The following is a 57,671-nucleotide window of genomic DNA, read 5'->3' as shown; positions in this document are numbered from 1 at the left end:
GATGCGCGATGTGAAGCCGAGCGTCGCGAGCGCGGGCGTCATTTCGTCGGAGAGATAGGCGTGAAGAACGTCGCCGCTGTCCGGCTCCTGACTCTCGGTCTTGTAGGCGACGCGACGATTGAGGGTATCGAGGAAGGCGCCCGAATCGTATTGGGCGGTGGCTTGGGAAATCGCTGCGCTACGGGTCACTGCTTGTCTCCAGATGGCTTTATGGGCACGGCTGCCGGTCTCGCTCATTGGTACGACATTGATGCGACGCGTGTCGGTAGCACGCTGCGGCACAACCGTTCAAGCCATTCTAGGAGTCGGTATTTTTGACAACAATGATAATAATTCGAAGGTTTCTTTGCCGTTTCGGCAAAGCAAAAACAACAGCCTCTACCCTGCTCACCCCATGCAAACACACGCACTGCGCTACTTTCTGGAAGTCGCCCGGACAGGCTCTCTGAGCCGGGCGTCGGAACGGTTGCATGTGGCGGTCTCGGCGTTGAGCCGTCAGATCGCCAAGCTGGAAGAGGATCTGGGGACGCCGCTATTCGAACGGCGTCCGCGCGGCATGGTGCTGAGTGAAGCGGGCGCGCTGCTCGCGGATCATGCACGACGCGTGTTGCTCGACGCCGAACGCGTCACCTCCGAGATTCGGGGTCTCACCGAAGTGGGCCGCGCAACGATTCGTGTCGCCAGTTCGGAAGGTGTGGCACGCGACTTCCTGCCGCAAGTCTTCGCGCGCTTTCGCGAGGCGTATCCGGGCGCACACTTTCTGCTGGATGTCGTCTCGCCGTTCGAAGCGACGGAGCGCGTACGCGACGGCGAAGCCGACATCGCGGTGTGTTTCAGCGTCGCGCCCGAAAAAGGCGTGCAGGTCGTTCATACACAACCCGCGCCGATCTACGCGTTGATGGCGAAGAAGCACCCTCTCGCCAAGCGGCGCGACGTTGCCCTTGCAGACCTCCTGCCTTACCCGATGGCGCTATCGGAGGCCGGTGTGACGATTCGTCAGATGTTCGACTTATGCTGCACGCTCGAAGGCCTGCTGTTCGAACCGGTCTTCATCAGCAACTACCACGCGGCACTGCACAGCTTCGTGCGCTCTGGCAACGCCGTCACGCTCACCGGGCTACTGACGGTGCGCAGCCGTCTCGCCCCCGAGGGGCTCGCCGCCATCCCTATCCGCAATCCGGCGCTGCATCAGCGCTCCCTTCAGGTACAGACCATGGCAGGACGCACCCTGCCCGCGCCCGTCGAGGCGTTTCTCGGCCTCCTCATCGACGCCATCCGCGCCCCAGAGATTCTCGACAAGCCGTTTGCCTGACGTCACGAAATCAGGACGCGAGGCCCTTAGTTCGCAGGCGGTGGCGGCGTCGTTGCGACCGCATGTGCCTGCGCATCGCCGTCGTCGTTGGCCATCTGTTCGCGGTCGGTCAACTGCGCGAAGATCCACGCCGAGCAGCACGTAATCAAACCGACGCACGCGAACGTCGCACGAAACGCCGGTAGCGCGCCCACGCCCGCAGCCTCGCCGAACGCGCCCGTGAACGTCACCAGTAGCGCACCGCCGACCGTCAGACCGAAGCTCATCGCCAGCATCTGCACGAGCGAGAACAAGCTGTTGCCGCCACTCGCATCGTCCGGGTTCAGATCCTTGAGCGTCAGCGTGTTCATCGCAGTGAACTGGATGGAATTGATGCCGCCGAGAATCCCCAACTGAACGATGAGCAACGGCACCGGATAGTGGGGCGTGACCAGCGAGAAGCTGGCCATCACTGCACCGGCCAGTATCGTGTTCCACACAAGGACGGAGCGGTAGCCGTATCGCATGACCAGATGCGTCGCAAGGCTCTTCGCGAAGATGCCTGTAATCGTGATCGGCAACATCAGCAGCCCTGCCTCGAACGCCGAATAGCCGAGACTGACCTGCAACAGCAGCGGGACGAGATACGGCACGGCCGCGATCCCGATACGGGCGAAGAGATTGCCGAGCAATCCGACGCTGAACGTGTGCACGCGGAACATCGCGAGCGAGAACAACGGCTGCGGCGTGCGGTTCGCATAGAGCCCGTAGGCGACGAAGCCTGCAAACCCCACCACGAGCAACACCAGCATCAGCGCGTGCGCCCCGGCAATGTCGGCGTGACGGTCGAGCGCCAGCGATGTCGCGACCATCCCCACCGACAGCAGCAGATAGCCTTTGACGTCGAACGACGTCTGGTGCGGTGCGCGCGCATTCGTGAGGAAGAAGTGGGCCGCCACGCATCCGGCGACGCCTACCGGCACATTGATCAGAAACACCCAATGCCACGACGCCACTTTGACCAGCCAGCCGCCGAGCGTCGGTCCGATGAGTGGCCCGATCATGCCGGGCACGGCGACAAACGCCAGCGCCTGCAAATACTGCTCGCGCGGGAATGTGCGCAGCACAGCCAGACGTCCCACTGGCAACAGCATCGCGCCGCCGAAACCCTGCACGACGCGCCATAGCACCAGCTCGTCGAGCGTGCTCGAATAGGCGCACATGGCCGAGCCGACGGAGAAGATCGTGAGCGCGCTGGAGAAGACGACGCGCGTGCCGAACCGGTCGGCAAGCCAGCCCGACAGCGGGATCGTCACGGCCATCGTCAGCGCATAGGCAATGACGACCGCCTGCATGTGCAACGGCGACTGACCGAGATCGCGCGCCATCGCAGGCAGCGCCGTGTTGACGATGGTCGAGTCCAGCGTCTGCATGAAGAAGCCGACGGAGACGACCAAAAGCATCGCTTTCTGCCGCCAGGCGGCCTGATCGGGTGAAGTCATATTTCGATGGACGATGGCAGTGAGGAGGCGCAATGCATCATACCGGCGTTGCGCGACAGTCTGTCGAAACGCAACACCGATTATCGATATCGAAACACATTCGCCCCCCAAATGCACTGCGGCGCAGTCCGAAAAATCGGATGCGCCGCAGCCTTCCCGCATCAATCGTCCATCGCCGCCGACGTTTCAGCCGACGGCCGACATTGCCAGGCGCCGCTTACTTTCCGGCGACCGCCTCCCGCACCTGTTCAAGCGCAGACGGATCTTCGATGGTGATCAGATCCCCCGTCTCACGTCCCTCGCAAATGGCCTGAATAGCGCGACGCAGCAGCTTGCCGGAACGTGTCTTGGGCAGCATCGAGACGAAGAACACGCGCGCCGGACGCGCCACCGCCCCCAGTTGCTTGTCGACGGTCTTCATGACATCGCCTTCCAGCGCAAGACGTGCGTCCGGCGTGTCCACCTGCTCCGGTCGGCGCAGCACCGCGAACGCCATCGCCACTTGTCCCTTGAGCGCATCCTGCACGCCGATCACCGCGACTTCCGCCACCGCCGGATGGCTCGCGATGCTCTCCTCGATCTCACGCGAGCCGAGCCGGTGCCCCGCCACGTTGATCACGTCGTCGGTGCGCCCGAGAATGAAGTAATAGCCATCCTCGTCGCGCACGCCCCAGTCAAAGCTCGAATACAGGGTGCGGCCCGGCACCGTCTGCCAATACGTTTTGACGAAACGTGCGTCGTCGCCCCACAGCGTGCTGAGGCAGCCCGGCGGCATCGGGCCTTCGATGGCAAGCACGCCCTTCTCGTTCGGCCCGCAATCCTCGCCCGTCGCCTCGTTGACCAGTTTGACGTCGTAGCCATACACCGGCTTGCCCGGCGATCCCAGCTTGCTCGGCAGGACTTCAACACCGCGCGCCATGCCGAGAATCGGCCAGCCCGTCTCCGTCTGCCAGTAATTGTCGACGACCGGCTTGCCCACGCCCTCCGTGAGCCAGCGCGCCGTAGGTTCATCCAGCGGCTCACCCGCAAGGAAGATCAGTCGCAGCGACGACAGATCGTACTGCGTGAGATACGCCGGGTCCTGCTTCTTGAGCACGCGAATCGCAGTCGGCGCGGTGAAGAGTTGCGTCACCTTGTATTTCTCGACGATGCGCCACCAGATCCCGCCGTCGGGGCGGATCGGCGTGCCCTCGTACATCACCGTCGCAATGCCCGCGAGCAGCGGCGCGTAGACGATGTAGCTGTGCCCCACCACCCAACCGATGTCCGACGCACAGAACATCGTGTCGCCGGGCTTCGCGCAGAAGATGTGCTCCATCGACGAAGCCAGCGCGACCGCATAACCGCCGGTGTCGCGCTGCACGCCCTTCGGCTTGCCCGTCGTCCCCGACGTGTAGAGGATGTAGGACGGCTCGCTCGACTCCATCCATTCGCACGGGACGAACGCGTCGAGGTGCTGTTCGCGCAGCGGCGCATAATCGACGTCGCGCCCTTCGACCCGCTCCATCGGTGCCAGCCCGCGATCGATCAGCAACACGCTCGACGGCTTGTGCCGTGCGAGCGCGACGCCTTCGTCGAGCAGCGGCTTGTAGGGTACGACCTTGCCGTTACGCGAACCGGCGTCGGCAGAGACGATGACTCTGGGTTGCGCGTCGTCGATGCGCGCGGCGAGATTGACCGATGCGAAGCCACCGAACACCACCGAGTGAATCGCGCCGAGACGCGTGCACGCGAGCATCGCGAACAACGCCTCCGGCACCATCGGCATGTAGATCAGCACGCGCTCGCCACGCGTCACGCCCAGCGATTGCAACGACGCCGCCATGCGGTTCACTTCCGCCGCGAGTTCGTCGTAGGTGTAGACACGCTCCTGTTCGGTTTCCGTCGACACCCACACCAGCGCATTCTGCGTGCCGCGCGACGGCAGATGACGGTCCACCGCGTTGTGGCAGATGTTGGTCCGCCCACCGACAAACCAGCGCGCAAAGGGCGGCTTGTCGTATTCCAGCACCTGATCGAAGGGCGTTTCCCAGTCGATCAGTTTGGCCTGTTCCTCCCAGAAGGCCGCACGCGAGTCCGGAGCAATCGAACGGGCGTGAAACGACGCGTACGAAGTCATGTTGTCTCCTTGCATTATTGGCATTCAGTGTGCGCGTTGACGCTTACGGAAGGCTTACCGGGGCAGCGGGCACATGCCTGAAATGCTAGGGGATTACGCGGAGATCGGGGGGGATTTCTGTCGATTTAGGCGAGATCCGGGACGGTGGCGGATGTCGGTGGCGTGGCTGGCGCTGCTGGCGATACCGGGACTTCGGCTTGCTGGGCGTGCCACATGCGAGCGTACAGGCTGCCGTGGCGCAGCAGTGCCACGTGGTCGCCCGTTTCCACGATGCGCCCGCCCTCCATCACCACGATCCGGTCCGCCTGCCGGATAGCGGCGAGACGGTGCGCTACGACCACGCACGTCGCGCTAGCCCGTTCGTGGGAGAGTCGGGCCAGAATGCGCGCCTCGGTCAGAGCGTCGAGCGCTGCGGTCGGTTCGTCGAGCAGCAACAACGGCGGGCCGCCCCAGAGTGCGCGCGCGATGTTCACGCGCTGACGCTCCCCGCCAGACAGACCTGCGACGCAAGCCGCATCCGGGACTTCGGCAAGCGTCGTCACACGTTGGAATTCGTGCTGTATGCGAGCGTCCTCGGACAATTGGCCTTCGCTCAGTCCCGCGCGATAGGCGACGTTCTCGAACACTGTGCGATCGAACAGACGGCAATCCTGCGTGACGAAGCCCGTTATGCGACGCACGGCTTCGGCACGCACCGGGCACAGCCTGTGTTCATCGATGCGCACTTCGCCGCGCGACGGCAGCGTGAGACCCGCCATTAGCCGCAACAACGTCGATTTCCCTGCGCCTGAGGGACCGACGAGCGCGACATACTCGCCCGCCGCGATCCGCAGACGGATGCCGGACAAGATGGGCGGTGCGTCCCCGACGGCCACGCTGACGTCGTCGAATTCGATGGTGGGTGCTTGCGATGCCGGAGACGGCGGAGGTGCCGAGGCATCAGAACGCTTGACCGATGCAGCGACCGGCCCACCCGACGAATCTCGCAGATGCTCGTCGACGCTGACCAGCGCCCTCGCCACCTGCGACACCAACGCACCGAGCATCGCCGCAGGCAACGCGAACTGAAGCAGATAGGCGTTGACCTGCACCAGTGTGCCCACCGGCTCGGCGCCGCGCGCCACGTCGCTGACCGCAAGCAACGTCATCGCCGAGACGCCCGCCGCCATGATCGCCATCTGCAATGCGCTCGTGACCTGCGCCGTCGTAGCCGTCGCCAACGCTGCGACATAGCGCGTACGCAGACGCTGCGACAAGCGGCCCACTTCGGCGGGCTCCTGCGCGAACGTCTTCACGCACTCCAGTTGACTCAGCGTGTCGGCAAGTGCGCCGGTCGTGGCGCGCGAGACGTCGTTCGCCTGCGACTCTCGACGCGTCACGCGCGCGAGCGTCGGCCGCAGCGTCAGCACGTAGGCCACGACCGTCGCGCCAAGTATCACGCCGTAGAGCACGCCGAAGTTGAGCATCAGGATCACGCCCGTCGCGATCACCTGCACGGCGAGCGGCAGCAACCCGAACACCAGTCCCGTGACGATGACCGGCAGCGCCACTTCCACACGAAACAAGCAGTCGAGCACGTGCCCGGCATTGACGTCCCGCGCGCGATGCGCAGGCAGTTCGATCAGGCGCGTGAGATAGCCGAGTCCGGTGCGGCGTCGAAGGTCCTCCATCACTCGCTGGATGAGCAGATCCTTACCCCGCTCGCCGATGGCCGCCCCCGACCACAGCACGACGTACGCTATCGCGAACGGCATCGCCAGCGTGCCCGGACGCTCGCCCGCCAGCGCATCCACGGCCAGCCCCAACACCCAGGGTGCGACGAGCCGCAACGTGAGCATCAGCGCCGCCGCAAGCGTCGCGGCGGCAAGCCACAGACGGTGACGCGATGTCGCCGTCTCACGCGCCCATAGCGTGCGCAGCACGAAACACAGCGCGTTCCACCCCGCCTGTCGCGTCATGCCGTCGCCTCGTTACCGCGACCAGAGGATGCCTGTTGCCCGCGTCGTCCATCCGCTTCGGGCGCTCCCCCAACGCCGCCTGCCCCCTGCCGCCAGCCGCGCACGAACATCTCGACGGCGTACAGGCGGCGAATCGTCGTCATCGATTCGAGATGATGATGGGCAATCCGGCCGATGGCGCGACGACAGGCGTCTCGATCGATCCAGCCCGACGCCGCGCAATAGCCCTCCAGACAGACTTCCTCGACGTGCTGCAAGTTGGCGGCGACGCCCGCACCGACAACCCCCGTCATCATCCCCTTGTCACGACGCCAGAGGTTCGGCAGACCGCTGGCCAGATACGCTGCGCGACGTAGCGGCAAACGGTTGTGCATGGCGTTGAAGAGCCGGTACGTCGGCATCGCGAACCCGGCTTCGACGACCGGTTGTGTGAGGAACGGAAACGCCGTGCCGCCTGCAGCCAGCGACGGATGCACTTCGATATCGCGCAAATTACCGAGCGTGCCGAGAATCTGTGCGCGCTTGCCCGGACGCATCCTGAGCGGCCACTGCGCCAGCCATGCCTGCGCGAGCGGTTCGCCACGGCATGGCTCACCCGCGCACGCGGCGGCCGTCAACAAACCGTCTTGCAGCGCAGCCAGCGGGTTCGCATGGCGCTGACGCAGTTGTCCAAACGCCCCTCGCGCGACCGACCAAAGCGGCAAGCGCTGCATGATCGCCAGATCGCGCCATGCGCCGAGCGCACGACGCCACTGTCTGTCAGCGAAGGCATCGAGTAAGGCGCCATCGGGCGGCGGCGCGAGGAAGATGGCGTCGCCCCCGTGACCGTTGACGAGACGATGCTCGCGGTACGGCATCAGGCGCTCTCGCACGGCATCCAGTTGCGCGAGCATGCACAAGTGCATGGCCGGACGCGCGAGGCGTGGAATGTCCGTCGGCGGCGAGAACGCCGCACACGCAATATCCAGACGCTCGAACGCCATGCGCACATGCCTCGCTACACTGCCCGCGTGATGCGATTCGTCGCTCGACGGCGACGCCGGATCACAGTGATTCACTGCCGTGCACTGACCGGCGAGTCCCGACTGCGCAAGCGCAAGCGCCAGCGAGGTTGACTCCACGCCGCCCGAGAGTTCAAGCACCGCCGAGCGGTCGCCGAGACAGCGCTCCGTAGAGCGTCGTAACACGCCAAGCAGGCCAGTACCCGACGTCATCTCATACACCTCACTCGCGCCCCCGCCCGGCTGCCATGCGGGCCACCAGACGACGCGCGTCTTCGGCGCGCCACGCTCGGGAATCCACAGAGCGTGGCCGAGCGGCAAACGCTCCACGTCGTACAGCGCACACTGCACGCCGCCCACGTCGCCGTGCACAAGGAAGGATTTGAGCGCGGTGCTATCGAACGACGGGTCGTCCCCGACAAGCGCCGCCGGATCCGACGCAACGTGCACCGCGCCGTCGCGACAGAAGCGGTAGTACGTCGGACAGTGGCCGCATGGGTCGCACAACACGAGCGTCGCGCCGCACCAGCGGTCATGCACGATGATCCGGTAGTGCCCCCAATACTGCTGCACGAAGCGCTCGGGCGATTCCAACGCCAGTCGCGCCAGGTCCAGCCCCGGCAACACTTCGCGGCCATCCTCCTTGTGAAACACACGACCGCTCACGTACCACGCAAGCAATTCGCTCTGATCGCTCACATGACGACGGTCATCGTTTGCTTCGGGACGAATCCGGGCGGCAGGCTGGCCGTCCAGCCCCCGTAATACGACGGCGCCGGGCAACGGCACGTGACGCTCGGCCGGTCCTGGTCTCAGACGGGCAAGTTGCATGACAGGCTCCGTGTTGGATAGCGCGCCGGTAGGGGCGCAGATGAGGTTCAGGCGGCGTGTCGATGGCCTGGATGGCGTCGATGTACCGAAGCGCGAAACACGAAAACGAGACCACGCGAATGGACGATCAGACCGGCGTCTCGTAAATCACGGCGAGCTGCTCGCGACGTCGCGGGTCGTCGCCAATCACACGACCCTGCGCTTCCGCCCACGCGTGGGCGTAGAACGGCTGGCGCTGTACGCCGATCACCAGTTGCAGACGCAGTCCGTCATGCGCGCACCACAGGGCAAGCGCTGCGTACCACGGCAGGCACGGTGTGCACTGCGGATAGCACAATGCCGCGCGGTGCATCGCCGCGACGTACGGCGCGTAATCGCCGGGCAGACCGTACTGCGTGTCGCGTCGTTTCTGGGCGGCATTGATGCGCCCGATCACGCCCGCCATACGCGTCTTGCGCGTCGCTCGCTGGGCTTGCCAGAGCCAATAGCTCGCACGCATCACATCGCGAGTACGCGCGTGGCCAGCAAGATCGCCGGGCATCGCCAGCCAGGCGTCGAAGCCGAGACGAGGTGCCATGTCGCGTGTGGCGTGTCGGGGGTCGGGCATGTCTTGCTCACCGGGCGCGAGTAGCCCCTCGGCGTCGAACATGTCCTGCATCGCTGGCAGCGTCTGCGCGACCTCCTCCGGCGCGTGACGCCATCCGATCAGCCGACGCAGCGCCTGAGAGTGCGCGTACGACAGATTGAAGTAGCGATCGCGAGCGAGCTTGAGCACGACGACGTGTGCGTCCATCCCGACGATGTGAACGTCCGGTGCCAGATGACGGAAAACCGGCGCGTCCGCACACGCGCCGGTTCCGATTCGCGTCGAATCTGCCACGTCAGGCATGACCTCCGGTCACCGGCGGCAGCGTCGGGATGCAAACCGGCTTGAAGCACAGCGGCAGCACGGTGATGCCTTCGGCGTCATTGCCGAGGACACCTCGCGTGGCGTGCGTGGCATCGACCGATGCAAGCACGTCGAGTTCGGTCACTTCTTTCACGGCTCCCAGATCCTTCTTCATTTAGGACTCCTTGTTGAGTGAATACGAACGGAATCGTCCGCGTCTTCATCATAGGAAACGAGAGCCGATGCATTTATGGGAATTTTCCGAAGGCGCACGTAAACCCCGTGCAGGGACTTGCGGGTCATTGCGACGCGCAATGGCAGTGCCATAAACAAAACGCCCGTGAGGCGAACCTCACGGGCGTCTGCGATAACGTTGCTGCGGCTTAGCGCTGCGCGGTCTTGGTGACCTTCGTCGCGGGCTTCGCCGACGACTTCGCGACGGCCTTGGCAGGTGCTTTCGCGGCGGCCTTGACGGGTGCCTTGGAGGCGACCTTAGCCGCCGGTGCGGCCTTGCTGGCGACCGCCGTCTTGGTCTGCTTGGCGGCCGGACGGTGGTCGACCACACGAATCATCTTGCCGTTCTTGCCACGCACCAGACGCGTACGCGGTGCATCGCCATCGTCCTTCGCGGCGACCGGCTCCGGTGCGGAGGCGGCGAGCACGCGCGAGGCGTCCTTCACCGGCACGTGCAGGACCAGCAGTTGGCCCGACGTCAGCGTGTCGCGACGCAGGCGGTTCCAACTCTTGATCTGCGCCACGCTCACACCACTGCGCGATGCCACGCCAGCGAGCGTGTCGTGCTTGCGGGCACGCACCATCACCTTGCGGGTGTCGGGAATATCCGGTTCGAGGGCGAGCACGGCGCTGCTCGCGACCGAGGCGCTGATGTCCTGATCGATGTCGTCCGAGCGCGGCACCAGCAGCGTCGAGCCCGCCTTCAGGCGCATGCGCGGCGCAATGTTGTTGACCGAGCGAATCACGGCTGCGTCCACGCCCAGCTTGCGCGCCACGTCTTCCGGACGCTCACGCGACGACGACGTGTACGTCGTCCAGCTCGACAGCGGCTTGTCGTAGCCCTTCAGACGACGCTGGAACACTTCGGCGCTATCGAACGGCAACAGAATCTGCGGTTGTGCAGCGCCCAGAATCACGGGCTTGCGGAACGACGGGTTGAGTGCGCGGAATTCGTCGAGCGGCAGATCGGCCAGCTTGGCAGCTAGCGCTACGTCGATGTCACGCTTGGTGGTGACGCTCACGAAATACGGGTGATTCGGAATCTCCGGCAGCTTCACGCTATAGATGTCCGGATGCGCAATGATGTTCTTGATGGCCTGGAGCTTAGGCACGTAATAGCGCGTTTCCGTGGGCATGCGCAGGCTCAGATAGTCGGTCGGCAGACCTTGTGCCTGATTGCGGTCGATGGCGCGCTGCACGTTGCCCTCGCCCCAGTTATAGGCGGCCAGTGCAAGATGCCAGTCGCCGAACATCGCGTAGAGCTTCGAAAGGTAATCGAGTGCGGCGGTCGTCGAGGCGAGCACATCGCGGCGCTCGTCCTGGAACATGTTCTGCTTGAGGTTGTACGTCTTGCCCGTGCTGGGAATGAACTGCCACATGCCTGCGGCCTTGGCCGTCGAGAGCGCTTGCGGGTTGTATGCGCTTTCCACGAACGGCAGCAGCGCGAGTTCCGTCGGCATATGACGGCGCTCAAGCTCTTCGACGATGTGGAACAGATACTTCTCGGAACGCTGAATCATGCGCTCGACATACTCGGGGCGCTGCGCGTACCACTGCGTGCGATCCTGCGCGAGGTCGGTGTCGAGGTCGGGAATGGAGAATCCGTGGCGGATGCGCGACCAGAGATCGGCGTCGTCGCTGCCGTAGGCCAGATCGTTGATCGAGTCGTTGTCCAGGTCGATGGTCTGATCGCTGGAGACGCGCTGCTTGCCTTTTGCGGTCGAAGCGACAGGCGACTTGCTCTGCGCATCGGGCGTGGAATTCGATGCACCTGTGGTCGGCGCTGTGCTGGCACACGCTGCGAGAAGCAGCGTCAGGAGCAAGCTAACGATAAGTCGCATTGATCGGGCTCGATTTGGGTTACATCTTCATGAAATTGGCAAGGATGTTAAGGAAACCCTTCAGATGCGTCAACCTTTCTGCCTAAATTTTTTGCAAAATTTACGCAGAAATGTCCCAAAAGCAAGGGTTATCCCCGAGTTTGAATTCACAAATTGTGGCTGCGACGAGACGCATTTTCGACGCGCTTCGTGACAGGGAGAACGTATACGATGCCATCGATATGACTCCGAAACTTCACACTTGGGGCGATTCGTCAGGGCGGAGCAGGCGTCGACAAACCTGTCAACGTCTGCGCCGTGACAGAGCGTATGACGCGCTGCGATGTTGACAGCGCAGCACTTGCACAGCTAGCGCCTTGCACGCCAGCCGTGAAATCAGCGAAAGGTGTCTTTCCAGACGCGCACGGTCGCGAAGACCGCTTCGCGCGAGAGCAACGCGCGTCCCGCGTGGGCTTCGGCGGCCGCGACCACGGCCGGGGCGTCGCTGCGAAGGAAGGGATTGGTCACGCGCTCCTGGGCAATCGTCGTCGGCAGCGTCGGGCGACCGGCCGCACGCAGCGCCGTCGCTTCCCTATGCCACGCCCCGAGCGCCTCGTTATCCGGATCCACGGCGAGCGCGAAGCGGATATTCGATAACGTATATTCGTGCGCGCAATGCACGAGCGTGGCGGGTGGCAGCGCGGCGAGCGCATCGAGCGATGCGAGCATCTGCGCGGGCGTGCCTTCGAACAATCGGCCGCAACCGCACGAGAACAACGTGTCGCCGCAGAACAGGTGCGGCGCACCTGCGGCACCGGCCCCCAGGAAATACGCAATGTGGCCAGCGGTGTGGCCGGGCACGTCGATCACCTGAAGCGTCATCGCAGGCGATGCAATGTGCACCGTCTCGCCGCCGTTGTGCGGATGATCGACGCAGGCGATCGCCTCATGTGCGGGACCGTGCACCGGCACGTCGAAACGTTCGAGCAACGTATCGACGCCGCCGATGTGATCGGCATGTTTGTGCGTGATGAGGATGGCGCGCAGCGTGAGGTTGCGCGATTCGAGATAGGCGAGCACCGGTGCAGCGTCGCCCGGGTCCACCACGACGGCATCTTTGCCGTTGTCGACGACCCAGAGATAATTGTCCTGGAACGCGGGGACTGGAAAGACGGTCAGTGTTCCGGCTGACTGTCCACTTGCCGCATCTGCGTGCGCATCCATATATACTCGCCACCATGTCAGAACGTCCGATTATAGACTGGCCCGTCTGGCTCGTCTCACCGCCAGGCCGCTACGCGCTCGCATGGGAACAGGCCCTCTTCGACCAATGGGTCGGGGATCTGTTCGGCTATCATGCGTTGCAGTTGGGCCGTCCCGAGCTCGATACGCTACGCGAAAACCGCATGCCCTACCGGGGCCTCATCCTGCCCGCCGCGCGTGGCCCGGAGGCCCCGCCGCTCATGACCAAAGCCGCCAGCGACACGACCGGATGCGCGCCATCCGGCACGCCCGGAGGCGCGAGCGCGGAGATGGTTGCACGCGACATCCTCGTGAGCCGCTTCGACGAACTGCCGATCGCCACGGCCAGCACAGATCTTGTGGTGCTGCCGCACGTACTCGAATTTGCCGAGAATCCTCACGACATCCTGCGCGAGGTCGAACGCATTCTCGTGCCGGAAGGTCAGGTCATCATTACCGGCTTCAACAACCTGAGTCTCTGGGGCGCACGGGAGGAACTGGGCCGACTCGCCGGCGCGCCGTTCCTGCCGCCGGGGGCCGATCTGATTGCATTCACCCGCCTGAAGGACTGGCTCAAGCTGCTGTCGTTTGATATCGACCGCGGCCGCTTCGGGTGTTATCGTCCGCCGCTTCGTGGCGACCACTGGTTGCAACGCTTCGAATTCATGGAGCCTGCGGGCGACCGCTGGTGGCCGATCTTCGGCGCGCTGTATGCCGTGCGTGCGGTCAAGCGCGTCAAGGGCATGCGTTTGGTCGGCAAAGTCCGCAAGCGTATACTCGGCCTCCAGCCAGCGGCGGCACCGGTTGCCACACCGAATACCACGCATCGCCAACTGGCGGAAACGACCGAAGCGTCCGATTGATTGTTTGAGAGATGACCTTGCCGCAAGTTGAGATCTATACCGACGGCGCCTGTAAAGGCAATCCCGGCCCCGGCGGCTGGGGCGCCCTGCTCGTCGCGGGCAAGCACCGCAAGGAAATGTTCGGCGGTGAACCCAACACCACGAACAACCGCATGGAGCTTCTCGCCGTCATCCGCGCGCTCGAAGCCCTGAACAAGCCCTGTCAGGTTGTGCTTCATACAGACTCGCAATATGTCCAGAAAGGCATCAGCGAATGGATTCACGGCTGGAAGGCGCGTGGCTGGAAGACGGCCGCGAAGGAACCGGTGAAGAACGCCGACCTCTGGCAGGAGCTGGACGCCGTCTCGCAGAAGCACGACATCGACTGGCGCTGGGTGAAGGGCCATGCGGGGCACGACGGTAACGAAGCCGCCGACCAGTTGGCCAATCGCGGCGTCGAGAGCCTGCGCCGCGGGTAAGCGAGTAAGCCCTTCGCATCATCCGCGCACTGCGTGAGGACGTTGTCATTTGCAACGGCCGGCAATGCGCCAATTCCGAAAGCACACGAAACACGACCGAACATCATGCGACAACTGATCCTCGATACCGAAACCACCGGCCTGAACGCCAAGACGGGCGACCGTCTGCTGGAAATCGGTTGCGTCGAACTGGTCAATCGGCGCCTGACCGGCAACAACCTGCACTTCTATATCAACCCCGAGCGCGACAGCGATCCGGGTGCACTGGCGGTGCACGGCCTCACGACCGAATTCCTCTCCGACAAACCCAAGTTCGCCGAGATTGCCGAGCAGTTGCGCGAGTACTGTCGCGACGCCGAGATCATCATTCACAACGCGGCGTTCGACCTGGGTTTTCTCGACATGGAGTTCGGCCGCCTTGGCTGGCCGCCGTTCATGCAGAACTGCTCGGGGTTGATCGACACGCTGATGCGTGCGCGCGAAATGTTCCCGGGACGACGCAACTCGCTCGATGCGCTTTGCGAACGACTCGGCGTGAACAACGCGCACCGTACGTTGCACGGCGCATTGCTCGATGCGGAACTGCTCGCGGACGTTTATCTCGCGATGACGCGCGGTCAGGAAAGCCTTGTCATCGACGACAGCGAGGGTGACGACAGCAGCGACGGCGTGCCGCGCGAGAAGATTTCGTTGCGTCAGTTCGATCTGCCGGTGATCCTCGCAGCCAGCGAAGAAGTGGAGTTGCACGATGGCGTACTCAACGGCATCGACAAGGGCATGAAGGGGACGTGTGTGTGGCGCAAAGAACCGACGCCGCCGGAAGGCGAAGCACCGGCGGCGCCCTGATTGCACGATCTTTTGGCGAATGCGGCGAGCCTCGCGAAAAAATCGCACAAAGCCCTTCCCAAACGAAGAAAACGTCCCTATAATCGCTGTCTTTGCTGCTTGCGAGTCATCGCAAGAAACGACGTGAAGTGATCGAGAGATATCATCACGACGGCAGCAAAACAGAACAAAAGAAAGGTTGCAGACTTCTACGAAAACAGTTAAAGTTCTGCTCCTGATTGCGAAAGAAGAACTTCAGCAATCGACACTAAGTCATTGATTTAGTTAATGATTTGGGTGGTTAGCTCAGCGGTAGAGCACTGCCTTCACACGGCAGGGGTCACAGGTTCAATCCCTGTACCACCCACCAGATTCGCGCGACTCGCGCAAGGAAAGGCCCTCAGGCAAACGCCGAGGGCCTTTTTCTTTTTCTGCCCAATCTCTGCTCACACTCTCATATCTCTGACCGCTCGTTCCAAATTCGCCCGAAGGATCACGCGATGAAACGGTGCAATCGTCGCAAGATAGATTCTTCCCAGCCGGTTATGGCAATGCACAACTGTCGCGGTGAGCAACTCGCGCCCATTGGCCGAATCGGTGCGAAGTTGGACGGAAACGCGGAAATCGAGATGCCTGTCATCTGCACCCAGAACCAACTCCGTCGCACTCTTTGAGAGCAGTGGAAAGAAACTGATCACCGGCCCCCGCGCTGCGCCAGCAAGGCCGACGGCGTGAGACGATTTGACGTTGACGGTCACCATCACTGCGTCGCGGACACACAAGAGTGCACGAATCCACCACGCCTGCCGCTCGAACAGGATGCGCGTCAGGACCTCCAGATCGTCGCTGGCCTCGGGCGGCAGTCGAATTGCATACGCGTCTGACAAATCTGCGCCCGCATAGAGCGGTGCAATTGCGCTGTCGCTAGGCATAGGCACGGCGCGCGCTTTGGTCATGAGTGAAGTCACGAGTATCGAGAAGTAGGCGTAACAACGGTGAGCATGCGAGTCAGACTACACCGATCCCATGCTCGCGTATGCGGCACATGACCGCACCCTGGATGATGACGCTGCCGGGAAGTTCGCTGCTGCACCGGCCTCACGTGGTCGACCCCGCCGACACTGCGATGTTCGGACTCGGCGTGACCGCGTACGGTGCGCTCTGGAACCGGATTTCCTCGTGTCTCGACGACGGCTTTAGTGGCGTTTTTCATAGATTATTACTATCGAAAAACTAAATCCATCCAAACAACCCTCATCAGAAGGCCCTCCTTCCCTGCCAATTCCCACACCCCTGCCCCAGCCTGCGGTGTTTTCAACGGCGAGATGGGCACTTTCGTGCCAGTCTTATATAAGACCCAAGCATTCACATTACGAAAAGGCATTTCAGTTTTGCCCCCGACCCGTGTCACAATCAGGGAAAATTTGTCATGGCTTGCGGACTGTGACCCAGTCGGCGGCGTTCCCCCACCTTTTCCTGATTCTTGAATCCGAGACCAGCGATGAGCACGCAGCAACCCAGCATCATCTACACCCTGACCGACGAAGCTCCGCTTCTCGCCACCGGCTCCTTCCTCCCGATCATCCGCACGTTCACCGCTCCGGCGGGCGTGGCGGTCGACACGAGCGACATCTCGGTCTCGGGCCGTATCCTCGGCGAATTCCCGGAATTCCTGACCGAAGAACAACGCGTCCCGGACAACCTCGCCGAACTCGGTCGTCTGACGCAGGATCCGAACACGAACATCATCAAGCTGCCGAACATCAGCGCATCGGTGTTCCAGCTCCAGAGCGCCATCAAGGAACTTCAGTCGAAGGGCTACAAGATTCCGGACTTCCCGGAAGACCCGAAGACCGACGAAGAGAAAGCCATCCAGAAGCGTTACTCGAAGTGCCTCGGCTCGGCCGTGAACCCGGTCCTGCGTGAAGGCAACTCGGATCGTCGCGCACCGCTCGCCGTCAAGAACTACGCCAAGAAGCACCCGCACAGCATGGGCGAGTGGAGCATGGCTTCGCGCACGCACGTCGCGCACATGAAGCATGGCGACTTCTACCACGGCGAAAAGTCGATGACGATCGACAAGGCTCGCGACGTCAAGATGGAACTCGTGACGAACAGCGGCAAGACGATCGTCCTCAAGCCGAAGGTCTCGCTGCTCGACGGCGAAATCATCGACAGCATGTTCATGAGCAAGAAGGCGCTGTGCGACTTCTACGAAGAACAGATGGAAGACGCACGCAAGACCGGCGTCATGTTCTCGCTGCACGTGAAGGCCACAATGATGAAGGTCTCGCACCCGATCGTGTTCGGCCACGCCGTGAAGATCTTCTATAAGGAAGCCTTCGAGAAGCACGGCAAGCTGTTCGACGAACTGGGCGTGAACGTCAACAACGGTCTCGTGAACCTGTACGAGAAGATCGAAGCGCTGCCGAGCACGCAACGCGAAGAGATCATCCGCGATCTGCACGCCTGCCATGAGCACCGTCCGGAACTGGCGATGGTCGACTCGGCCAAGGGCATCTCGAACCTGCACGCACCGAACGACGTGATCGTCGACGCATCGATGCCCGCCATGATCCGTATCGGCGGCAAGATGTGGGGCGCCGACGGTCGTCCGAAGGACACGAAGGCCGTGATCCCGGAGAGCACGTTCGCTCGTATCTATCAAGAAATCATCAACTTCTGCAAGACGAACGGCGCATTCGATCCGACCACGATGGGTACGGTGCCGAACGTCGGCCTGATGGCGCAGAAGGCTGAGGAATACGGCTCGCACGACAAGACGTTCGAAATCGCCGAAGACGGCGTGGCGAACATCGTCGACATCGCCACGGGCGAAGTGCTGCTCTCGCAGAACGTGGAAGCCGGCGACATCTGGCGCATGTGCCAGGTCAAGGACGCACCGATCCGCGACTGGGTGAAGCTCGCCGTGAACCGCGTGCGCAACTCGGGCATGCCGGCCGTGTTCTGGCTCGACCCGTACCGTCCGCACGAAGCCGAACTGATCAAGAAGGTCGAAACGTACCTGAAGGATTACGACACCAACGGCCTCGATATCCAGATCATGTCGCAAGTGCGCGCCATGCGTTACACCCTGGAGCGCGTGATCCGCGGTCTGGACACCATCTCGGTGACCGGCAACATTCTGCGCGACTACCTGACCGACCTGTTCCCGATCATGGAACTGGGCACCAGCGCGAAGATGCTCTCCATCGTGCCGCTGATGGCCGGTGGCGGCATGTACGAAACGGGTGCTGGCGGCTCGGCACCGAAGCACGTCAAGCAACTGGTGGAAGAGAACCACCTGCGCTGGGATTCGCTGGGTGAATTCCTGGCACTGGCTGTCTCGCTGGAAGACCTGGGCATCAAGACGGGCAACCAGCGCGCCAAGATCCTCGCCAAGACGCTCGACGCCGCAACGGGTAAGCTGCTCGACAACAACAAGGGTCCGTCGCCGAAAACCGGCGAGCTGGACAACCGTGGCAGCCAGTTCTACCTGTCGATGTACTGGGCACAGGAACTCGCCGAGCAGAAGGACGACGCCGAACTGGCCAAGCTCTTCGCCCCGCTCGCAAAGCAACTGACCGAGAACGAGAAGACCATCGTGGGCGAACTCGCCGACGTGCAAGGCAAGCCGACCGACATCGGCGGCTACTACAAGCCGGACTTCGAAAAGCTCGAACAAGTCATGCGTCCGAGCAAGACGTTCAACGCAGCGCTGGCAAGCGTCGCCAAGGCGTAAGCCACGGTGTCGTGCCGGGCGGTCCACAAGGACTGCCCCGGCAGCAAGAAATAAAAAAGCGGGTCCACTCACATGGACCCGCTTTTTTTGTCGGCGACGCTTCTTGCATGAAGTATCGCCCCAGAGGGACGGGCAGCGCTGCCGCCCTTCCCTCACATCACTTCGGAACGATCAGCGATTGACCTGTTCCTTCGACTGCGTGAGTGCCAGCACGGCACCCAGTGCGAGCGCTGCCGACACACAGTACATACCGGCGTTCGTGCTCTGCGTCACGTCCTTGAGCCAGCCGATGACGAACGGGCTCACAAAGCCTGCCAGGTTGCCGATCGAGTTGATCATGCCGATGGCAGCCGCCGCGGAGCCGCCGACGAGCAGCGCGCTCGGGTACGTCCAGAACACGGGCATCGTGGCCAGCATGCCCGCCGTGCCGACCGACAGCGCGACCATCGCGAGCGGTACGTTGTTGCCCCAGATCGTGCTCAGGTACAGGCCAACGGCACCGGCGAACGACACTACGGCGAAGTGCCAGCGACGCTCACGCGTGCGGTCCGAGCTGCGTGCCACGGCGATCATGCTGACGACTGCGCAAGCATACGGAATGGCGGTCAGCAGACCCACGTCGAGCGCGCTCTTCACGCCGCTGGCCTTGATGAGCGTCGGGAGGTAGAAGCCGATGCCGTACAGACCCATCATGCAGCAGAAGTAGATCACGGCCATCAGCCACACGCGACCGTTCGAGAACACCGAGGCCACCGATTGCGGTGCCTTGCCCGCGCTGTCCTGTGCGATGTTGTGCTCCAGCACGGCCTTCTCGTCTTCGGTGAGCCACTTCGCAGCGCGAATGCCGTTCGGCAGATACATCAGCGTGATCACGCCGAGAATCACCGACGGAATGGCTTCGATGAAGAACAACCATTGCCAGGCCTTCCAGCCGCCCACGCCGTTGAACGCTTGCAGAATCCAGCCCGAGAGCGGACCGCCGAACACACCGGCAACCGGAATACCGATCATGAACAGCGCGTTCATGCGGCCACGGCGCTGCGCCGGGAACCAGTAGGTCAGATACAGCACGATGCCGGGGAAGAAGCCCGCTTCAGCCACACCGAGGAGGAAGCGCACCACGTAGAACTGCGTCGGCGTCGTGACGAACAGCGTCGCCGCCGAGAGCACCGCCCACGAGATCATGATGCGCGCAATCCAGCGACGCGCACCGACCTTGTGCATGATGATGTTGGACGGCACTTCGAAGAAGAAGTAACCGATGAAGAAGATGCCGGCGCCCAGACCGTAGACGGTCTCGCTGAACTGGAGGTCGTTCAGCATTTGCAGCTTGGCGAAGCCGACATTCACGCGGTCCAGATAGGCCGCGACGTAACACAGGAAAAGGAACGGCAACAAACGCCAGGTCGCTTTTGCGTAGGCTTGCGCCTCGATCTCGCGCGTATGCGCGTTGGCTTTGACACCGCTTGCGATAGTACTCATGGTCTCCACTTCGAACTTCGGCTGCCACGCAGCCTGAATTGACTGCAACGTTGCACCCGGACCACTCGCACCGATCACGCTGCCTTACCCACTCGACCGCTCTGAAGACCTCACGATTCCCATGTTGCGAGAATCGATCACGCGCAGGCCCGGAGGCATTGTCTCCGGACGTCGCGCCCGACGGTTAAGTCGTTGCGCGACGCATCTCACCCTGCCATCCCCTTAGGTATTGGGAGGCCGAGGCGGATTGTAAACCATAGGACACCGCTTTAAATGGAACGAACCTTCAGTACATGATCATTTTCTTGAGGTGCGATCTGCGGGCATAGCGTAGGCATTTACAGGCTTCTGCGGGACGACGGAAGGCAACGCCGTGCGCCTCTCGGGTGAGAGAGACAGCACGGCGCTGCATCGACCTCAAATCAGCGCTGACGCGCCCGCAACGACACGATCACGACGACACCCAGCACTGCCGCCACCGCCCCGCACAGGAAGACGGCGCGATAGCCGAACGGGTTGGCCACGGCCCCCGCGAGCGGACCGGTGGTCAGGATGGCGATGTCCTGAAACGCGGCGTACGTGCCGAGGCTCGTGCCACGGCTGGCCGCCGGTGCGCGCTTGACGACTTCAATGCCCAGCGACGGGAAAATCAGCGACGCCCCCGCCCCGGCCAACGCCGTACCCAGCAGCGCGAGCCACGCGACGGGCGCTTGCCAGACGATCAGCAGCCCGATGGCCTCGACGACGAGCGACGCCTGTGCCACTCGCAGATTGCCGAAGCGCTCGGGCCAGCGTCCGCCGATCAAACGCATCAGCACAAACGCCAGACCGAACGCCGACAAGGCAATCGCCGCACCAGTCCAGCGCGACGCCTCGAAGTACAGCACCACAAACGCACCGACCACAGCGAACCCGACACCCTGCAACGCCAGCGCCAGTCCGGGCATGAAGACGATACGCAACACCTGCGAGTACGGCAGCGCGCCCCCTGCCTGATGCGCGGGCGCGACGGCAGCAATGCGCGAGATGACGGCCCAGCCCGCCAGCGGCAGCAGACAGATTGCGATGGCGACGCCCGCCAGCGACATGCCGCCGTAGAGCGCCAGCCCCAACGGCGCGCCGACCGCGAATCCGCCGAAGACAGCCGCGCCGGTCCACGACATCACGCGGCCCGATTGCGCGGCACCGAGACTGCCGATGGCCCACGTCAATGTGCCGGTGATGCACAGGCTCTCGCCGACGCCGAGCAGCAAGCGGGCGAGCGTCAGCACAGCAAGACGCGGTTCGGCGGCCGCCGAAATCAGGCTCGTCGCGAGCAGCGCGATGCCTGACAGTCCGACGAACACCAGACCGCGCATGAGCGCCACGCGCGCACCGCGCTGATCGGCGGTGCGTCCGGCGAACTTGCGGGTGAGCACCGTGGCGAGCGACTGCACGCCCACGGCAAAGCCCACGATGACGTTGTGATACCCGAGCGTGTCGTGCACGAACAGCGGTACTACGGAGAGCGACATGCCGATGGTCAGGCACGCGAGAAAAACATTGAGCGAGAAGCGCACGAGCAACGCCGTAGCGTTGGCGGGCGCACCCGCCGCCTGATGCGGGGGTTGAGCCCGATCCGAAGATTGGGCCGATGTAGCGGAGGACGACATGCGAGAAAACTCCAAAGGTTACCGGTCAGCGCAAGCCAGTGCCGAACGACACAAATGACACGCGAGCAAAGCCATCGGCGAAACACCGGCGAACGATGAACAAGCCACGAACGACGGACACCAGACGCCAACCGGCGGACGAACGACCGCAAACGGGGCATCGGTATCGAAACAGGCAAATCGGAGGAGGACGGCGCTTATGACGCTCAGAGAACCGAAGACAACGCTGAATGGGTTGCCCGGTAGTTCACGCAGAACGCACGCCCCTCGACCGACGTGCCGGTAGAACCGGCCGCTGTCGCGGAGAATGCGTTGATTCACGTGAACGCTTACGTGACACCGGAGAAGATTTCACTAGATGCCAAGAATCCGTCGCCATTCTAGCCACGCATGTTGCGTTGCGCAAGCGATGGACATGACGCGAAAGCCACACCTCGCGCTCAGCCGGTCAGTCGGTCAATCGATGGGGTCCGTCCCCTTCGCACGACGCGTGCTCGCCTTGACGGTCTGTTGCAACGCACGTCGCAGCGCGCTGTAACGTCGCAAGGCTTCTTCCATCACGGAGATACGTGCGGTGCCCGCCGCGCCGTCGGCCAGCAATTTGGCCTTGAGCCCGCCATACGCCGCCTCCATCGCCGACGCATGGGTGCCGAGCGATTCGCCACCGTCTTCCGGCAACGTGTCGCTTTCCACATGATCGAGCAGCGCGCCCGATTCGCGCAGGAACGCCGCGTAGACGTCCGACATCCCGGTCGCGGTGCTGGTCTGGTCTCGCAACGCGGAAGCTGCCACCGCTTGCTCTGCCGCACTCTCGTAGTAACGTAGTGTGCGCAGCGTGTCGGCCAGTTGCTCGGCGGACGCCGCGCCCATCGCCACGCGACTCATGCGCTCGGCAAACGTCTGGCAGACGCTGCCGAGGCGAGTCACGCACGCGTGCGACTGGGCCAGCACGCCGGAACTCGTGCCGGTCAGCGCGCCACGCACCATATGCCGACTGATCACGCCAAGACGCTCGACTTCGCGTTTGAGCGCCTCGACGGCCAGTTGCGGCACCTGCAACACGTTGTCGTCTAGGAACTGCGGTGCACCCTCGTCTTCCTCGCGCGAGCGAAAGCGGCGCTGCAACCAATGCAACAGCGGCGTGGTCAGCGGAATCATCAGCAGCACGCCAAGCACATTGAAGGTCGTATGGAAGATGGCAAGCTGGATGGCGGGGTCGGCTTCGCGATGCATCCATTCCATGCCGGTAGCGATGGCGCGGATCATCCACGGCAGCAGCAAGAGCGCCACGACAGCCGCCACCACATTGAAGGCGACGTGCGCCATCGCCGCACGCCGCGCGTTGGGCGTCGCGCCGATGGCCGCGATCACGGCCGTTACTGTCGTACCGATGTTCGCGCCGATCACCACGGCCGCCGCGCCCTGCGCGCCCAGCAGTCCGTTCTGCGCGGCCGTGAGTGTGATGGCCATTGCCGCCGCCGAGGACTGCACGATGCAGGTCAGCACGAAGCCCACGACGACTTGCAGCAGCACATCGAGCGGGCCGGTGCCATCGGGCAGACGAATCATGCCCGCCATGTCGATGAAGGCAGATTGCAGCAGCGAGATGCCGAAGAAGAGCAGGCCGAAGCCCGCGAGCGCATTGCCGATGGCACCGCGCCGGGTGCCCGCGCCCGTCAGACGCAGCGCCACGCCGACAGCGATCATCGGCAGCGCGAACGCATCGATATTGAATTTGAGGCCGATGACCGCGACGATCCAGCCCATCATCGTCGAGCCGAGATTGGAGCCGAACATCAGCCACAGAGCGCCGCCAAGCTTGAGCAGTCCGGCGTTGACGAAGCCGATGGTCGCAATCGTCACGACGGAGGAGCTTTGGGTGATGGCGGTGACGAGCACGCCCGAAGCGAAGGCCTGCCATCGGGTGCGCGTCGCTCCCGCGAGAATGCGTTCGAGCGCAGGCCCGGCGGCGAGTTTGAGGCCATCGGTCATCATCGCCATGCCGATGAGGAAGATGCCGACGCCACCCGCCAGAATGCTGACCGCCTTGACGATTTCACCCATGCAACGCCTTCCTTTGTGCGTACTGCCGGAGCTATCGAAGTGGTGCGCGTCGTCGCCTGCGAGGCGACTGTGGAATCTACTGTCGGCCCGGCGGCTGTGCCGTCAGGCGTCGGCGCGCAACAGGCCCCAGCATAACCGGTAAAGCTCGTCCTCAAATTCTGGAGTGCCAAGCAACGGGGAGTCTTCGAGCACGGCCGAGCGCAGTGTGCCCATGAATGCGCGCGTGAGCACAAAGACCGTGGCGGTGGTCGGCGGACGCATTCCCGGCGCATCGCGGCGCGACATGGCGACAGCGATATGCTCGGCCGCCTCGCGCATCGCCTGCATGATGTTCTCGTGATGGTCCATTTGCCACGCCATCTTGATGAGCGAGCGCTTCACGCGTCCTCCCGAACCGAAGGCTTCGATCAGCATGCGGATGCGCTCGCGAATCACGCGCTCAGGGTCTGCACCTTCATCGGCGGCGCGTGCGAGAAATTCGTTCTGCTCGTCCATTACGCGACGCCGCTCGCGCGCAATCATTGCCAACAGAATCGCTTCCTTGGTCGGGAAGTACTGATACAGCGTGCCAATCGAAAAACCGGCCTTCTTGGCGATGCGATTGGTCGTGAGCGCCGCCTCCCCTTCTTCGTCGAGAACCTGAGCTGTGGCCTCGAAAATGGTCTCGACGGTGTGCTGCGCGCGTGCCTGCATCGGCCGCTTTCGCATGGCGGACGGGGCATTCGGGGTGGCGGGCGACTTCGGTGTGGACATAACTGAAAACCTGAGCAGGAACTGAGCGAGAAGCGAGTTGCGGCATGACGCCTGAAAAATGAATAATGCTCACATTCGGTATGAATTTCAAGAGACGGCGTCATGGACGTCACATTCATCGCATCCGACATTCGTCTCGACTGCCAGAGAGGTCTGCCATCATGAGCAACGACATTTCCGCGCTGACCGTGCGCAAGCTGACGGTCGATCTGGCCAGTGGCTTCGAGCGCCATTGGCACAGCGGCGACGCTTACCGCACGATGTACTACAACGCGCTGTCGATGAGTTTTCCCGTCGGCGAGCAGTCGTTCATCGACTCGGTGCGCGACACGATGGACCGTCTGCCTGACGACGCGCGTTACGACAAACTGCGCGCCGACATCGCGCAATTCATCGGACAGGAAGCGACGCACCGTCATCTGCACGGCCAGTACAACGCGCAGCTTGCCAAGCAAGGCCTGGTGAATCATTGGGAGAACTGGGCGACGTCGCGCATTCAGTGGGCGCGGCGCCGCAAGCTGTCGCCGATGTACATGCTCGCCGTCACGGCTGCTTACGAGCATTGCACGGCGGTGTTCGGCGACGGCGCACTGCGCTACGACCGCTGGCTCGCGAAGGCGGAGCCGAAGATGCGTCTGATGTGGCGCTGGCACGCGGCCGAGGAGACCGAGCACAAGGCGGTGGCGTTCGACCTGTATCGCGCGCTGGGTGGCAGCGAGCGCCAGCGGGTACTGACGTATCTCTACGTGCTGTTCATGTTCGGGCTGGAGAGCCACGCGCAGACGATCAACAATCTCTGGCGCGATGGCACGCTCTTCAAGCCGAGCACGTGGTGGGGATTCACGACGATGTTCTTCGGTCGCGACGGCGTCATCTGGCGCACCACCGGGCCGATGCTCAAGTACATGCTGCCGTCGTTCCATCCGAATCGTCACGGCGATCCGGCGCTCGCGCAGAACTGGCTCGAAGCGCATAACGCGAGTTGGCGCGCGGTTCGGTAAGCACCGTTGACGACGGCGGCTTGCCTTAAGCCGCCATCAAATTGAAAGCGGATATTCGCGTCCAGAGCGCGGATATCCGTTTTTTTTCGCGCCCGCAAATTGCGCTGCGCAAGAGGTAAACCGCCAGTGTTAACCCGAGAAGTGTGACGGCAACAACGGAATAACGAGTATCAACGCCGCGTGATATGTCGTATGAGGCACCTTGATAATAATGATCACGCCTCAAAGCAACACCGATCCCCGCGCAACGCGAAGTCAGTGTGTCAATGACTCAGGCGTGCCCCCTTGCACCCTTCGGTGAAAAGAGCAGTTCAGAGGCACGCACAAACTAAAAACGAGACGGAGACACATTCATGAGCAAGGCAGCAAGTTGGCTGCGGGGCACGCTCGCCCTCGCAATTTGCGGCGCGGCGGGCGTCGCGAACGCACAATCCAGCGTTTCCCTTTACGGTCAGGTCGACGCGTGGGTCGGCGCGGCCAAAGCCCCGGGCGGCGACCGTGCGTGGACGCAGGCCGGCGGCGGTATGTCCACGTCTTACTGGGGTATCAAGGGCGCCGAAGATCTTGGCGGTGGCCTGAAAGCGATCTTCACGCTCGAAGACTTCTTCCTGCCGCAGAACGGCAACTACGGCCGCTTCACCGGTGACAGCTTCTTCTCGCGCAACGCGTACGTCGGCCTGCAATCGGACACGCTGGGCACGATCACGATGGGGCGGCTCACCACGTCGTACTTCGTGTCGACGATCCTGTTCAACCCGTTCGTCGACTCCTACACCTTCAGCCCGATGGTCTACCACACGTTCCTCGGTCTCGCGGGACAGGGGATCGTCGGCGACTCGGGCTGGAACAACGGCGTGATGTACGCCACGCCCGACTACAAGGGACTGGGCGCAAGCTTCTCCTACGCCTTCGGCAACAAGGCAGGCGAAATGGGGCAGAACAAGTGGAGCGCTGCGGCCATGTACTTCCACGGCCCGCTCGCCGCGACGCTCGCCTATCAGCAGGTCAAATTCGACTCGACGCCCGACGATCAGGCCGGTATCACCGGCTTTCGCAATCAGCAGGCACTTCAGGCCGGTCTGACGTACGACTTCAAGGTGGTCAAGTTCTTCGGTCAGTACCAGTACATCAAGAACACGATCACGGGCGGCAATCTGACGTCCAACGGCGGCCAGCTCGGCTTTACCGTGCCGCTCGGCGGGGGTAATGTGATGGCGTCTTACGCTTACACGAAGAACTCCGGCGCGAACAACGCCAGCCGGAATACGTGGGCCATCGGCTACGACTACAACCTCTCCAAGCGCACCGATGTGTACACGGCCTATCTCAACGACAAGGTTTCCGGGCTGGATGCCGGGAATACTTTCGGGGTGGGCATGCGCATGAAGTTCTGACAGACTCGACGCAAGCAGTCGCCTGACAAAATCAGTGGCACGGGCTCGCGCGCAGTACAATGCGCGCGCCCCCGCTGCACACGGACAACGGCATAACAAAGTCACAAGGAGAGCGCGTTGCTGACCAAATTCTTCAAACTCGAGGAGCATGGCTCCAATGTACGCACGGAAATGGTGGCGGGTCTGACGACCTTCCTCACCATGTCGTACATCATTTTCGTCAACCCCAACATCCTCGGCACGACGGGCATGGACAAGAGTGCCGTGTTCGTGGCGACCTGTCTTGCAGCGGCGATCGGCTCGGTGGTGATGGCCTTTGTCGCCAACTACCCGATCGGCATGGCGCCGGGTATGGGCCTGAACGCCTTCTTCGCCTTCACGGTCGTGGGCGCGATGGGATACACGTGGCAACAGGCGCTCGGCGCGGTGTTCATCTCAGGGTGTCTGTTCATCATCCTGACCGTGACAGGGGTGCGATCCTGGCTCATTGCCGGGGTGCCCAAATCGTTACGATGTGCGATTGCAGCGGGTATCGGTCTGTTCCTCGCCATCATCGCGCTCGGTAACGCTGGCGTGGTCGTCGCCAACCCGGCCACGAAGATCGGTCTGGGCGATCTCCACTCGCCGCAGGCACTGCTCGCCATCTTCGGCTTCTTCCTGATCGCTGTGCTCGACGCGCTGCGGGTTCGCGGTGCCATCCTGATCGGCATTCTGGCCGTCACGGTGCTCTCGATGGTGCTGGGTCTGAACCAGTTCCAGGGCGTGTTCGCCATGCCGCCGAGCCTCTCGCCGACGTTCCTCCAGCTCGACATTCCGGGCGCCCTGCACGCCGGTTTTGTCCACGTCATTCTGGCCTTCGTGCTGGTCGAAGTGTTCGACGCGACAGGTACGCTGATGGGTGTGGCCAAGCGCGCCGGTCTGCTCGAAGGCACGCATTATAAGGGCTTGGGACGCGCGCTCTTCGCCGACTCCATCGCTATCTTCATCGGCTCGCTGCTGGGCACGAGCAGCACGACGGCTTACGTGGAAAGCGCTTCGGGCGTGCAGGCGGGCGGCCGCACGGGTCTGACCGCACTGACGATTGCCGTGCTGTTCATCCTCGCGCTGTTCATCGCCCCGCTGGCAGGCTCGGTTCCGGCGTACGCCGCGGCACCGGCACTGCTGTATGTTGCAGGTCTGATGCTGCGCGAACTGCTCGACGTCGAGTGGGACGACATCACGGAAGCCACGCCGGCCGCCCTGACCGCGCTGGCCATGCCGTTCACGTACTCGATCGCCACCGGTCTGGCGTTCGGCTTTATCTCGTACGCCGTGCTGAAGTTGTTCACGGGCCGTGCGAAGGACGTCCACCCGGCAGCGTGGGTGATCGCCGTGCTGTTCGTGTTGAAGTACGCCTTCTTCCCGGGCTGATCGACCCGAGGTATCGTCACCGTCGATTGGGACGGTTCCGATAACAAGCAACAAGCAAAACGGCCCGCCGGGGATTTCCCGGCGGGCCGTTTTGTTTTGACGTCGCCGTTATGCCCGGGCAGCGGAGATCAATGCCGCAAGTCCCGAGCGATGTTGGCCCTGCGCGTCGAAGTTCTCCGGCGAGAGCCACTGCTCGAAGCCCCGGCTGATCGCAGGCCATTCCGCATCGGTGATGGAAAACCACGCCGTATCCCGGCTGCGCCCGCGATAGACGATGGCGTTGCGGAAGATCCCTTCGAACGTGAAACCGTAGCGGGCCGCCGCACGGCGCGAGGGCGCATTCAACGAATCGCACTTCCATTCGTAGCGCCGATAGCCCAGCTCGTCGAACGCGCGGCGCATCAGCAGATATTGCGCCTCGGTGCCCGCACGCGTGCGCTTGAGCAACGGCGAGTACGCCACGTGCCCGACCTCGACCACTCCGTTCGCCGGGTCGATGCGCATGAGCGCGAGCGTGCCGACAGCTTTGCCCGTCTCCAGATCGACGATGGCGTGATGCAGCGGATCGGTGGACGCCGCGAGCTTCGTCGCATACGCGTAGTAGCTGTCGAAGTCAGGGAACGGACCACCGCTCATGTAAGTCCAGTCGCGCCCGTCCGGCGCGGTGGCGAAGGCGTCGAAGAGATCCTTGGCGTGACGCTCGACGTCGATCGGCTCCAGACGGCAGTACCGGCCGCTCACCGGCGTGCGCGGGGGCTGCGCGCGCGGCTTCCAGTCGGGCAGCGCCGGGCCGATGGGCTGGTCGTAGTCGTTGAAGTTCGGTGCGTCGGTCATGGCTCTCTCGTCTCCGGCAATTGGATGGGCATTTTGATCATCAAGGCTAAGTTATCGCGCCAGTGGTACGATGAAAAGCACCACTCCTCGCGAATCTCTTGGTGCCATGACATCCGTAGCCAAAACGCGCGCCGACTCAACGCCCCCGGCACCTGCCTTTGCACCGGAAAACGTTGCCGCCCTGTTCGATAGCCCGCTTGCCACGGGACCGGGGCGCAACGTCTCACTCCAGAAGCAGCTCCTGACGCGACTCAAACACGCCATTCTCGAAGGACGTCTGCCTGCGGGTGCACGTTTGCCAGCCTCACGCACGCTCGCAGAAGACCTCGCCGTGTCGCGCAACACCGTCTCCATCGTCTACGACCAGCTTGCTGCCGAGGGTTTCATCGTCCCGCATCGGCTCGGCACGCGCGTCGCGCAACTCTCGCTCGATCCGCACATTGCCGCGCAAGCAGCGCTCGTGGCGAAGTCGAACGCGCGGGATGTCGCGCCGACGGACATTGCACCGGAAGTCGTGACCGCACCGTCACCGTCACGCCGCATTCAACGCCTGCCCGCCACCCGGCACGCCGCACGCGCGGGTGAAACCCCGCTGCCGTTCACGCCCGGCGTGCCCGCGCTTACCCGCTTTCCAGCAAGCACATGGCGACGTACGCTGGAGCGCGTCATGCGTGAAGCGCAGCCCCGTCACTACAACTATGGCGATCCGCTGGGCGAGCCTGCGCTGCGTGAAGCCATTGCCGACCACCTCCGCATTTCGCGCGGCGTACGGTGCGACGCCTCGCAGGTCGTCATCACGGAAGGTGCGCACGAGGCGCTGATTCTCTGCGTGCGGTTGCTGACCGACCCGGGCGACACGGTGTGGATGGAAGACCCCGGCTATCGGGGCGCGAAGGCCGCTTTTCATTCGAGCGACGTGCGATTGCAGGCGCTGCGTGTGGACGACGAAGGCATCGTGATTCCCGACGGCTTGTGGGAGCGCTCGCCGCCGCGACTGGTGTACGTCACGCCGTCGCACCAGTACCCGCTCGGCAGCGTGTTGTCGGCATCGCGCCGTCTCGATCTGATTGCACAGGCGCGGCGTCACGGCGCGTGGATTCTGGAGGACGACTACGACAGCGAGTTTCGCCATCAGGGCGAGCCGATTGCTGCGATGCAGGGGATGGTGCCGGACGCGCCCGTGGTCTATGTCGGGACCTTCAGCAAGACGATGTTCCCGGCACTGCGTCTCGGGTTTCTGATTCTGCCGACCGCACTCGCGACGCAGGCCCGCGACGCGCTCGACGAACTCCTGCGCGGTGGCCATCGCTTCGAACAGCTGGCACTCGCCGACTTCATCCGAAGCGGGCAGTTTGCGCGCCATCTGGGGCGCATGCGGCGTTTGTACCGGGAGCGTCAGACGGCATTGCGCGACGCGCTGGCCACGCACTTCGATCCGGCATACGCGGTGATTGGCGAACGCTGCGGACTCCATCTGACGGTGCGGCTGGACGCGGCCTTCCCGGACAAAGCCATCGTGGAAGCCGCCCAGCGCGAAGGGATCGGCCCTCGCGCGCTATCGAGCTTCGCACTCGATCCGCAACCGGCGGACAACGGGCTTGTGATCGGCTACGGGGATACGGACGCGTCCCGCATCCCCGGATTGATCAAGCGGCTGGCGGCGATTGTCGCAGCCGCCGGGTTAACGTCGGCTGGGTCGGCTGGGTCGGCCGGGTCGGCCGGGTCGGCCGGGTAAGTTCTCAGCGCTCACGGCAGACGAGCGTTGGGTCGGGACATTGACACTCGTCATCGTCCCACGGTGGGCACAGTTGGTACGGTGAATCGGCTGCCTGCACTCCGGGAAGCTCAGCGGCTTGTATCGTCGGAATTTGTGTCCAAAGCGCCGCCGAGATCAACCCGGCACGCATCATCCAGTTCTGTTTCATTTCACACTCCTAAGATGAATGCCCGTTGCGATGAGCAAGGGCGCTCGCAGCAACCCTGCGCGACGCGCTGGCTGCTGCGGATTCAATTTAGGTCGGTGATACGGCAGACGACTTGCAGAAATGCGCTCGCGCCTCCGGAATTGGGAGGACAGCGCAGTGCAACGGGAGGAAGGTTCCCCTGAGATCGGCGCACGGTGACCGTGCGTCGACCTCCTTGTGGGAATGAGGCGAGGCTTGAATCGGAAAGACGATTACGACGACGTCGCGGTCTGTGCTGACTTGGTCACCGTCGACGCAGCGTCATGCGGTTGGCCCACACGGGCATTGCGCGACATCCACAGAGTCAGCAGCACGGCGGCGATGGCGGCCAGTGCCGCGCACAAATACACCTCGGCGTACCCGTAAGCCCCCACGATCAGGCCCGCGACCGGTCCCGTGACGCCCAGTGCGACGTCGAGAAACACTGAGTACGCTCCGAGTGCCGCGCCACGATTCTGCGCAGGTACGAGGTTGACGGCCGCTACGCCCAGCGACGGGAACACAAGCGAGAAGCCCGCGCCCGCCAGCGCCGCACCGAGCAGCGCCGTGAAACCTGTCGGGGCAATACCCAGCACGATCAGACCGAAGGCTTCCAGCGCGAACGATGCCATCGCGACGCGATAGCCGCCAAAGCGCTGAATGCTGCTTCCGAGCAACAGACGCACGCCCATGAAGCACAGCCCGAACGCCGTCAGTGCCAGCGCCGCGTTGTCCCAATGATGGCTTGCATAGTAGAGCGTAATGAACGTCGAGATCGCACCGAAGCCGATGGACCCGAGCGCCAGTCCCATGCCGAACGGCATCACGCGGCCGAGCACCGCGCGGAACGCGAGTCGCTCACCGTGAATGACCGGCGTCGCACGCTTCATGCGAGCCAGCAGCAAACCGACGATACCCGCCAGCGCCACCGCAGCGCCCACGGCCTTGATGCCGTACGCATTGTTGAGTGCCACGCCCAGCGGTGCGCCAAGCGCGAGCGCGCCGTATGTCGCAACACCGTTCCACGAAATCACCCGCGCCGTGTGCGACGGCCCGACTTGTCCGATGCCCCACATAATCGCGCCCGTCGACACCCAGCTTTCACCGAAGCCGAGCACGAGGCGTCCGACGATCAGCGCGAGCAGCGCCAGCCAGGGCACACCGGAGAACACACCGCCCAACGCCACGAGCAAGCCGGATGCGCCACACGCGACCAGACCGCACAGCACCGTGCGCTTCGGGCCCCAGGCGTCGGCCGTGCGTCCGGCATACGGGCGAGAGAGCAGTGTCGCGAGATATTGGACGCTGATCGCCAGCCCGGCGATCACAGAGCTGTAAGCCAGATCCACGTGCACGAACGACGGCAGCACAGCGAGCGGCAAGCCGATCGTCAGATAGCAGAGGAACGTGAAGAACACGGTGGAGACGATCTGCAACGTCGTGGCGAACTGGCCGTTCGCAGGGCGGGTGTCGGTAGGCATTGCGCAGGGGATCAGGAATCGACGAAACCCCAGGACGCGACCACCCGCGCGACGGGCAAGCATGCGCGCGGGTCATCTCAATCCTAGGGTTTTCCCGGATCATACGCCGTTTCGCCGCTTTTGTGTAAACGCTTAAAAAATGTTGCTGCGACGACGAACAGCGGTACCCTGCTGCCGTTGCTTGCCGTGCGGGGCTAATCGCCCACAGCCCCGCGCGACAAGCGTTTGAGCGGCATCGTTCGACGTCAGCGCCCGACTTCCGCCAAGGATTTCAGGCTCACTGACAACATAGCAAGGTCGGCGTTACCGACGGCGATCTGGTCGGCCAGCACCCGGTGATAACGGGCGAGCGCTTCGGTGTGCGTCTGCTGCCATCCGGCGACGAGCCGGGCGGCCGGACTCTGGTCGGCAGCCTCCGGTGATGCAGCCGCATCGTTCCCCGTCCCCTTCCCCTTCCCCGTCCCCGTCCCCTTCCCGCCTTCCAGCACGCTCGCCGTCAGACGTCGACGCAACACCGACAACTCCTCCAGCAAGGTCGCTCGCGCGAGACGCTGCCAGTGCGTTTGCATCGGCAGGCCGAGCACGCCCGTCTGCAACCAGCCGTAGCCCAGCGGCGCGTCGAGCGCGAAGTACACCTGCGCCGCGAGCGACGGCTCGCATCCGCTGGTACTCGCGACCTCGGCGATGTCGAGCAACGCCACGCGTGCACCGACACCTGCCGCCGTTTGCGCGAGCCGCGGCGGCACACCGGCGTCGATCATGGTCTGGCAGCGCGTGCGGGCTTCATCCGCCGCTTCGCCGCTCACGAGCGTGTCGAGCGTGGGGAGAATCGGATCGAGCACACTGCGCAGGCGCTCCACGGTCTGCGGCACGTCGGTCAGCCGCCGACGCAGGAACCACAGCGTGGCCTGCTCGTGCCACTGCGCAATTGCCGTGAAGAGCGACGCCTGCGTCTCGTGCGACACCCGGGCGTCCAGCGCATCGATGTCGAGCCACAAGGCGTCGAGTCCATACGCCCCGCGCGCGGCGAGACTGGCGCGTACGACATCGGCTGGCTCAGCGCCCGTCTCTTCGCTCAGGCGATGCACGAACGTTACGCCCGCCCGGTTGACGAGTGCATTGGCGTGCATCGTCGCGAGAATTTCCCGTTTGAGCGGATGACGCAGCATCGCCGCGCCACAGCGGCTCGCCAGTGGCGTCGGGAAGTAAGACGGCAATCCGTCGGCCACGAATTCGGCGTCCGGCAGATCGCTCGCCAGCAACAAGTCGTAGAGCCACATCTTGCTGTACGCCATGAGGACGGCGCGCTCCGGCGAGGTCAGCCCGGCGCCCGCCGCGCGACGCGCATCAAGGGCTTCGTCGTCCGGCAGGAACTCGATGGCGCGTGCCAGCCGCTGTGCGCGCTCCAGATACCGCATAAAGCGAGCGTCTCCATCGAGCGCAGACGCCGAGCGCAGACGCCCGAGCGACAACGCCTGCGTTTGCAGATAGTTGTCGCGCAACACGAGCGATCCGACTTCTTCCGTCATCTCTGCGAGCAACGTATTGCGCTGCTTGAGCGTCATTTCGCCGTCGGTCACGACGAGGCCCAACAGAATCTTGATGTTGACCTCGTGGTCCGAGCAATCGACACCTGCCGAGTTATCGATGGCGTCGGTGTTGATACGACCGCCGTGCTGCGCGTACTCGATGCGTCCGAGCTGCGTCAGCCCGAGGTTACCGCCCTCGGCCACGACCTTGCAGCGCAGTTCTGCGCCGTTCACGCGCAGCCCGTCGTTCGCGCGGTCGCCGACTTGCGCATGCGTTTCGGTGCTCGCCTTCACATAAGTGCCGATGCCGCCGTTGTAGAGCAGATCGACGGGTGCGCTCAGCAACGCACGCAGCAAATCGTTCGGCGCCATTTCAGTGGCTTCGGTGCCGAGCCACTCGCGCATCTCCGGCGACAGCGCAATCGCTTTCGCCGTTCGCGGGAAGATACCGCCCCCTTTGGAAATCAGCGTCGCGTCGTAGTCGGCCCAACTGGAACGCGGCAACTGGAACAGCCGTTCGCGCTCGGCAAACGAGGTCGCGGCATCCGGGGTGGGATCGAGGAAGATGTGACGGTGATCGAACGCCGCCACGAGCCGGATGTGTTTCGAGAGCAACATGCCGTTGCCAAACACGTCGCCCGACATATCGCCGATGCCCACCACCGTGAAGTCCTGCGTCTGCGTATCGACACCCATCTCGCTGAAGTGCCGCTTGACGGACTCCCACGCGCCGCGCGCCGTGATGGCCATCTTCTTGTGGTCGTAACCGACGGAACCGCCCGAGGCGAACGCGTCGCCCAGCCAGAAGCCGTACTCGGCGGAGATCGCGTTCGCATAGTCGGAGAACGTCGCCGTGCCCTTGTCGGCGGCCACCACGAGATACGGGTCATCGCCATCGATACGAACGGTTTGCGGCGGCGGCACGAGTTGCCCGTCGACGTAGTTATCCGTCAGATCCAGTAGCCCGCGCAGGAATGTCTGATAACACGCTACGCCCTCGGCGAGGTAAGCGTCACGGTCTCCCGGCGACGGCGGCTGCTTGACGACGAAGCCCCCCTTCGACCCCACCGGCACGATGACCGTGTTCTTGACCATCTGCGCCTTCACCAGCCCCAGCACTTCGGTGCGAAAGTCTTCGCGGCGGTCCGACCAGCGCAGGCCGCCGCGCGCAACGCGTCCACCGCGCAGGTGCACGCCCTCCACGCGCGGCGAATACACCCAGATCTCGAACATCGGCTTCGGCTCAGGCAGCCCCGGCACCTTCGACGGGTCGAACTTGAATGACAGGTACGCCTTCTGCGCGCCCCCACCCCTTCCACCACTTCCACCACTCCCGCCCTGTGCCGTCTGGAAGTAGTTGGTCCGCAGCGTGGCTTCGAGAACACCGAGGAATTGACGCAGGATGCGGTCTTCGTCGAGATTGGGGACGTCTTCCAGCGCCGTGTGTATCTGCGTACGCAATTGCTCGGCACGCGACTCGCGGACCTCCGCACTCAACGAAGGATCGAAGCGCGCGAGGAACAGGCGCACGAGCATGCCTGCAATCGACGGGTTCCCCGTCAGTGCATTCTCGATGTAGGCATTGCTGAAGGTCGAGCCGACCTGGCGGATGTACTTTGCGTACGCCCGCAGTATGCGCACCTCGCGCCACGTCAGGCCAGCTTGCAGCACGAGACGGTTGAGGTCGTCGTTTTCGACATCGCCCGCCCAGATACGTGCGAAGGCGTCTTCGAAGCGCGCACGGGCGTGCTCCAGATCGACGTCTGCCCCGTCGAGACTCGTCATGCCGAAGTCGTGCATCCACACGACGCCGGTATCGGACGGCTCGATCCGGTAAGGCCGCTCGTCGTTCACCCGCACGCCGAGGTGTTCGAGCATCGGCAGGCTGCGTGAGAGCGCGATGGGTTCGCCCGCCTGATAGATCTTGAAGCGCAGCGTACCGGGCGCAGCCTCCAGCGGACGATACAGTTGCATGGCAAGCGGCGTTGCGCCCGAGCTACCGGAAGGCGTGGTTTGCGCGGGCTGCGGCGCGTTCAGTAGCGGTTCGATCAGCTCCACGTCGCGCACGGCCACGCGCGCAGCGTAATCCTCTCGATACCCCGCAGGGAATGCCTGTGCGTAGCGTCGTAACGCGCGCGTACCGCGTTCTTCGCCCAGTTGCTCGCGCAGCGCGTCGGAGAGGTCGTCCTGCCAGCGGCGCGTGGTCTCGACGATGCGGGCTTCCAGCTCGTTGACGTCGACCTCCGGCACGTGCCCCGGCTCGGTCCGCACGGTGATCTGAATCCGCGCGAGCATCGACTCGGAGAGTTGCGGCGTGAACTCGACGCCAGTGCCGTGATACGCCGCCAGCAGCAGATTCTGCACCCGCACGCGCAAATCGGTGTTGAATTTCTCGCGTGGCACGAACACGAGACACGACACGTAGCGATCGAAGCGATCGCGTCGCACGAAGAGTCGCGTGCGCTGACGTTCCTGCAATCGCAAAATCCCCAGCGCGATGTCGGCGAGTTGCTCGACGTCGATCTGGAACAGTTCGTCGCGCGGATATTGTTCGAGGATGGTCTCAAGCGTCTTGGCCAGATGACCATTGGGCAGGAACCCGGCGCGCCGGATCACTTCGGCGACTTTGCGGCGCACCAGCGGAATTTCGTCGGCCGGCACCATATAGACGGTCGAGGTGTACAACCCCAGAAAACGCCGTTCGCCGCAGACCTTGCCCTGCGCGTCGAAGCGCTTTACACCCACGTAATCGAGATAGCCGGGACGGTGAACGCTGGCGCGCGAATTGGCCTTCGTCAGGAAGATCGGGGCACTGGCCTGCACGATACCGATGGCCCCGGGCGACAGGCGCGTGACGTCGGGCGTGCTGGCGTCGCGGCGCGATTCGCGCAGCACGCCGAGGCCGGTGCCCGGCACGCCTTGCAGGTAGTGCTCGCCGTCGCGCTCGACCAGTTCGTAATCGCGATAGCCGAGAAAGGTGAAGTGACGCTGAAGCATCCAGTCCAGAAACGCCTGCGCCTCGTCGATCTCTGCGCGCTCCTGCGCCGCCACGCCTTGCTGCGCGGCGCGCTCGGTCAGGGATTCGATGGCCGCATGCGCGGCGGCCTGCATCGCGCGCCAGTCATCCACGGCGGCGCGCACGTCGCCGAGCACGCGTTGCAGCCCGTCGACCAGCGCCTGAATGCGCTCCGGCTCGGAGAACCGGTCGACTTCGATGTGGATATACGATTCGAAGCGGCTGCCGTCGTCCTCTCCCTCCTTGCCCGCCGGACTGCTGCCGGGTGCGACGCTCAGGCGCTTGCCCGCCGCGTCGCGCCGGATGCGATAGACCGGGTGGAAAGCCGAATGCAGCGCCAGCCCCTGCCGGTTGATCTCCATCGTCACCGAATCGACGAGGAACGGCATGTCGTCGTTGACGATTTCGACGACCGTATGGCTGCAATGCCAGCCGTGCTGATCGAGCGTGGGGTTGTAGATACGGATGCGCGGCTCGCCGGAGACGAACTTCTGGCCGAGTTGCCAGTGCGCCATCGCCGCGCCATAAAGATCGGCGACACTGCGCGAGACGACATCCTCGGCGTCGGCCAGACCGTAATACTGCTGGACGAAAGGCTCGAAGAGCGCCGCCACTTCGGGCGCGCGTTCACGGGCCATCGCGACGACTTCCGCCATGTGCTGGCGGACCTTCTCTTCCGGATTCGCGGGCATGGGCACCTCTGCGGGATTGGACGAGACTTCGACCGGCGAACGAGGGATAAGTTACCGGCCATTCACTGGCTTGTGGACAGGCAAGGCCATGCTACGCCCGGCGGCCCCGGACTGGCAACGGCGTGATTCCCGAGTTCGGGTATGCTGAGCCGGTCCGCCCGAGCCATCCGATCACCCCGACGTCACTCACGCCACCGGTATAATCGCGCATGAACTCAAAAGCCACCGATTCGCGCACTGACAGCGCCCCCGCCACTCCCTTCTCAAGCCTGCCGCTCTCGCCTGCCATGCAGGAGAACCTCGCACGGCTCGGTTACGCCTCGATGACGCCCATCCAGCAGGCGTCGCTCCCCGACATGCTGGCCGGCCACGACATCATCGCGCAGGCCAAGACCGGCAGCGGCAAGACCGCCGCCTTCTCGCTGGGCCTGCTCCAGCGCGTGGACGCCCGCGACTTCGCCGTGCAGGCCGCCGTGCTCTGCCCCACGCGCGAACTCGCCGAGCAAGTCGCCCAGGAAGTACGCCGTATCGCGCGCGCCGAGGACAACATCAAGGTCCTGACGCTGTGCGGCGGCTCGCCGATCCGTCCGCAAGCGGAAAGCCTCGCGCACGGCGCCCACGTGATCGTGGGCACGCCGGGCCGCATCATGGATCACCTCGACCGCGGCACGCTCTCGCTGACCGGCATCAAGACGCTGGTGCTCGACGAAGCCGACCGCATGCTCGACATGGGCTTTTTCGACGACATCGCCGCCGTAGCGAAACAAACGCCCGCCTCGCGCCAGACGTTGCTGTTCTCGGCCACTTACCCCGAAGGCATCGGCAAGCTCGCCCAACGCTTCTTGAAGACGCCGCGCGAGATCCGTCTGGAAGAAAAGCACGACGCCAGCAAGATTCGCCAGCGCTTTTATGAAGTGCGCGACGAGGAACGTCTGCACGCCGTGGGACAGTTGCTCGATCACTTCCGCCCGGTCAGCACGATTGCGTTCTGCAACACCCGCGCACAGTGCAACGACCTGACCGACGTGCTGCGCGCCGAGGGCTTCCACGCCCTGACGCTGCACGGCGATCTGGAACAACGCGAACGCGATATGGTTCTGATCCAGTTCGCCAACCGCAGTTGCTCCGTGCTGGTGGCGACCGACGTCGCCGCACGCGGTCTGGACATCGCGCAGCTCGAAGCCGTCATCAATGTGGACGTGACGCCCGATCCCGAGGTCTACGTGCACCGCATCGGCCGCACGGGCCGGGCCGACGAAGACGGCTGGGCGTTCAGCCTGGCGACGATGGACGAGATGGGCCGCGTGGGCAATATCGAAGCCGCGATGGGCGGGGAAGTCCAGTGGCACAAGCTCTCGGAGCTCACGCCGACGGGTAGCGGACATCTGCTGCCGCCGATGGTGACGATCCAGATGCTGGGCGGCAAGAAGGACAAGATCCGTCCGGGCGACGTGCTCGGCGCGCTAACCGGCGAAGCCGGTTTCGCCGCCGCGCAGATCGGCAAGATCAACGTGCTCGAAAACTTCACGTATATTGCTGTAGACCGGGACATCGCCCCGGTGGCGCTGCGCAAGCTGTCCGACGGCCGTGTGAAGGGCCGCAAGGTCAAGGTAAGATTCTTGCAGGATTAATTTTCGGATCCATCCCCTGAGCGCGACGCGCCACGAGGAGATTGCAATGAGGTCGATGCGTACCCTGTTGTGCTTCCCGGCGGCGCGGCGTCTCGCGCTCATCCTGCTGGCGGCCGGTGGACTGACCTGGCTGGCCGCGTGCAGCACCAAGGGCGTTGCGCCCAACCCCACCCTCACCGAAGACACGCTCGACGAGTATGCCCTCGTCATCGTCGGTCTCGACACGCCGCTGCAAAGCACCTGGGGACCGTGGACCTACTCGGACTTCAATCAGACCGTCAACGGCATCATCGGCGGCAAGATCACCCGCACGCTCAACAGCAATCCGCCCACGCGCGGGTACATTGCCATGCGCGTCTCACCGCTCATGCGCAACGAGCGCTTCGGTCCGATGGAGTTCACCCCGGCGGATAACAGCTATCGCTTTCGCTACTGCAAGGGACGCAAGGTGCCGACGGTGCGAGTCAACCGTGGCGACGTCGTCTACGCGGGCACGCTGATCCTCGACAATCACGACGGCAAGATCTGGCTGCGCACCGAATTCGACATGGCAGGCGCGCGACGTTTCGTGCAGGCGAACTACCCGTCGCTGGCCGACAAGCTCCAGCCGCAACCGTTTACCTATTACGAAGTGAAAAGCGAGCCGAGTTGCCGCTGACCGTCAGCTTCAACCAGTCAGCTCTCCTGCGCCGCGTCTGCCGGTGTGAGCACGATCTCGCGCCCTTCGCATAACGCTTCGGCGCGCTCGCTGAGTTCGTTGGCGACGTCCGCCAGATGCCGCCGCAGCGTATCCGCAAGCACCGATTCCGGCTCATGTGCGGGGCGCAGCATCTCGACAGGAAACTCGATGGCCGGCGCGACACGATACAAACGCTGCGCCTGCACATGCGCACTCGCCGCCGTGAACTGGTCGAGCAGCGCGTATCCCAGGCCGTGCTCGACGAGCGCCGCCGCGAGCGAATACGTCTGCACCATCACTTCGGCATCCTGCAGCAGTTCCGTCTGATCCAGACGCTCGTTGATCAGCGCGCCGAGCGGCGTGTCGTCGTGCAGCTTGATGAGATCGCGCCCGGCAAGCGCGTCGGCGCTGGCTGGCCCGCGCCGCGAGAGCTTCGGCCACGCAGCGGGCACGGCCAGCACGATGTGCCCCTGCGCTACGGGACGGCTCACGATACCGGCAGCCATCGGCGGCGCAGAAACGATGCCGACATCCACCGACGACGTGAGGATCGCGGTGATGGTCTCGTTCGTGTGATGGGTGATGAGTTCGAAGACGACATCCGGATGCGCACGCCGCATGCGCTCGATGGCGGCGGGCAACAGGCTCTGCGCGAGACTCGGCGTCACCGCGATGCGCAGGTGCCCCACGCCGTGCTGACGCAGATTGCGCGACGTGGTGCGCAGGCGCTCCAGATCGCTGAAGATGCGCTCGACGTCGGGATACAGGCGGCGTGCTTCGGCCGTGGGCACGAGGCGGCCTTTCACCCGGTCGAACAGCTTGAAGCCGAGTTGCTGCTCCGCGTGCTGCAACACACGGGAGACGACCGGTTGCGATACGTTGAGCAATTGCGCCGCGCCGCTGGCCGATCCGGTCAGCACGACTGCGCGAAAGGTCTCGATATGCCGCAATTTCATGCCTGACGTCGTCTCCGTGTCCCGCCCGCCTGCGCACTGGCGCGGCCGACCCTATAGCCAAAAGACATATGCTGCCTCAAAACCGCATAGGTTAGCGAATTTTCTCCCTCTACACTGCGTAGCAAAGGCTGTGCAGAAGACCTGCCACGAGGCGCTCGCCGCGTGTCGCAATTTTTTCCCGCCTTGCTTTCCATCAGCTTTTTGTCGTTATCTATCGTCATGCACATTGGAGTTATCGGAGCGGGCATCGTCGGCCTCGCCAGCGCGTATCAGCTGCTTCGCGCAGGCCACGAAGTCACAGTGATCGACGCGGCGCGCGACGGCGGTCTGGGGACCAGCTTCGCCAACGGCGGTCAGCTGAGCTATGGCTATGTGTCGCCCCTCGCCGCCCCCGGTGTGCTCTCGCAACTGCCCTCGCTGCTGTTCTCCAGCACCGGGCCGCTGCGGATCAAGCCGTCGCTCGATCCGGATTTCTGGCGCTGGTCGCTGGCCTTCGTCAAACATTGCAACGCGCAGGCGAACGCCAGCTCGACGCTGCGACTGCTCTCGCTCGGCTTGCATAGCCGCGAGGTGATGCTGGAGTTTCTGGCACAGGCGTCGGGGACGTTCGACTACCGCCTGAGCGGCAAGCTCGTGGTGTATCGCGATGCCGGCAAGCTCGCTGCCGCAGAGCGTTCGCTTGAAATGGCCAATGGCCTGGGCTACACGCAACGGCGCGTCGACGCGGCCACCTGCGTCACGCTGGAACCGGCGCTGAGCAAGATCGCCGGGGAGTTGGCGGGCGGCATCCACACGCCGGGCGAAGGCACCGGCGACTGCCAGATGCTGTGTAAGGAACTGATGCGCCTGATCGGCGCTCATGAGCGCGGCACGCTGCTGTTCGAGCGCGAAGTGACGGGATTCGATGTACGCGGCAACACCGTTCGGGCCGTCCGCACGCGCGCTGGCGACATTCCGGTCGATGCCTGCGTCGTCGCCAACGGTCTGGCCGCCATGCCGCTGCTGCGCGCGGTGGGCGAGCCGGTGTCGATGTATCCGCTCAAGGGCTACAGCCTGACGTATCGCGGCGCACCGGCAGACGCCCGCCCGCAGGTCTCCGTCACGGACGCCGACAACAAGGTCGTGTACGCGAGCCTTGGCGAGCATCTGCGCGTGGCCGGGATCGCCGATCTGGTGGGCTACGACTACCGCATCGTCAAGCATCGTATCGATGCGCTGCGCACGCTCTCGACCGGCTTGTTCCCGTCGTTGCGCGGCACGCCCGCGCCGCTGGAATGGACCGGCATGCGCCCGTCCACGCCCCACGGACGACCGGTGCTCGGACGTGCGGACAAGGTGGGCAATCTGTGGCTGAACGTCGGCCACGGCGCACTGGGTTTCACGTTGTCGATGGGGGCTGCACGCGCCATCGCCGACGCCATCGACGGCAAGCGTCCCGCCGTCGATCTTGCAGGGTTTGCCCGGCTGGCTGCATGAGCGATGAGGCTGGACCATAGCGTGCCAGCCGGATAACACGTTCGTGCACCAGTGCGCTGCGGCATCACTCCCACGGGGACCGATGGGGGACGTATCGGGTTGTATCTGTGTTTTCGGTGTTTGAGGCTTTTGACATTCCAACGGCACGGACCACCGTGCCACCACTTCCGATAGGACAAGAGACCATGAAGAAGCTGTTTGCTCCCCTGCTGCTCGTCAGCGCTGCTGCCGCCCTGTTCGCGCACACCGCGAGCGCACAGGAACTCACTGGCACGCTCAAGAAGATCAAGGACAACGGCGTGATCGCACTGGGCGTGCGCGAATCGTCGATTCCGTTCTCGTACTCCGACAACAGCGGCAAGACCATCGGCTACTCGCAGGAAATCGCGCTTAAGATCGTCGACGCGGTTAAGAAAGACCTGAACATGCCGAATCTGAAGGTCACCGAAACGCCGATCACGTCGCAAAACCGTATCGTGCTGATGCAAAACGGCACGATCGATCTGGAATGCGGTTCGACCACTCACACGTTCGATCGCGCCAAGCAAGTCGGCTTCTCGCACAACATCTTCCTGTACTCGATCAAGATGATCGCCAAGACGGGTTCGGGCATTACCGACCTGAACAGCCTCAAGGGCAAGACCATCGCGACGACCGCCGGCACCACGGCTGACCGCATTCTGTCGGGCAAGAAGGGCGAAATCGGCTTCAACCTGATCCAGACGAAGGAACACTCGGACGGCTTCCTGACCGTCAAGCAAGGCCGCGCTGTCGCATTCGTGATGGACGAACCGCTGCTCTACGGTCAGCGTGCCGCCCTGTCGGCCGACGAGGCGAAGGGCTACGAAGTCGTCGGCCCGAACCTCCAGTTCGAAAACTATGCGTGCATGATGCGCAAGGACGATCCGGCGTTCACCAAGGTCGTGAACACGGTCATCGCCGACATGGAGAAGTCGGGCGAAATGGAGAAGCTGTACAACAAGTGGTTCACGCAGCCGGTGCCGCCGAAGGGTCAGAACATGAACTACCCGATGACGGCTGAAATGCGCGCCATGTTCAAGGATCCGATCACGAAGGCTTACGACTGATCCTGACGGCGTGTGCGAAGTGCTGTGACCACGGTCCCTGCACTTCGCGATCCCGTTTTTTGCAGTTCCCGCAGATTCACCACCATCATGAACTCGCACGCCACGCTCGGCATTCTCGGCGGTATGGGCCCCGCCGCCGGTATCGACCTCTGCCGCAAGATCGTCGATCAACATCCGGCCAACCGCGATCAGGATCACATCCCGTTCATCCTGTATTCGGTGCCCCAGATCCCCGACCGGACCGAAGCCCTGCTGCGCGACGGCGCCTCGCCGCTCGACGGCATGCTCGACGGCGTGCATGCGCTGGAGCAATCGGGTGTCGGCTGCATCGCCATCGCGTGCAATACCGCCCATGCCTGGCTCGACGCGCTGCGTCATCGCACCCGTCTGCCGGTGCTCGACGTGGTCGAAGCCGTCGCTGGCGAACTGTCCACCTGTGTCGCCGCCGGCTCGCCCATCGGCCTGATGGCGACCGAAGGCACCCATCACGCCAACGTTTACCGGCCACGGCTCGAGGCGCTGGGATACCGTTTTGTCTCGGCCAGCGACCCGCTTGCGCACCAGACGCTCGTGAACGAAGGCATCCGGCTCACCAAGGCAGGGGAAATTCGTCGCGGCGGTGAAGCGCTTGCAATGGCGATGGAGCAACTGCTCGCGGCTGGCGCACAGCGCGTGATTCTCGGCTGCACCGAAATCCCGGTCGCCCTTGCCACGTGTGAAACACCACTCGGGCGATTTGGGCTGGACGCGTCCGCAGCACTCGCCCGCGCGTGCATCGCGTGGTCGCTCGCGCACGAGATGCACGCGCACGGCTGATTCGACATCGACGGCGCTCGCCGTCTCCCGATTCTCAATTTTCCGGCGTGACTCTCATCCGCCGCGAATTCATGGCACAGCGAAGCACTGCGGGGCTTGTGCCGCTGTTGCGATGTTGCATCGCAATGATAAAAATCCACGATTGCGGTGCCCTCAAGTCGCTCGCGCTTGGGTAGACTGGCGCACGCACGATGATCGCGCCGGGGTTGCACCGGCGGCATGGAGGTGCACCGAGCGGACGATTCGGGTCGTACGTAGACCGAACGCCACCGGCCTTGCGGGAAAAAATCCCGATCGTCTTGTAGGAAAAAATCCAACACGGGAATTCGGACGGAAAGCGGCGTGCAACGGGGTTAAAACGGGGGTTGAGGCCATCAAAATCGCTGGCGTCTTTAGCTATAATGGCCCACAATCCATCGAACACCCGCCGGACCAAGGTCCGGCCATGAGCGCGTTTGCCTGAACGGGGAAGCACATGAGCGGCAGCGCGCTCGACGTGATGCATGTACAGACAACAACAATGAGTTCAGATCGACTCCCAGCCGGTGTGCCTTTGGTCGAACCTTCGGCCCTGGCACCGGCAATCGCCGAGGCCAATGCCACGGCGCCGGCCCCGGCATTGTCCCGGGCGCTGGTCGAGCTGACCGGCGGACTATCGGCACATGTGGGTGCCGATGGCCGTTTCCTTTTCATTGCCGAAGCCTCCCTGCGCCTGCTCGAGTACTCGCGTGAGTACATCGACCACGCCACCCTCTTCGAACTGACCGGCATCGAAGACGTTCCCCTGCTTCAGGACGCCTTTTCCGCCGCCCAGACCCTCGGCCCTCAACAGTGCACCGTGCGCCTGCTGCGTGGTCTGACCGACCGGGTCTGGATGCGTCTGCGCATTGCCCAGTACACGCCCCGCATCGCGGGTGCAAGCGCATCGTTTCTGGTGCACGGCGAAGACATCACCGCCTTCAAGGAAAACGAAGCGCGTCTGTCCGATCTGGCGGTACGCGATGCCGTGACCGGGCTCGGGAATCGTCAATATATTCAGCAGTGCATCGTAGAGACGATCCAGCATGCGCGCGAAGGCGGTCCGAACTTCGCCGTCGCTCTGCTCGATCTGGATGGCTTCAAGAAGGTCAACGACTCGCTCGGCCACGACGTAGGCGACCAGTTGCTGCGCGATGCAGGTCAACGTCTGATCGCACAGATTCGCGAGACGGACATGGCCGCGCGCATGGGCGGCGACGAGTTTGTGCTGGTGCTGCCCGGCTGCGACAACGAACAGGCGCTCAGCGGCATCATGAAGCGACTACTTTCGGCGGTGCAGCAACCGTTCCAGGTCGGCGACCAGTTGCTGCACCTGACGACCAGCATCGGTGTTTCGTTTTACCCGCAACACGGCGACTCGGCCGGTCTGCTCATCAAGCACGCCGACGCCGCCATGTATTGCGCCAAGGATCGCGGTCGCAACGGACTGTTCGTCTACACGGACGATCTGGGCGATTTGCACCGCAAGGCGTTTTCGCTGGAATCGGCGATGTTCGAGGCTATTCACAACGGTGAATTCAGCCTGCATTACCAGCCGATCTGCGACCCGATTTCGCTGAACGTGAAGGGTGTCGAAGCGCTGATGCGCTGGCACCCGGCGCTCGGTCCGGTCTCGCCCGCCGAGTTCATTCCGCTGGCCGAAGCCAACGGTCTGATCAACTTGCTGGGCGGCTGGGCACTGCGCGCCGCGTGCATGCAGCTCGCGCGCTGGGATCGCACCCGGCTCGACGGGATCTACATGTCCGTCAACGTCTCGGCACAACAGTTTCACCATCCGTCTTTCCCGAGCCTCGTGTGGCAAGCCATTGCCGACTCCGGCGTGGAAGGTCACCGCCTTGTGCTCGAAATTACCGAAAGCGTGCTCATGCGCGACCCGGAGCAGGCCAATCTGGTGCTGCGCGAGTTGCAGACGCTGGGCGTGCGCTTCGCCGTCGACGACTTCGGCGCGGGCTACTCGAGTCTGGGCTACCTCAAGCGTTTCCCGCTCTCCGCGCTCAAGATCGACCGCAGTTTCGTCAAAGACATGCCCACGTCACCGAACGACCGTACGATTGTGACGGCAGTCCTGGGACTGGCACGCGAGCTGGGTCTGTCGGCGGTGGCCGAAGGGGTCGAGACGGAAGAACAACGGCAGATGCTGATTGATCGCGGCTGCCATTCCATCCAGGGCTGGCTGGTATCGAAGGCCCTGCCTGCGGGAGAACTGGAGGCGGCCTTTGCGAGCGGGCGTCTCAACGTGGATGCCGGCCACTGACCGGACAACCCCGCTACCATGAGCCTTACCAAAGAAAAAACGCTCGAATTGTTGTGGCAGCGCATGGCCGAGCGCGGCGACTTTCCGTCGCTGCAACGCTCGGTTACGGGCATCGTGTCTGCCATGCAAAGCGAGAACACCAGTACGGCCGACCTCGCGTCGTCCGTGCTCTCGGATTTCGCCCTCACCCAGAAAGTGATTCGTCTGGCCAACTCCGCCATGTATGCGCCGTTCGGCTGCAACGTGACGACGGTCTCGCGCGCGATCATGATTCTGGGCGTCGACACGATCGGCCACCTCGCCCTGAGCCTGAAGCTGCTCGAAGGTTTCGGCGAAGTCGCCGCACGTCGCGACGACATGGCGCGCGAACTGGCTCGCGCCACGCTGGCGGGCGCTTTCGCACGCGACATTACGGCCAAGAATGGGATTCGCGACGGCGAAGAAGCCGTCGTCTGCACGTTGCTGCATCACGTGGCACGCCTGCTGGTGACGTATTGCTTCCCGAACGAATGGGTCGAGATTCAGGAAATTGCCGCCGAGCGGGGCATCAGCGACAGCGACGCCTGCGAGCAGGTGCTCGGCATCACGTTCCCCGAACTGGCCGAGGCTGCCGCCCGCAAGTGGGGTCTGCCGGAGTCGATTGCGACCAGCATGCGTCCGATCGATCTCGAAGGCGACGCCCCGCTCTCGCACGCCGACTGGCTGTGCGCGGTGGCGAACATGTCCAACGAGATGGTGACAGAGCTCACGCGCGGCGCAGATCCTGAGCGCCTTGCCGAACTCGCAGAGCGTTATGCCGACCGTCTGGCGCTGGACATCAGCGAGGTGGTGTCGGTCGGCGAAGAAATGGCGCGCGACACGAGCCATCAGGAATTCATCGCCATCAGCACGGGCGCGTCGAATACGCGTCAGCCACCGGCAGGCAAGCCGCTGGATTCGGCGCGGCGTCTGGCCGACGGGCTTTCCGAAGTGCGCGCCGCCACCGGCGAGACCGACGCCGTGGGCCTGCTCAACCTGACGCTCGAAGCGATTCTCCAGTCGCTCGGCTTCGTGAACTGTGCAGCCTTCGTGCGCTCGCCCGCGAGCAAGGTCTTCGAGATGCGCTTCGGCATTGGTCGCGAGGTACAGCCGTTGCTGGGCCTGACCTTCCCCGAAGCGTTCGAGCCGGACGTCTTCCATCTCGCGCTGACCAACGGCCGGGCGATCCTGATCGACAATGCCCGCGAGCCGCGCATCGTACCCCGTATTCCGCTGTGGCACCGTCAGCATTTCTCGAACGTGAAATCGTTCTTCCTGCTGCCGGTTCGCCAGCGTAACCAGACCGTGGCGCTGCTCTACGGCGACTGGGGCGGCGCATTGTGCGCGGGCGGCATCGGGGCGAAGGAAATGGAGTTCCTGCATTACATGGGGGAGGAGATTTCCAGCAAGCTCGAAAGCGTGGCGCAGCAAAACACCGCGAGCGGCACGAATGTGGCCGACTCGCTTGCCCGCAAACCGTCGGGCACCGCCGGGCGCTGACACGCTTCACGACACCGGACAGTCTCACCAACGCCCGCCTGACGATTGTCGGCGGGCGTTTCACTTTCACCTTCGCTTTCCATGCTCCCCTTCCCGACGCACGCCACAGACACCATGATGTCGCCGGGATGATGTCGTCACCGTTCCCGGTGTCTCGGCGTTTCATACGTCAGACGCAATCTTTGGTATTGCGAATCCGATATGTGCCGAAACGTCGGTCCTGTGGCGTCCCTGCGGCACAGGACATTTTGCATACGGGCGGTCGCCTTCGCGCCGGTGGAATCGTCGCCTCAGACCACCCGTCGACCCTTGCCGCACAAGGCTTCCACGCATTCGGACATGGCCGTAAGAACTCAGGCGTACTATGTCGCCAGACCGCAGTTTTTCTCCACGACTGCGCGTCGGTCACTGGTCGTCTGTCGCCCGTCGTGAGACCGGGTGTTTTTTGACACGACTCGCTGCGCCCCGGTAAAAAATTTACGCTCGGTTTCGCCAAGCAAATCAATTCGTACCGTCGGACCAGGAGAAGACATGACGCAATCTGCTGCTGCACCGGTACATCCGGTCGACGAGCGCCTGCCGCTCCCCAAGTTGTTCACGCTGGGATTGCAACACGTGCTGGTGATGTATGCGGGGGCTGTCGCAGTACCGCTGATCATCGGCGGCGCCCTCAAGATGTCGGTCGATCAGATTGCGTTTCTCATCAACGCCGATCTGTTTGCGTGCGGTATCGCCACACTGATTCAGACGCTCGGCCTGTGGATCTTCGGCCTGCGTCTGCCGATCATGATGGGGGTGACGTTTACTGCCGTCACGCCGATGATCGCCATCGGCACGAATCCCGACCTCGGTTTGCTCGATATTTACGGCGCGACGATTGCCGCCGGGATCATCGGCATTCTGATCGCACCTTACATCGGCAAGTTGTTGCGGCTGTTCCCGCCTGTGGTGACAGGCACCGTGATCACGGTGATCGGCATTTCGCTCATGGGCGTGGGCATCAACTGGGCAGCCGGCGGCTTCGGCAACCCTGACTTCGGTAACCCGCTGTATCTGGGCGTGTCGTTTGCGGTGCTGCTCTGCATCCTGTTCATCACGAAATACGTGCGTGGCTTCTTCTCCAACATTGCGGTGCTGCTGGGGATTCTGTTCGGCACGATAGTGGCGATTGCGCTGGGCAAGGTGTCGTTTGCGGGGGTGTCGGAAGCGCCGTGGTTCGGTTTCGTCATGCCGTTCCATTTTGGCGTGCCGCGCTTCGATCCGATCGCCATCGCGACGATGACGCTCGTGATGCTCGTGACGTTCATCGAATCGACCGGTATGTTCCTTGCGGTGGGCGACATCGTGGGGCGTCCGGTCGATCAGAAGACGCTGGTGCGCGGGTTGCGTGTCGACGGCCTCGGCACCGTGATCGGCGGCATCTTCAACACGTTCCCGTACACCTCGTTTTCACAGAACGTGGGGCTGGTCGGCGTGACGGGCGTGAAGAGCCGCTGGGTATGCGCGATGGGTGGGTTGATTCTGATCGTGCTGGGATTGTTTCCGAAGGTGGCGCACGTGGTGGCGTCGGTGCCGCAATTCGTGCTGGGCGGCGCGGGTATCGTGATGTTCGGCATGGTGACGGCCACGGGCATCAAGATTCTGTCGACGGTGGATCTGTCGAAGAACCGCTACAACCTGTACATCATTGCGATCAGCATCGGTGTGGGGATGATTCCGGTAGCGTCGGACAAGTTCTTCATGAAGCTGCCGCACGCACTCGCCCCGTTCTTCCACAGCGGCATTCTGCTCGCGTCGATCAGCGCGGTCCTGCTCAATGCCCATTTCAACGGTCTGCGTAGCGAAGAGGAAGCGAATGCGCTCGCGCAGGAAGCGGGCAAACAGGCGGATGCTGCGCATTGATGGATGACATTGCGATGCAGCCGCACCTCATGCGGCTGCGAGCAACGCCCGTGCTCGGTGCTTGATCGTCTTCAGAACATCGACCATGTTCGCGCGCGCGATTTCAGCATCGTACTGATTTTGGAGATTGAGCCAGCTCTGCGCATCCACGCCAAAGAACGCCCCTAAACGCAGTGCGGTATCGACGGTAATCGCCCGTTTGCCGAGCACGATCTCATTGATCCGGCGAGGGGGCACATCAATGGCTTTAGCCAGTGCGTATTGCGAGATGCCCATCGGGCCGAGCCACTCTTGCGCGAGAATCTCGCCCGGTGTTGCCAATGGTACTTGTCGGGTCATGATTGTCCTCCATCGACCTTTCTCGAACTCAGCAGAAATATCGGAACACACCCACCTTTGCGGGCGCGTTGCGATCAGTGGTAGTCGACGATTTCGACGTCGGAAGCGGTGCCCGCGTCAAAACGGAAACACAACCGCCACTGGTCGTTGATCCGAATGCTGTACTGTCCCAGACGATTTCCGCGCAGCGCTTCAAGTCTGTTACCCGGTGGCGCGCGTAAGAAACTCAGTGTGGCCGCCGCATGGAGTTGCTGAAGCTTACGCATAGCGGCCGACTCGACCGCACGCCAGCGCATCACGCGACGCCCGCTGAACAGCAGTGCCGTATCCCTGCATTTGAAATTTTCAATCAAAAAACATAATAACGTAACGCGTTATTAACGCGCGACGTCAATAGTAAAGCGAGGCGCCGGTCACGTCAAATCGAGAAGGCGAGTCCACGCATGGCTGGGGGCCGAAGACACACCATCCTATCGAAATCCGCTTAGTGAAAGTTCCGACTCGAGATCGTGAGTTCGCCGAGCATCGACGAGAGATCGATCAGGCGATGTGCGACCAGATGGGTCACACGCTCCTCGCGCTGCCATACCCCTTCCACGCCCAATAGCGACGACGCCAGCAACTCCTTGCGCTGCGCTTCCACCAGATCGGGCCAGACGATCACGTTGATGACGCCCGTCTCATCTTCCAGCGACACGAAGACCGTGCCATTGGCGGTGCCCGGCCGCTGTCGTCCCGTCACGATGCCGACGGTGCGTACACGTCGGCCATTCACGCCCTCGGACTGCAACTCCTTTGCCGTGCGCACCCGCATCTTGTTCAGCTTCTCGCGCAACAGCATCAGCGGGTGACGCCGAAGCGTGAGCCCCGTACTCGCGTAATCGGCCACGATGTCCTGCCCCTCGGGCATCGGCGGCAGGGCCACCTGCTCGTCTGTGCTGCCGGGCGCGGCGTCGCGCAAGACGGTTGCGCCCAAGAGCGGCGTGGGCGGCTGCCACGCAGCGACCGTCCAGCGCGCCTGACGACGTCCGCCCAACAACGCCGACAGTGCATCTGCAGCAGCCAGCGCATCGAGGTCGCGGCGCGATAACGCAGCTCGGGCGGTGAGGTCATCGATATCGGTGAAGGGCCGTCGACGACGGGCCTCTTCGATGGCTTTCGCCCCCTCGGCCGATAGCCCCTTGACCAGCGACAAGCCCAATCGCACCGCCGGACGACGGGCCTCCCCATATCGGGTGATCCTGACTTCAGGACGTGACTCGACATCGCTCACGCACACGTCCACCGCCCGAACTTCGACACGATGCCGACGCGCATCCTGCACCAGCTGCGATGCGGAATAAAATCCCATCGGCAAACTATTGAGCAAGCCGCACAGGAACATCTCCGGGGCGTGGCACTTGAGCCACGCACTTGCGTAGGCGAGCAACGCGAAGCTCGCTGCGTGGCTCTCGGGAAATCCGTACTCGCCAAAGCCTTCGATCTGTCGGCAGATGGCCTCGGCAAACTCAAGCGGGTAACCGTTCTTCAGCATGCCGGAAATGATGCGCGTCTGGAATTTCTCCAATCCGCCCTTGCGCTTCCATGCGGCCATCGAGCGACGCAATTGATCCGCATCGCCCGCTGAAAAATCGGCAGCGATCATTGCGATCTGCATCACTTGCTCCTGGAAGATCGGCACACCCAGTGTGCGTTCCAGCGCGACCTTGATCTCCTCACGCGGATAGACCACCTTCTCTTTCTTCTGCTTGCGGCGCAGATACGGATGCACCATCCCGCCCTGAATCGGCCCGGGACGCACAATCGCGACTTCGATCACCAGATCGTAGAACGTCTCCGGTCTCAGACGCGGCAGCATGCTCATCTGCGCTCGCGACTCGATCTGGAAAACGCCTACCGTGTCGGCACGACGAATCATGCCGTACGTCGCCGGATCGTCTCGCGGAATATCGGCAAGCCCGATCGGTGCGCCACGCCACTCCCCTAACAGATCGAGTGTACGACGCAGTGCACTCAGCATGCCGAGCGCAAGCACGTCGACCTTGAGCAGCTTGAGAGTCTCGATGTCGTCCTTGTCCCATTGAATGACGTAGCGGTTCTCCATCGCCGCCGGCGCAATCGGCACGAGCCGCGAGAGTCGGTCGCGAGCGATCACGAAGCCGCCCACGTGCTGCGACAGATGCCGGGGAAAACCGATGAGACGGGCCACCAGATCGGCCCACAACCGCGTCGTCGGCGCGTCGGGCGACAGCCCCTGCGCCGCCATGCGTGCGAGGAGATTCTCCTTGCCGTCCCACCACTGCTGACTCTGCGCCACCTGCTCGACGATCGACAGATCGATCCCCAACGCCCGACCCGTGTCGCGCACCGCGCTACGCATGCGGTAACTGATGACCGTCGCAGCCAACGCCGCCCGGTCGTTGCCATACTTCTTGTAGATGTACTGGATGACCTCTTCGCGCCGTTGATGCTCGAAATCCACATCGATATCCGGCGGTTCGTTGCGCTCCTTCGAGAGAAACCGCCCGAACAGCAACTGCACCTCGTCGGGATTCACCGCCGTGATCTCAAGGCAATAACAAACCGCCGAATTGGCTGCCGAACCTCGGCCCTGACAGAGAATGTTCTGACTACGAGCAAAGCTCACGATGTCGTAGACCGTCAGGAAGTACGGCTCGTACTCAAGGTCGCGGATAAGTGCCAGCTCGTTCTCAATGAGCTGGCGCACCTTCAACGGCAAACCGCCCGGATAACGTCGCTTCGCGCCCGCTTCCACCTCCTGACGCAGATACGACTCCGGCGTATGCCCCGCAGGCACCAGTTCTTCGGGGTACTCATAACGCAGACTCCGCAGATCGAAATGGCATCGTGAAGCGATGGCAATCGTCTGCGCCAGTGCATCTTTCGGATAAAGCCAGGCAAGCCGCAGTCGCGTACGCAGATGCTGCTCGGCATTCGCCGTCAATGCCAGGCCACATGCTTGTACCGGTTTGCCCAATCCGATGGCTGTGAGCGTATCCTGCAGCGGCTTGCGCGAGCGCACATGCATGAGCACGTGTCCCGTCGCGACGAGCGGCACGCCGCACTCGGCAGAAATGGCGTGAAGGCGCGCCAGTTGCGCCTCGTCGTCGGCACGATGACGACGCTCCAGCGCCAGCCATACACGCCCCTCGCCAAAAGTCTGCGCTGCCCAGCGAGTCTGCGCCTGCGTATGCTCATCACTCGCGTCGGGATCCGGCACGAGGATGATCAGACAACCTCGCAAACCCAGCAGATGGGCGTGCGCCTCGTCCGGCGCGCTGAAATCCCTCGCATGCAGGCGATAGCTGCGATTCGGACCTCGCATACGCCCGAGCGTGATCATCTCGGACAGATTGCCGTAGCCCTCGCGATGCTGCGCGAGGGCTACGAGATGCACGGTGCCGAGGGCGTCAAGTTCCGAGGCAGACAACGTGTCCACTTCGGGCGTCAATCGAAACTCACTCCCCACGATCAGCGACACTAACGGTGGCTCGTGCTTGGCCGACTCTGCCAGCGCCCGCACCACACCGGCCAGCGAACACTCGTCGGTAATCGCCAACGCGGTGTAACCCAGATGCACTGCGCGCGCGATCAACTCCTCCGGATGCGACGCCCCCCGTTGAAACGAGAAGTTCGACAGGCAGTGCAATTCGGCATACGCGGGCAGGCTGTCGTCTTCCTGTCCGTGCAGGGCAGAGGGTGCCGCATCGGGGGTATCGGCACCGTCGTCGTTCGCGGCCAGCCCTTCGGTCGGCCCTTGCCACGGGAGAAAATCGTCGACATTCATAAGACTGCGTCCCCGTTCGTCTTAACCGAACAGGCCATGCAAATACCAGGCAGCGTCTGCCCCTTTCACGGGACGCTCACGAAACACCCACAACAACGCCCCCGTCGTGTCCGCTGCGATGAAGTAATCGCGCGTGACCGTGCCCGGCTCCCACCAGCCAGCCTCGATACGCTCCGGGCCACTCACCAGTTGCAACGGCCCCTGCCGCCACGGACGCTCCTGCTGCATGCTGAGCCGCTGGGGCGCGTCGAGCAGCCACGCCGGACGCGGCGGCAGTGCGCTCACGGTATCCGGCAGATGACGATTCGACGCAGACGTCGCCCCTGCCTCCGCACTCATGCCTGCATTCGCTCCCGCGTTCACTCCATAAGGCACGCTCACGAACGCCGCTTCGGGACGATGATCTCCACGCACCTGCAAACGCCGCACGTGTTCATCTCCCAGACGCGCCGCGACGCGCTCCATCAATTGCACGAAATCCTGCCGCTCGCGCCCCGGCTCGGGCAGCAACGAACCGCTTTGCGGGACATGCTGCGCCGTCTGCGTGACGTCGAGCCGCAGCGTCAGCACCGGCGCGACCAACGGAGAACGTGCCAGTCGTTCCTTGCAGAGCGACAGCAAGTGCGCCGGTGCGGCGCTCGCTTCGGCCAGACGGATGTCGAAACGCGTCGGTTCCAGGGTCTCCCGACCAAGCGGCTCGTGTTCGAGAATCAGCGTCAAGGCCTGCGTGGCCAGTTGCCCGGCGGCGAGCCATCCCGTCAGTTGCGCGAGCAGACGGCGCAAGCCGAACAGCAAGACTTCAACGTCATGCGTGAGCGACGGTAACGGCAGCACGGCTTCGAAATGCGGCGGCGCGCGATACCACGCCGGCGCTTCCGGCGCTTCGCCATAGGCGCGCGAGAGCGATGCAGGCAGCGCGGCACCGCAGCGACGTCTCACACCCGCCGACGGCAGTGCACGCAATTCGCTCAACGTCGCGCAACCGATCTGGGCGAGCCAGTCGAGCCACGGCTGCGCTTCTGGCAGCAACGCCACCGGGAGCGGATCGAGTTGCGCCGGTAGCGCCGTCAATGGCGGCGGCAGCAGTGGCTCGGAAGGCGACGACGACGAGGATGACAAGGATGACGTCGCCCCCGCTGCCGACTTCGTCACTGGCACGATCGAGCGACGCGATGCACGCGACTTCATCGCTGCCTGCATGTCCTGAGACGTCGGCGCATGAGGATCGACGTGTGACGGCACAGCCAGCGCGGCGCGTGCGAGCAGCGTTGCCGCACTGGCCGTCGCGGCAATACCCAGCGATGCCCGGTGCCCGAGCGACTCGGCACTTTCCAGCACCTGTGCCGCCAACGACGCCAATCCACCAAACAGACGCAAACTCGGCGCGACGTCGATCAATACACACTGCGGCGCGGCAATCGCCACATCGGGGCCGAAACGCAGCAACGCCAGCGCCAGCGCTTCAAGCGCAAGCGCCTCGGCGGCTTCGTCGCGATCGTGAAACCGCGCCTGCGGCAAGAGCGCGAGAACACCGCCGCGACGCATGCCCGGTTGCACACCCGCCGCCTGCGCCGCCTCGCTCGCCTGCCAGACACGCGACTGCGCCAGCACGACCGTCGTGTCGGCTTGCGTGTCGCTCTCGCCTGCCTGCCCGTCAGCCCGTATGCGCGACGGGAGTGACGTGAGCGGCGAGGCGATCTCGAGTGCCAGACAGGGCAGATGCAGGGCGATCCAGCAGGCCATGCGAGACTCCGGAAGCAGAAACAAAAGACACCGTGGACGGCACGGGCGACGGTGCCGGATCGGGCTGGGCATGCAGCGGCGCTTCGTCGTCTGCGCCTCTGGTCAGCGATTGCGGCGCGCGCGTATAGGGCGAAGGCAACATCAGCCAGAGCGGTTCGGAGCGAGGCGGTCCACGACGCTTATGAAACTGCACGCCGAGGCGGCTCTCCTCTGCGACAACCAGTCCCAGCCGTAATGGCGCTGCGGACGCGGTCGACACGGCCGCCGACGGACGCATCACCCAGGTCAGCGTTTCGCCACCGCCGGCGGCCACCTGAAGCCGCCGAAGCTGCTCGGGTGTCGCGGCCGGTAGCCAGGTGAGCACCGCTCCGCAGCACGCACTCCTGAGCGCCTGCTCGGCGCACCACAGCATGTCGCGGTCCTCGGGCTTCATACCCTGTCCTCCGCCTTGCCCCCCGGCCCCGCGCCGCACTCGGGAAGTGCGCGTCGACCGGGACGCCGGGGACGCTGTATAAGACGGGCGCATTACCACACTCAACCACCGCAGATCGATGCCCCACCCCGCCAGCGCCGGGGCATAGGGCAGCATCGGCGGTGCAATCACTATGACCGGCTTTCCTGCCTGCGTCAGATCGCGCAATGCCGGTGCCAGCAGACGCCATTCACCGATGCCCGGACGATCGCTCAGCAGTTCCGTCACCGCGCCATGCGGCCACCCCGCGCCGGGCAGCTCGGCGTCGAGCGCGGCGAAGCCGGTGGTGTGGCCCGCGCGATGGCAACGCGCCAGCTCACTGGCACGCCATAGCCCGGCAGGCAGAGGGGAGGAAAGCGGCAGGGTCATCATGCGCCCAAATACTGTATGAATGTACAGTATAACAGTTCATTTGCCGTCGACGGCATCTTCATGGCCGCCCCATCACGCCGATCGCGCTTGCGGCCAAACGCCGGCCCGGCTAACGTGAGCGTCATTACACGCAACCCACTCCTCATGCCGCTCCCGACCACTGCCACCGCTCCCTTCTGCCCCGCCGAGGTCAAAGGCAGCATCGTCATCGACGCGCGTCAGTCGCGCTGGACCAAACTCAAACGCTTCGCCGGCCCCGGACTGCTCGTCGCCATCGGCTACATGGATCCCGGCAACTGGGCGACGGACATTCAGGCAGGATCGCAATTCGGTTACTCGCTGCTTTGGGTCGTGGCGCTCTCGAGTCTCGCCGCCATCTTTTTGCAGATGCTGGCAGCGCGTCTGGGATTGGTCGCCGGGCGCGATCTTGCGCAGGCCAGCTACGAACGCTACGGCCGCACGGGTCGTTTCATCCAATGGATCACGGCCGAGATTTCCATCATTGCGTGCGATATCGCCGAAGTGCTCGGCTGCGCACTGGCCTTCAAGCTG

At 63.6% G+C, this 57,671-nt stretch carries 41 protein-coding genes and 1 tRNA gene (2 of these 42 running past the window's edge); 19 read left to right on the top strand and 23 right to left on the bottom strand.

Features of this window, described 5'->3' with window-relative positions; translation table 11 throughout:
• Window positions 1–189, bottom strand: partial view of a M20 family metallopeptidase gene (locus PCO31010_RS24280; RefSeq protein WP_150666513.1) — the 5' portion only. It extends 1,209 nt beyond the left edge of the window; only the first 189 of its 1,398 coding nucleotides appear in the window; it begins with the start codon at window positions 187–189; its stop codon lies off the left edge, out of view.
• Between the two features lie 205 nt (window positions 190–394).
• On the opposite strand from PCO31010_RS24280, the gene PCO31010_RS24275 reads away from it, so the two are divergent.
• Window positions 395–1,312 (top strand): LysR family transcriptional regulator, encoded by a 918-nt coding sequence (locus tag PCO31010_RS24275; RefSeq protein WP_150666512.1) that lies wholly within the window; start codon window positions 395–397, stop codon window positions 1,310–1,312.
• Between the two features lie 26 nt (window positions 1,313–1,338).
• Here the strand turns inward: PCO31010_RS24275 and mdtD are convergent, their stop codons facing one another.
• From mdtD to gloB, 8 genes are all read right to left on the bottom strand, one after another.
• Window positions 1,339–2,793: a multidrug transporter subunit MdtD gene (gene mdtD / locus PCO31010_RS24270; protein ID WP_246184758.1), complete on the bottom strand. Its 1,455-nt coding sequence runs from the start codon at window positions 2,791–2,793 to the stop codon at window positions 1,339–1,341.
• Window positions 2,794–3,010: 217 nt separating this feature from the next.
• Window positions 3,011–4,912, bottom strand: a complete 1,902-nt coding sequence (locus PCO31010_RS24265; RefSeq protein WP_150666511.1) for a propionate--CoA ligase — start codon at window positions 4,910–4,912, stop codon at window positions 3,011–3,013.
• 125 nt (window positions 4,913–5,037) lie between these two features.
• Window positions 5,038–6,870, bottom strand: a complete 1,833-nt coding sequence (locus PCO31010_RS24260) for an ABC transporter ATP-binding protein (protein ID WP_150666510.1) — start codon at window positions 6,868–6,870, stop codon at window positions 5,038–5,040.
• Window positions 6,867–8,702, bottom strand: coding sequence for an asparagine synthase-related protein (locus PCO31010_RS24255; protein WP_150666509.1), 1,836 nt, complete (start codon window positions 8,700–8,702; stop codon window positions 6,867–6,869). Before PCO31010_RS24255 ends, PCO31010_RS24260 begins: the two co-directional genes overlap by 4 nt.
• 127 nt (window positions 8,703–8,829) lie before the next feature.
• Complete coding sequence (locus tag PCO31010_RS24250) at window positions 8,830–9,591, bottom strand: lasso peptide biosynthesis B2 protein (protein ID WP_150666508.1); 762 nt, start codon at window positions 9,589–9,591, stop codon at window positions 8,830–8,832.
• Window positions 9,584–9,766 (bottom strand): hypothetical protein, encoded by a 183-nt coding sequence (locus tag PCO31010_RS24245; protein ID WP_150666507.1) that lies wholly within the window; start codon window positions 9,764–9,766, stop codon window positions 9,584–9,586. Before PCO31010_RS24245 ends, PCO31010_RS24250 begins: the two co-directional genes overlap by 8 nt.
• A gap of 208 nt (window positions 9,767–9,974) precedes the next feature.
• Window positions 9,975–11,666 (bottom strand): transglycosylase SLT domain-containing protein, encoded by a 1,692-nt coding sequence (locus PCO31010_RS24240; protein ID WP_150666506.1) that lies wholly within the window; start codon window positions 11,664–11,666, stop codon window positions 9,975–9,977.
• Between the two features lie 375 nt (window positions 11,667–12,041).
• Window positions 12,042–12,869, bottom strand: coding sequence for a hydroxyacylglutathione hydrolase (gene gloB, locus PCO31010_RS24235; RefSeq protein WP_150666505.1), 828 nt, complete (start codon window positions 12,867–12,869; stop codon window positions 12,042–12,044).
• 14 nt (window positions 12,870–12,883) lie between these two features.
• Between gloB and PCO31010_RS24230 the strand changes: the two genes are divergently transcribed.
• From PCO31010_RS24230 to PCO31010_RS24215, 4 genes are all read left to right on the top strand, one after another.
• On the top strand, window positions 12,884–13,750 hold the full coding sequence (locus PCO31010_RS24230) for a methyltransferase domain-containing protein (RefSeq protein WP_150666504.1): 867 nt from the start codon (window positions 12,884–12,886) through the stop codon (window positions 13,748–13,750).
• An 11-nt stretch (window positions 13,751–13,761) separates the two neighbouring features.
• Entirely contained in the window at window positions 13,762–14,208 is a 447-nt protein-coding gene (gene rnhA, locus PCO31010_RS24225) for a ribonuclease HI (protein WP_150666503.1), read from the top strand.
• Window positions 14,209–14,313: 105 nt separating this feature from the next.
• Window positions 14,314–15,054 carry a DNA polymerase III subunit epsilon gene (dnaQ, locus tag PCO31010_RS24220; RefSeq protein ID WP_150666502.1) on the top strand — a complete coding sequence of 247 codons (741 nt, stop codon included), beginning with the start codon at window positions 14,314–14,316 and terminating at the stop codon, window positions 15,052–15,054.
• A 274-nt stretch (window positions 15,055–15,328) separates the two neighbouring features.
• A tRNA-Val gene (locus PCO31010_RS24215) sits at window positions 15,329–15,403 on the top strand.
• Window positions 15,404–15,479: 76 nt separating this feature from the next.
• Here the strand turns inward: PCO31010_RS24215 and PCO31010_RS24210 are convergent.
• Window positions 15,480–15,989 (bottom strand): DUF2867 domain-containing protein, encoded by a 510-nt coding sequence (locus tag PCO31010_RS24210; RefSeq protein ID WP_150666501.1) that lies wholly within the window; start codon window positions 15,987–15,989, stop codon window positions 15,480–15,482.
• 545 nt (window positions 15,990–16,534) lie between these two features.
• Between PCO31010_RS24210 and PCO31010_RS24205 the strand changes: the two genes are divergently transcribed.
• Entirely contained in the window at window positions 16,535–18,775 is a 2,241-nt protein-coding gene (locus PCO31010_RS24205) for an NADP-dependent isocitrate dehydrogenase (RefSeq protein ID WP_150666500.1), read from the top strand.
• Between the two features lie 171 nt (window positions 18,776–18,946).
• On the opposite strand, the gene PCO31010_RS24200 is transcribed toward PCO31010_RS24205, so the two are convergent.
• From PCO31010_RS24200 to PCO31010_RS24185, 4 genes are all read right to left on the bottom strand, one after another.
• On the bottom strand, window positions 18,947–20,257 hold the full coding sequence (locus tag PCO31010_RS24200) for an MFS transporter (protein ID WP_150576991.1): 1,311 nt from the start codon (window positions 20,255–20,257) through the stop codon (window positions 18,947–18,949).
• Window positions 20,258–20,679: 422 nt separating this feature from the next.
• The gene (locus PCO31010_RS24195; RefSeq protein ID WP_150666499.1) at window positions 20,680–21,909 is read right to left on the bottom strand and encodes an arabinose transporter; all 1,230 of its coding nucleotides are present in this window, start codon (window positions 21,907–21,909) and stop codon (window positions 20,680–20,682) included.
• 456 nt (window positions 21,910–22,365) lie between these two features.
• The gene (locus tag PCO31010_RS24190; RefSeq protein WP_150666498.1) at window positions 22,366–23,973 is read right to left on the bottom strand and encodes a Na/Pi cotransporter family protein; all 1,608 of its coding nucleotides are present in this window, start codon (window positions 23,971–23,973) and stop codon (window positions 22,366–22,368) included.
• Between the two features lie 102 nt (window positions 23,974–24,075).
• A complete protein-coding gene (locus tag PCO31010_RS24185) occupies window positions 24,076–24,726 on the bottom strand; it encodes a TetR/AcrR family transcriptional regulator (RefSeq protein ID WP_246179632.1) in 651 nt (216 codons plus the stop codon).
• Between the two features lie 161 nt (window positions 24,727–24,887).
• On the opposite strand from PCO31010_RS24185, the gene PCO31010_RS24180 reads away from it, so the two are divergent.
• The 3 genes from PCO31010_RS24180 (at window position 24,888) to PCO31010_RS24170 (ending at window position 28,531) form a co-directional block, all read left to right on the top strand.
• Complete coding sequence (locus PCO31010_RS24180) at window positions 24,888–25,727, top strand: metal-dependent hydrolase (protein WP_150666497.1); 840 nt, start codon at window positions 24,888–24,890, stop codon at window positions 25,725–25,727.
• A gap of 353 nt (window positions 25,728–26,080) precedes the next feature.
• Window positions 26,081–27,121 carry a porin gene (locus PCO31010_RS24175; protein WP_150666496.1) on the top strand — a complete coding sequence of 347 codons (1,041 nt, stop codon included), beginning with the start codon at window positions 26,081–26,083 and terminating at the stop codon, window positions 27,119–27,121.
• A gap of 117 nt (window positions 27,122–27,238) precedes the next feature.
• Window positions 27,239–28,531, top strand: coding sequence for an NCS2 family permease (locus PCO31010_RS24170; RefSeq protein ID WP_150666495.1), 1,293 nt, complete (start codon window positions 27,239–27,241; stop codon window positions 28,529–28,531).
• 108 nt (window positions 28,532–28,639) lie between these two features.
• Here PCO31010_RS24170 and PCO31010_RS24165 read toward each other — a convergent pair whose 3' ends face one another.
• Window positions 28,640–29,365 (bottom strand): GNAT family N-acetyltransferase, encoded by a 726-nt coding sequence (locus PCO31010_RS24165; RefSeq protein ID WP_150666494.1) that lies wholly within the window; start codon window positions 29,363–29,365, stop codon window positions 28,640–28,642.
• A gap of 106 nt (window positions 29,366–29,471) precedes the next feature.
• On the opposite strand from PCO31010_RS24165, the gene pdxR reads away from it, so the two are divergent.
• Entirely contained in the window at window positions 29,472–31,100 is a 1,629-nt protein-coding gene (pdxR, locus tag PCO31010_RS24160) for a MocR-like pyridoxine biosynthesis transcription factor PdxR (RefSeq protein ID WP_246184757.1), read from the top strand.
• 441 nt (window positions 31,101–31,541) lie between these two features.
• On the opposite strand, the gene PCO31010_RS24155 is transcribed toward pdxR, so the two are convergent.
• Together PCO31010_RS24155 and PCO31010_RS24150 are read right to left on the bottom strand one after the other, a co-directional pair.
• Window positions 31,542–32,789: an MFS transporter gene (locus PCO31010_RS24155; protein ID WP_150666493.1), complete on the bottom strand. Its 1,248-nt coding sequence runs from the start codon at window positions 32,787–32,789 to the stop codon at window positions 31,542–31,544.
• A gap of 245 nt (window positions 32,790–33,034) precedes the next feature.
• Entirely contained in the window at window positions 33,035–38,026 is a 4,992-nt protein-coding gene (locus tag PCO31010_RS24150) for an NAD-glutamate dehydrogenase (RefSeq protein WP_150666492.1), read from the bottom strand.
• 209 nt (window positions 38,027–38,235) lie between these two features.
• Between PCO31010_RS24150 and dbpA the strand changes: the two genes are divergently transcribed.
• Both dbpA and PCO31010_RS24140 read left to right on the top strand, forming a co-directional pair.
• Complete coding sequence (gene dbpA / locus PCO31010_RS24145) at window positions 38,236–39,657, top strand: ATP-dependent RNA helicase DbpA (RefSeq protein WP_150666491.1); 1,422 nt, start codon at window positions 38,236–38,238, stop codon at window positions 39,655–39,657.
• A gap of 46 nt (window positions 39,658–39,703) precedes the next feature.
• On the top strand, window positions 39,704–40,315 hold the full coding sequence (locus PCO31010_RS24140) for a hypothetical protein (protein ID WP_150666490.1): 612 nt from the start codon (window positions 39,704–39,706) through the stop codon (window positions 40,313–40,315).
• A 17-nt stretch (window positions 40,316–40,332) separates the two neighbouring features.
• Here the strand turns inward: PCO31010_RS24140 and PCO31010_RS24135 are convergent, their stop codons facing one another.
• Window positions 40,333–41,292 (bottom strand): LysR family transcriptional regulator, encoded by a 960-nt coding sequence (locus PCO31010_RS24135; protein WP_039397066.1) that lies wholly within the window; start codon window positions 41,290–41,292, stop codon window positions 40,333–40,335.
• A gap of 219 nt (window positions 41,293–41,511) precedes the next feature.
• Between PCO31010_RS24135 and PCO31010_RS24130 the strand changes: the two genes are divergently transcribed.
• The 6 genes from PCO31010_RS24130 to PCO31010_RS24105 all read left to right on the top strand — a co-directional run bounded on the left by PCO31010_RS24130 (window position 41,512) and on the right by PCO31010_RS24105 (window position 50,385).
• Window positions 41,512–42,768 carry a D-amino acid dehydrogenase gene (locus PCO31010_RS24130; RefSeq protein ID WP_150666489.1) on the top strand — a complete coding sequence of 419 codons (1,257 nt, stop codon included), beginning with the start codon at window positions 41,512–41,514 and terminating at the stop codon, window positions 42,766–42,768.
• Between the two features lie 185 nt (window positions 42,769–42,953).
• Window positions 42,954–43,856 carry a transporter substrate-binding domain-containing protein gene (locus tag PCO31010_RS24125; protein WP_150666488.1) on the top strand — a complete coding sequence of 301 codons (903 nt, stop codon included), beginning with the start codon at window positions 42,954–42,956 and terminating at the stop codon, window positions 43,854–43,856.
• A gap of 87 nt (window positions 43,857–43,943) precedes the next feature.
• The gene (gene cuyB, locus PCO31010_RS24120) at window positions 43,944–44,672 is read left to right on the top strand and encodes a cysteate racemase (protein ID WP_150666487.1); all 729 of its coding nucleotides are present in this window, start codon (window positions 43,944–43,946) and stop codon (window positions 44,670–44,672) included.
• A gap of 520 nt (window positions 44,673–45,192) precedes the next feature.
• Window positions 45,193–46,965, top strand: a complete 1,773-nt coding sequence (locus tag PCO31010_RS24115; protein ID WP_174985136.1) for a putative bifunctional diguanylate cyclase/phosphodiesterase — start codon at window positions 45,193–45,195, stop codon at window positions 46,963–46,965.
• An 18-nt stretch (window positions 46,966–46,983) separates the two neighbouring features.
• Window positions 46,984–48,483 (top strand): HDOD domain-containing protein, encoded by a 1,500-nt coding sequence (locus PCO31010_RS24110; protein ID WP_150666485.1) that lies wholly within the window; start codon window positions 46,984–46,986, stop codon window positions 48,481–48,483.
• A gap of 531 nt (window positions 48,484–49,014) precedes the next feature.
• Window positions 49,015–50,385, top strand: a complete 1,371-nt coding sequence (locus PCO31010_RS24105; protein ID WP_150577008.1) for a nucleobase:cation symporter-2 family protein — start codon at window positions 49,015–49,017, stop codon at window positions 50,383–50,385.
• 27 nt (window positions 50,386–50,412) lie between these two features.
• Here PCO31010_RS24105 and PCO31010_RS24100 read toward each other — a convergent pair whose 3' ends face one another.
• From PCO31010_RS24100 to PCO31010_RS26725, 5 genes are all read right to left on the bottom strand, one after another.
• Window positions 50,413–50,724 (bottom strand): HigA family addiction module antitoxin, encoded by a 312-nt coding sequence (locus PCO31010_RS24100; protein WP_039397058.1) that lies wholly within the window; start codon window positions 50,722–50,724, stop codon window positions 50,413–50,415.
• Between the two features lie 74 nt (window positions 50,725–50,798).
• Window positions 50,799–51,077, bottom strand: a complete 279-nt coding sequence (locus PCO31010_RS24095; protein WP_150666484.1) for a type II toxin-antitoxin system RelE/ParE family toxin — start codon at window positions 51,075–51,077, stop codon at window positions 50,799–50,801.
• A 131-nt stretch (window positions 51,078–51,208) separates the two neighbouring features.
• The gene (locus PCO31010_RS24090) at window positions 51,209–54,532 is read right to left on the bottom strand and encodes an error-prone DNA polymerase (RefSeq protein ID WP_150666483.1); all 3,324 of its coding nucleotides are present in this window, start codon (window positions 54,530–54,532) and stop codon (window positions 51,209–51,211) included.
• 21 nt (window positions 54,533–54,553) lie between these two features.
• On the bottom strand, window positions 54,554–56,275 hold the full coding sequence (locus PCO31010_RS24085) for a Y-family DNA polymerase (RefSeq protein ID WP_174985133.1): 1,722 nt from the start codon (window positions 56,273–56,275) through the stop codon (window positions 54,554–54,556).
• Window positions 56,187–57,119, bottom strand: a complete 933-nt coding sequence (locus tag PCO31010_RS26725) for a damage-inducible protein (protein ID WP_174985130.1) — start codon at window positions 57,117–57,119, stop codon at window positions 56,187–56,189. The genes PCO31010_RS24085 and PCO31010_RS26725 overlap by 89 nt, the downstream gene beginning before the upstream one ends.
• A gap of 144 nt (window positions 57,120–57,263) precedes the next feature.
• Here PCO31010_RS26725 and PCO31010_RS24080 point away from each other — a divergent pair, with 144 nt between their 5' ends.
• Window positions 57,264–57,671, top strand: partial view of an Nramp family divalent metal transporter gene (locus PCO31010_RS24080; RefSeq protein ID WP_150666481.1) — the beginning only. It continues 903 nt past the right edge of the window; only the first 408 of its 1,311 coding nucleotides appear in the window; its start codon is at window positions 57,264–57,266; its stop codon lies off the right edge, out of view.

The sequence above is a fragment of the Pandoraea commovens genome (assembly GCF_902459615.1).
Taxonomy (GTDB): domain Bacteria; phylum Pseudomonadota; class Gammaproteobacteria; order Burkholderiales; family Burkholderiaceae; genus Pandoraea; species Pandoraea commovens.
Note: the sequence above shows the minus strand (reverse complement) of the source record. Positions and strands in the feature narration are given on the sequence as shown.

Bases quoted from the DNA above. Each gene is read 5' to 3' on its own strand.
- PCO31010_RS24090 (WP_150666483.1), bottom strand. From the start codon at position 54,532: ATGAATGTCGACGATTTTCTCCCGTGGCAAGGGCCGACCGAAGGGCTG.
- PCO31010_RS24135 (WP_039397066.1), bottom strand. From the start codon at position 41,292: ATGAAATTGCGGCATATCGAGACCTTTCGCGCAGTCGTGCTGACCGGA.
- dbpA (WP_150666491.1), top strand. From the start codon at position 38,236: ATGAACTCAAAAGCCACCGATTCGCGCACTGACAGCGCCCCCGCCACT.
- PCO31010_RS24155 (WP_150666493.1), bottom strand. From the start codon at position 32,789: ATGCCTACCGACACCCGCCCTGCGAACGGCCAGTTCGCCACGACGTTG.
- PCO31010_RS24250 (WP_150666508.1), bottom strand. From the start codon at position 9,591: ATGCCTGACGTGGCAGATTCGACGCGAATCGGAACCGGCGCGTGTGCG.
- PCO31010_RS24190 (WP_150666498.1), bottom strand. From the start codon at position 23,973: ATGGGTGAAATCGTCAAGGCGGTCAGCATTCTGGCGGGTGGCGTCGGC.
- PCO31010_RS24240 (WP_150666506.1), bottom strand. From the start codon at position 11,666: ATGCGACTTATCGTTAGCTTGCTCCTGACGCTGCTTCTCGCAGCGTGT.
- PCO31010_RS24105 (WP_150577008.1), top strand. From the start codon at position 49,015: ATGACGCAATCTGCTGCTGCACCGGTACATCCGGTCGACGAGCGCCTG.
- PCO31010_RS24180 (WP_150666497.1), top strand. From the start codon at position 24,888: ATGAGCAACGACATTTCCGCGCTGACCGTGCGCAAGCTGACGGTCGAT.
- PCO31010_RS24150 (WP_150666492.1), bottom strand. From the start codon at position 38,026: ATGCCCGCGAATCCGGAAGAGAAGGTCCGCCAGCACATGGCGGAAGTC.
- PCO31010_RS26725 (WP_174985130.1), bottom strand. From the start codon at position 57,119: ATGATGACCCTGCCGCTTTCCTCCCCTCTGCCTGCCGGGCTATGGCGT.
- PCO31010_RS24140 (WP_150666490.1), top strand. From the start codon at position 39,704: ATGAGGTCGATGCGTACCCTGTTGTGCTTCCCGGCGGCGCGGCGTCTC.
- PCO31010_RS24115 (WP_174985136.1), top strand. From the start codon at position 45,193: ATGAGTTCAGATCGACTCCCAGCCGGTGTGCCTTTGGTCGAACCTTCG.
- cuyB (WP_150666487.1), top strand. From the start codon at position 43,944: ATGAACTCGCACGCCACGCTCGGCATTCTCGGCGGTATGGGCCCCGCC.
- PCO31010_RS24100 (WP_039397058.1), bottom strand. From the start codon at position 50,724: ATGACCCGACAAGTACCATTGGCAACACCGGGCGAGATTCTCGCGCAA.
- PCO31010_RS24125 (WP_150666488.1), top strand. From the start codon at position 42,954: ATGAAGAAGCTGTTTGCTCCCCTGCTGCTCGTCAGCGCTGCTGCCGCC.
- rnhA (WP_150666503.1), top strand. From the start codon at position 13,762: ATGACCTTGCCGCAAGTTGAGATCTATACCGACGGCGCCTGTAAAGGC.
- PCO31010_RS24205 (WP_150666500.1), top strand. From the start codon at position 16,535: ATGAGCACGCAGCAACCCAGCATCATCTACACCCTGACCGACGAAGCT.
- PCO31010_RS24110 (WP_150666485.1), top strand. From the start codon at position 46,984: ATGAGCCTTACCAAAGAAAAAACGCTCGAATTGTTGTGGCAGCGCATG.
- PCO31010_RS24230 (WP_150666504.1), top strand. From the start codon at position 12,884: ATGTCAGAACGTCCGATTATAGACTGGCCCGTCTGGCTCGTCTCACCG.
- PCO31010_RS24200 (WP_150576991.1), bottom strand. From the start codon at position 20,257: ATGAGTACTATCGCAAGCGGTGTCAAAGCCAACGCGCATACGCGCGAG.
- PCO31010_RS24245 (WP_150666507.1), bottom strand. From the start codon at position 9,766: ATGAAGAAGGATCTGGGAGCCGTGAAAGAAGTGACCGAACTCGACGTG.
- PCO31010_RS24195 (WP_150666499.1), bottom strand. From the start codon at position 21,909: ATGTCGTCCTCCGCTACATCGGCCCAATCTTCGGATCGGGCTCAACCC.
- PCO31010_RS24130 (WP_150666489.1), top strand. From the start codon at position 41,512: ATGCACATTGGAGTTATCGGAGCGGGCATCGTCGGCCTCGCCAGCGCG.
- mdtD (WP_246184758.1), bottom strand. From the start codon at position 2,793: ATGACTTCACCCGATCAGGCCGCCTGGCGGCAGAAAGCGATGCTTTTG.
- PCO31010_RS24085 (WP_174985133.1), bottom strand. From the start codon at position 56,275: ATGGCCTGCTGGATCGCCCTGCATCTGCCCTGTCTGGCACTCGAGATC.
- dnaQ (WP_150666502.1), top strand. From the start codon at position 14,314: ATGCGACAACTGATCCTCGATACCGAAACCACCGGCCTGAACGCCAAG.
- PCO31010_RS24265 (WP_150666511.1), bottom strand. From the start codon at position 4,912: ATGACTTCGTACGCGTCGTTTCACGCCCGTTCGATTGCTCCGGACTCG.
- PCO31010_RS24260 (WP_150666510.1), bottom strand. From the start codon at position 6,870: ATGACGCGACAGGCGGGGTGGAACGCGCTGTGTTTCGTGCTGCGCACG.
- PCO31010_RS24175 (WP_150666496.1), top strand. From the start codon at position 26,081: ATGAGCAAGGCAGCAAGTTGGCTGCGGGGCACGCTCGCCCTCGCAATT.
- PCO31010_RS24165 (WP_150666494.1), bottom strand. From the start codon at position 29,365: ATGACCGACGCACCGAACTTCAACGACTACGACCAGCCCATCGGCCCG.
- PCO31010_RS24210 (WP_150666501.1), bottom strand. From the start codon at position 15,989: ATGACCAAAGCGCGCGCCGTGCCTATGCCTAGCGACAGCGCAATTGCA.
- pdxR (WP_246184757.1), top strand. From the start codon at position 29,472: ATGACATCCGTAGCCAAAACGCGCGCCGACTCAACGCCCCCGGCACCT.
- PCO31010_RS24275 (WP_150666512.1), top strand. From the start codon at position 395: ATGCAAACACACGCACTGCGCTACTTTCTGGAAGTCGCCCGGACAGGC.
- gloB (WP_150666505.1), bottom strand. From the start codon at position 12,869: ATGGATGCGCACGCAGATGCGGCAAGTGGACAGTCAGCCGGAACACTG.
- PCO31010_RS24255 (WP_150666509.1), bottom strand. From the start codon at position 8,702: ATGCAACTTGCCCGTCTGAGACCAGGACCGGCCGAGCGTCACGTGCCG.
- PCO31010_RS24185 (WP_246179632.1), bottom strand. From the start codon at position 24,726: ATGTCCACACCGAAGTCGCCCGCCACCCCGAATGCCCCGTCCGCCATG.